We start from the raw sequence: 56740 nt of genomic DNA on the forward strand, positions 1-56740 counted from the left end.
GTCGACAGGCCGAAGGTTTCCAGCTCTTCGGCCGCGGCGACGCTGTCGGCAAGGCGCGTGCCGAAGGACAGGATGGCGACCTTGGTGCCCTCCCTGACGATGCGGCCCTTGCCGATCTCCAGCGCCTGCCCGCGTTCCGGCATGTCGACACCGGTGCCGTTGCCGCGCGGATAGCGGAAGGAGATCGGGCCCTCGTCGTAGACGGCGGCGGTGCGCACCATGTGGCGCAGCTCGGCCTCGTCGGCGGCGGCCATCACCACCATGCCCGGCAGCGGGCACAGGAAGCCGGTGTCGAAGGAGCCGGCATGGGTCGGCCCGTCGGCGCCGACATAGCCGGCCCGGTCGATGGCGAAGCGCACCGGCAGCTTCTGGATCGCCACGTCATGGACGATCTGGTCGTAGGCGCGCTGCAGGAAGGTCGAGTAGATCGCGGCGAAGGGCTTGTAGCCCTCGCTGGCCAGCCCGGCGCAGAAGGTGACGGCATGCTGCTCGGCGATGCCGACGTCGAAGGTGCGCTTGGGAAAGATCTCGCCGAACTTGTCGAGGCCGGTGCCGCTGGGCATGGCGGCGTTGACGGCGACGATCCTGTCGTCGTCCTGCGCTTCCTGGATCAGGCTGTCGGCGAAGACGCCGGTATAGCTCGGTGCATTGCCCTTGGACTTGGCCTGGGCGCCGGTGATGACGTCGAACTTCGACACGCCATGGTACTTGTCGGCGGAGTTCTCCGCCGGGCCGTAGCCCTTGCCCTTCTTGGTGACGACATGGACGAGGATCGGCCCGGTCTTGGCGTCGCGGACATTCTTGAGCACGGGCAGGAGATGGTCGAGATCGTGGCCGTCGATCGGCCCGACATAGTAGAAGCCGAGCTCCTCGAACATCGTGCCGCCGGTGAAGAAGCCGCGGGTATATTCCTCGGTCCGCCGGGCGCCCTCGCGGAAGAAGCCGGGCAGGTGCTGGCTGATCGACTTCGCCTGGTCGCGCAGGCTGCGATAGGTCTTGCCGGAGACGAGGCGGGCCAGATAGGCGCTCATGGCGCCGGTCGGCGGGGCGATCGACATGTCGTTGTCGTTGAGAATGACGATCAGCCGCGCGTCGAGCGCGCCGGCGTTGTTCATCGCCTCATAGGCCATGCCCGCGCTCATCGCGCCGTCGCCGATCACCGCGATGACGTTGTTCTTGCCCCCCGACAGGTCGCGCGCCACGGCCATGCCGAGGCCGGCAGAGATCGAGGTCGAGGAATGGCCGGCGCCGAACGGGTCGTATTCGCTCTCGGTGCGCTTGGCGAAGCCCGACAGGCCGCCTTCCTGGCGCACGGTGCGCATGCCGTCGCGGCGCCCAGTGAGAAGCTTGTGGGGATAGGCCTGGTGGCCGACATCCCAGATCAGCCGGTCGTCGGGCGTGTTGAAGACGTGATGGATCGCCACGGTCAGTTCGACCACGCCGAGGCCTGCGCCCAGATGCCCGCCGGTCTTGGAGACCGCGTCGATCAGGTCGGTGCGCAGCTCGTCGGCCACCTGCCGGAGCTGGCTTTCCTTCAGGGTCCGCAGATCGGCGGGGGAGGAAATCTGGTCGAGCAGTGGCGTTACCGACTTCGAAGACACTGGCGGGACCTTTCACTGCCTGTCAGATGCACGCGCCAGCGGCGCGAAACACTTTACATCGGTTCCAAAACGCGAGGTTCAACCCGCTGGCCGCAAACACGAACGGACAACGGCCGGAGGGAACGTCCGGTTGCCTTGTCCTTCGGGGAAGCGTCTCAATCGGGGTCGAGCGGCTCGGTGCCGACCGGCTTGCCGGCGCGGTTGAGCTTGATCTTCTCGACCTTGTCCTCGGCCACGGAGAGCAGCCGGTCGCAATGGTTCTTCAGCTTCTCGCCGCGCTCGTAGATGCGGATCGAGCGGTCCAGCGGCACATCGCCGCGTTCGAGATCCGAGACGATCCGCTCCAGTGCCGCGAGGGCATTCTCGAAGCTCATCTCGGCAATGTCGGAATCGTCGGTCGGGAGCGGGGCGTCGTCGCGTTCGGGCATGGTGTCCGTCTGTCTTGTGTTTCCGAATGTCCGGTGCCGGGCCTCTTGTCGAAGAGGTCGTGATCAGCCGGTCATCATCCGCTTGACATGGGCGGTGGTGGAGACCGCGAGGCCGTGCAGGTCGTAACCGCCTTCGAGGAGGCTCACAAGCCGGCCATCGCAGGCCCGGTCGGCCAGCGCCATCAGTTCGGCGGTGGCCCAGTCGAAATCCGCCTCGGTCAGCTTCAGATTGGCCAGCGGATCGCGGTGATGGGCGTCGAAGCCGGCCGAGATGATGACGAGGTCGGGATGGAAGTCCCGCAGCGCCGGCAGCACCCGCGAGCGGAACGCGTCCTTGAAGACGTCACTGCCGTCGCCGGCCGACAGCGGCGCGTTGACGATGTTGCCCTGGCCGGTCTCGCCCTTGGCGCCGGTGCCCGGATAGAGCGGCATCTGGTGGGTCGAGCAGTACATCACCGACGAATCCTCCCAGAAGATGTCCTGGGTACCGTTGCCGTGGTGGACGTCCCAGTCGACGATCGCGACGCGGTCGAGGCCGTGGACCGTCTGGGCGTGGCGCGCGGCGATGGCGGCGTTGTTGAACAGGCAGAAGCCCATCGCGGTCTGGCGCTCGGCATGGTGGCCGGGCGGGCGGGCGGCAACGAAGACATTGTCGCATTCGTCCGTCATCACGTCGTCGACGGCCGCCGTCGCCGCGCCGACGCCATGCAACGCCGCGGTGAAGCTCTTCGGACTGACGATGGTGTCGTTGTCGACACGCACCAGCCCTTCCTCGGGGATCGTCGTCGCGACCTTGCGGACGTAATCCTCCGGATGGCAGCGATAGATCGCCTCCAGCGATCCTTCCGGCGCCTCGGCCCGGTCGAGATGCTGGAACGCCTCGTCCTCGAGCGCGGCCGTGACCGCCTGCATGCGCTCGGGGCGCTCGGGATGGCCGGGACCGGTGAGGTGCTCGGCGAAAATGGGGTGATGATAGAGACGTGTCCGCATGGGGCGACCTTAGCGTCCTCGCGGACCTGTTCAACGATTTGTTTGACGATCCGGCCCGTGCCGGAGGCGGGGAGGGGCGTCAGCCCCGCCCGGTCTGGCCACGATGGCGCAGATAATGGTCGGCCACCGCGCAGGCGACCATCGCCTCACCGATCGGCACGGCGCGGATGCCGACGCAGGGATCGTGGCGGCCCTTGGTCATCACGTCGACCTCGTTGCCGTCCGCATCGACCGAGCGGGTCGGGGTGAGGATCGACGAGGTCGGCTTGACGGCGAAGCGGGCCACGACCGGCTGGCCGGTGGAGATGCCGCCCAGAATGCCGCCGGCATGGTTGGTCAGGAATTGCGGCGCGCCGTCGGGCCCGATGCGGATCTCGTCGGCATTCTCCTCGCCCGACAGGGTCGCGGCGGCGAAGCCGTCGCCGATCTCGACGCCCTTCACGGCGTTGATCGACATCAGATTGGCGGCGATGTCGCCGTCGAGCTTGGCGTAGATCGGCGCGCCGAGGCCGCCGGGCACGCCCTCGGCGACCACCTCGACGATGGCGCCGACCGACGAGCCGCTCTTGCGCACGGCGTCCAGATGCTCCGCCCAGCGTTCGGCGGTCTCAGCGTCGGGGCAGAAGAACGGGTTGCGGTCGACCTCGTCCCAGTCCCAGCGGCTGCGGTCGATGGCGATGGTGCCGATCTGGACGAGGGCCGCGCGGACCGTCAGGCCCGGCACGATCTGCCGGGCGATGGCGCCGGCCGCCACGCGGGTCGCGGTCTCGCGGGCCGAGGACCGGCCGCCGCCGCGATAGTCCCGCACGCCGTATTTCATGTCGTAGGTGATGTCGGCATGGCCGGGCCGGTAGCGCCGGGCGATGTCGGAATAGTCCTTCGAACGCTGGTCGGTGTTCTGGATCTCCAGCGCGATCGGCGTGCCGGTGGCGACGAGTTCGCCCTCGGTCTCACCCGGCATCACGCCGGACAGCACCCGCACCTGGTCGGGCTCCTGGCGCTGGGTGGTGTAGCGCGACTGGCCGGGGCGGCGCTTGTCGAGATAGGCCTGGATGCCGGCTTCCGAGAACCGGGTTCCCGGGGGCGTCCCGTCGACCACGCAGCCGATCGCGATCCCGTGGCTCTCGCCCCAGGTGGTGACGCGAAAGAGATGACCGAAGCTGTTGTGGGACATGGAATTCCGCCGAAAGGAGAAGAGGCCTGGAGGAAGCCTCGCTTACGTTAGCTTAACCAAATCCGTCAAATGCAACGGATCGAAACGAATTGTAATTTTCGCGCACGAGAATTGACACAATCGGGGCCAAACATCGCAGCTGACAGACGCCCCGGAGAGGGGCAGCGAGAACGCCGCGTGCCATGATGGCGGTCGCGGCGGAGGTGGAAGGACCATACAGTGACCAGGCAGATTCTCGCATTCTTCGCGACGTCCTTTCTCACCGTGGCGATGACGATCCCGGCCATGGCGGAAGAAGTCGACGGCACCATCGAGGCGATCGACCGCGAGCACGCCCAGTTGCGGCTCAGCGACGGCGTCACCTACCGCCTGCCGGAGAATTTCGACTACGACGTCGTCGAGCCCGGCATGGACGTGGTGCTGATCTTTGGCGAGACCGAGACCCTGCGCATCGTCGAGGCCGGCTGAGCAGCGCTCAGACCCAGGTCAGCCCGCCGTCGAGCCAGTGCAGGATGCGGTCCTGCGCGATGTCGCCGCGGGCGGCGGCCCGGTCGTCGAAGCCGCCATACATGCGCAGGATGCAGCGCGACACGCCGCCATGGGCGGTCACGATGGTCGGCCGCGACAGGCTTTCGAAGACGGGGCGCACCCGTTCGGCCAGAAGCGCATAGGATTCGGCCTTCTCGCCCGGCGGCACGAAGTTCCACTTGTCGGCTTTGCGCCGCTTCGGCCCGTCCGGATCGCTCTTGCGGACCTCGGCGAGGGTAGAGCCCTGCCAGTCGCCGAAATGCAGCTCCACCAGGCGCGGATCTGTCTCGAAATCGTCCGGGGGAAGGTCCAGTTCGGTGCGGATAATCCGCATCGTCTCGACGGCACGGCCGAGCGGGCTCGACAGGAAGCTGAAGCCGGAGGCGCCGGCGCCGAGGATGTTGCGCAGGCACAGGCCGTTGCGCCGGGCCTGCTCGCGGCCGAGGGCGTTGAGCGGAATGTCTTCCTGACCCTGCAGCCGGCCTTCGGCGTTCCAGTCGGTCTGGCCGTGGCGGCAGAGATAGAGTTCGGTCGAAATCATCGCAGCATCCGCCATGGCGTCGGAGAGAGGGACCGGCTTACGGCAGGTCCTTGACCACCGAGATGTCGGGCGCGTCGACGGCCTTCATGCCGACCACGTGGTAGCCCGAATCGGCATGGTGGATTTCACCGGTCACCGAGCGCGACAGATCCGACAGGAAGTAGAGGCCGACATCGCCCACCTCGTCGATGGTCACGGTACGGCGCAGCGGCGCGTTGTACTCGTTCCATTTGAGGATGTAGCGGAAATCGCCGATGCCGGAGGCGGCCAGCGTCTTGATCGGGCCGGCGGAGATGGCGTTGACGCGGATGTTCTTCGGGCCGAGATCGACCGCCAGATACTGGACGCTCGCCTCGAGCGCGGCCTTGGCGACGCCCATGACATTGTAGTTCGGCATCACCTTCTCGGCGCCGTAATACGACATGGTCAGCATCGAGCCGCCATCGGTCATCAGCTTCTCGGCGCGCTGGGCGACCGCCGTGAAGGAATAGACCGAGATCAGCATGGTCTTGGAAAAGTTCGCCTCGCTCGTGTCGACATAGCGACCGGTCAGCTCGTCCTTGTCGGAAAAGCCGATGGCGTGGACGAGGAAGTCGAGCTTGCCCCATTCGTCCTCGATGGTCTTGAAGCAGGCATCGATGGAGGCGGCGTCGCTGACGTCGCAATGGCCGACGACCAGCGCGTCGAGCTCCTTGGCCAGCGGTTCGACCCGCTTGCGCAACGCGTCGCCCTGATAGGTGAAGGCGAGTTCCGCACCGGCCTCGCGGGCCGCCTTGGCGATGCCCCAGGCAATCGAGCGGTTGTTCGCGACGCCCATCACGAGGCCACGCTTGCCGGTCATCAGACCCTTCGATTCGGCCATGGCGCGACTCCCTCAAGACAGCGTGCAAACAATGCTTTGGCGGCGGCGGGTATGGCATAGCCCCGCCGGGCCTTCAAGCACGCTTGCGCCGCCCTCTCCGGCAGGGGCGTCGTTTGCCGGGCGACCGTGGCCGATCAGCCGATGGCGTCTTCGCGCTCGGCCTGTTTCTGGAACAGCGCGGCGAGATCGGCGTCGCCCTCGGGCAGCATGATGCGCACCGACGCCATCAGGTCGCCGCGTCCGCCGACCTTCGTCGTCAGGCCCTTGCCGCGCAGGCGAAAAGTCTTGCCGGAATTCGTCCAGGCCGGAATGGTCAGCGCAATACGGCCGTCGAGGGTCTCGACCTCGACCTTGCCGCCGAGCACCGCGGTCTTCAGCGGCACCGGCAGATCGTGGATCAGATCGCGGCCGTCGATGCGAAAGCGCGGATGGGGCGCGAACTGCACGGTGACCAGCGCGTCGCCGGGCTTGCCGCCGGGCACCGGGGCCGGCTGGCCCTGGCCCTTGAGGCGGATCGTCTGGCCGTCCTCGACGCCTTCCGGCAGCCGGATCGCCAGCCGCTTGCCGGTCGGAAAGATCGCCTCGACCTTGGCGCCGGACACGACGTCGGCCAGCTTCACCTTCAGATTGGCGTTGATGTCCTCGCCCTTCGTACTGGCATTGCGGGCGCCGGCAAAGCCGGGTCCGGCCGAGCGACGGCCACCGGCCGCGCCGGCGAAGGCCTGCTCGAAGAAGTCCGAGAACAGCCCCTCGGCGCCCATATCCTCCGGGCCGCCCGTCGAGCGGAAATCGAAACCGCCGGGCCGCTGGCCGCGGCCGCCGCCGAAGCCGCCGGCGCCGAACGGGCTGCCGCCACCGCCGAAGCCCTGGAACTTCGCCTTGCCCTCGGCGTCGATCTCGCCCCGGTCGAACTGCGCGCGCTTGTCCTTGTCACCGAGAATTTCATAGGCCTGGTTGGCCTCGTTGAAACGCGCAGCAGCCTTCGGATCGCTGGCATTGGCATCCGGGTGATACTGCTTGGCGAGCTTGCGAAAGGCGGATTTGATCTCCTTTTCGCTCGCTGTCTTGGCAACGCCGAGGACGGCGTAAGGGTCGCGCATGACGCAATGGGTCCTTCACGAATGATGGCTGGGCGAATGTGACGCGGAGGGTCCGCGCCCTGCGCCTATATGGTGGATGCCGCCATGGAATTTAAGGGTCCAGGGCCCCGATCGGCGCCAGGATCACCTCAGCCGTTCTCGTCGAAGCGCACCAGGGCCCATTCGCCGGCACCGGTGGTGCAGGCCTCGCCATTGTAGAGCGCGACGCCGTCGAAGCGCTGGCGCGAGGTCTGGAAGGTCCGGCAGATGCGCGATCCGTTGCGCACTTCCTGCAGGGCGCTGATCACGCCGTTGGTCCCGGTCTGCGGATTGGCCCAGGGATAGCTCTTGGCCGCCGCCTCGATGTCGGCGGCCGACACCGCGTTGCGGACCGTGCGGCGGTCGGAGAGGCGCTCGAGATCGGGGATCGCCGAATTGTCGCTCGAGGCCGCCGGGGCAGGGGGCGGTGCGATCGAGCCGGTGATCAGCGTGTCGTCGATCATGTCGCCCGCATTCGGGCCGGCGACCACGCATCCGCCGAGCGCGAGCGCGAGCAGGCCGGCCAGGAGGATTTGGAACGATGCCATCGATCTCTTATCTGTTACGGCGCCGCGCCGCGAATCGTTGCGACGATGTCATATGCAAAGGATCATGACGATAATGGCTAGCGAAGCCTTAACTCTTGGTGAAAGACCCGTCGGCGACGATCCGATCGCGCTGTTTTCGGCCTGGCTGGAAGATGCCGAGGCGAGCGAGCCCAACGATCCCGGCGCAGTGGCGCTGGCGACGGTGGACGCGGCCGGCCTGCCGGATGTGCGCATGGTCCTGTTGAAGGAGTTCGATGCGCGCGGTTTCGTCTTCTACACGAATTTCGAGAGCGCCAAAGGGGCCCAGCTTCTGGCCAGCCGCAAGGCGGCCATGTGCTTCCACTGGAAGTCGCTGCGCCGGCAGGTGCGCGTGCGCGGTCCGGTCGAGATCGTCTCGGACGCCGAGGCCGACGCCTATTTCGCCTCGCGCCCCCAGGGCAGCCGCATCGGCGCCTGGGCATCCCACCAGTCGCGCCCGCTGGCAAGCCGGGTAGTCCTGGAGGAGAAGGTCGCCGCGCTCGGCGCCGAATATGGCGACGGCCCGGTGCCGCGCCCGCCTCACTGGTCGGGCTTCCGGCTGATGCCGACCCAGATCGAGTTCTGGCATGACGGCCAGTTCCGCCTGCACGACCGCGCCATCTTCACGCCGCGCGGCGAGCCGGGCGCCGGCTGGAACGTGGAGCGGCTCTACCCGTAAAGGCAAACGGCCTGCGGCTCAGCGCCGCGCCAGCATCTCGTCGACGAAGTCGGGCACGAGGCGGCTGGCCGGCCCGTGCCGCGCTTCGGAAAACAGCGTGGTGCCGGCCGACGGCTCGAGATTGAGCTCCAGCGTGCGGCTGCCATTGGCCCGCGCGTCCTCGACGAAGCCGGCGGCGGGATAGACCGCGCCGCTGGTGCCGATCGACACGAACAGGTCGGCTGCGGCCAGCCGGTCGTAGATCATGTCCATGTGGTACGGCATCTCGCCGAACCAGACGACGTCCGGCCGCATGCCCGCCAGGCTGCCGCATTGGCGGCAGGCCAGTTCCGTCGACAGCTGGTCGGGCGACGGGCCGCGTGTGCCGCAGCGGGCGCAGAGCGCTTTCGCCAGTTCGCCATGCATGTGGATCACGCCACGCGAGCCGGCCCGCTCGTGCAGATCGTCGATGTTCTGAGTGACCACCGTGACGCTGCCGGAAAATTCCCGCTCGAGCCGCGCCAGAGCGAGATGGGCCGGGTTGGGCTTCACGCCCGCGAGCCCGGCCCGTCGCTGGTTGTAGAAATCATGGACCATGGCCGGGTCGCGGGCAAAGCCCTCCGGCGTCGCCACGTCCTCCAGCCGGACCTTCGACCAGATTCCGCCGACGTCGCGAAACGTGTCGACGCCGGATTCGGCCGAGATACCGGCGCCTGTCAGGATGAGGATCGACTGGAACTGCATGGCACTCGTCCGGCTGTCGGGGCGCGATCGGGAGGGGCTGCGGGACGGCGGCGGCTCAGGTCTCGGTGCCGCCCACCGTCATGCGGTCCATGCGCAGATGCGGCTGGCCGACGCCGACCGGCACGCCCTGGCCGTTCTTGCCGCACATGCCGATGCCGGTATCCAGCGCCACGTCGTTGCCGACCATCGAGACCCGGTGCATCGCCTCCGGGCCGTTGCCGATCAGCATGGCGCCCTTCACAGGCTCGGCCACCTTGCCGTCGCGGATGCGGTAGGCCTCGGTGCAGCCGAAGACGAACTTGCCCGAGGTGATGTCGACCTGCCCGCCGCCGAAGGACACGGCATAGATGCCGTCCTTCACCGAGGCGAGGATCTCCTCCGGCGTGTGCGGGCCGTCGAGCATCATCGTGTTGGTCATGCGCGGCATCGGCACATGGGCATAGGACTGGCGCCGGCCATTGCCGGTGGAGGCCATACCCATCAGCCGGCCGTTCTGACGGTCCTGCATGTAGCCGACGAGCTTGCCGTCCTCGATCAGCACCGTGCGGTTGGAGGGCGTGCCCTCGTCGTCGATGGTCAGAGAGCCGCGGCGCTCGGCCACCGTCCCGTCGTCGACGACGGTGATGCCCTTTGCGGCGACCTGCTGGCCCATCAGGCCGGAGAAGGCCGAGGTCTTCTTGCGGTTGAAGTCGCCTTCCAGCCCGTGGCCGACCGCCTCGTGCAGCATGACGCCCGGCCAGCCCGAGGCCAGCACGATGTCGAAGGTGCCGGCAGGGGCCGCGACGGCCCGCAGATTGACGCGGGCCTGGGCGATCGCCTTGTCGGCGATGGCCTGCCAGTTCTCGGTGACGAAGAATTCCGAAAAGCCCGTCCGCCCGCCGGCGCCGAAGGAGCCGGATTCCTGGCGGTCGCCTTCGCCACAGACGACGGAGACATTGATGCGCACGAGCGGGCGCACGTCCTTCACCAGCCGGCCGTCGGCGCGCAGGATCTCGACATTCTGCCATTGCGAGCCGAGCGTGACGGAGACCTGGCGCACGTCATCGCCCTGGCCGCGCAGATAGGCGTCGATGTCCTGGAGCAGCCTGACCTTCGCCTCGAAGCCGGGCGAGGGGATCGGGTTCTCGTCGCCATAGACCTTGTGGTTGGTGCCGGCCGGCGCTTCGGCGTAGCTGCCCTGGCGCCCGGTCTTCACGGCGGAGACCGCCTGCGCGGCGCGCTTCAGCGCGGCATCGGAAAAGTCGCCGGCATGGGCATAGCCGACGGCCTCGCCGGACACCGCTCTCAGGCCGAAGCCCTGGTCGGTGGAGAAATTGCCGGCCTTCAGGCGGCCATTGTCGAAGACCAGCGATTCCGATTCGCGGTATTCGAGGAACAGCTCGCCATCATCGGCGCCGGACAGGGTTTCCCCGAGAATCGCGTCGATCTCGGCGCGTGAGATGTCGAAGCGCTCGATCAGCGACGCGGACATGGCAGGACTCCTCTGGCAACAGGCCCCGCAGATAAGCGTCGCGGCGCCGCCTGCCAACAGGGGCGCCGCGCGATGCGATCGTCGACGGTCCCGCGCCGGGGCGCAAACCGTCTCCGCAGGGTGTCAGGGGAGGGCGGCGAAGCCGTCCGCAAAACCGTTGAGATCGACCGGGATGCCGATGCCCTGTTCGGGGGTCTGGAAGACGATGAAGGTGGCGGTGGCGCCGCCCGACAGCGTCTTCAGGAGTTCGTCGGCGAGGATCACCTCGGCATAGCAGCCGTCGTCGAAGCAGCGCACGAACTGCGCGCGGCCGATATCCTTGCCGTCGACATAGAGGCCGAGACCGTTCGGCAGGAGAATGCCCAGCGGCGCCAGGACGCGCAGGATCCGGGCCTGCTGGTCGGCCGTCTTCAGGGCGACGATCGACAGGCCGATTTCCGGACGGTCCTCGGCGACGACGTTCTGCAGGAGCGCGCACTGGTCGCCCGAGGCGCCCGCTGGCTGGTCGCAGACGATGGCCCAGGCGCCGTGCTGGGACTTGACGGTGCCGGTCGCGCCGGACTGGGCGAAGGCCGGGTGAAGGCTGGCGGCGCAAAGGGCGAGGGCCGCAGCCGCCGTCTGAAGGGTTCTGATCATCGGGTCATCCGGTTCGAGACTGGATTGGAATGTGCCGGCGTTATAGCAAACAAATGGTTACCGGACAGCGTCCGTCGAACAGAACGGGCCGGAGCGGCGGCAAACGGGCCCGGTCGCGGCAATGCGAATCGTCCGCGGGGCGATGCCGTGGAGGCGCCGGAATGCCGGTCCCGGCGCAAAAATGCCGCAAGCTTGCGATGGTTCTAAGATGTTGCGGCGCGCCGGGTTTCGTGGTTTTAAGCGGCGAGCCGAAGATTCTTCCGATTTCGCGGGATGCCGGTGCTGGCGCCGGATGGCGGCAGGCGCTATTCGTCCCCGAAACGCCGGTTCCCACCACTGACGCACGAGCGCGCAGGGAGACAATGCGAGTGAAACGATCGATCTTTGCCGCGATGGCATCCATGGGGACCGCCGGTTCGGCTGTCGCACAGGAGAGTGACCTGCTTCCGGGTCAGCCGCACCCCTGGCAGATGGGCCTGCAGGAAGCGCTGTCCCCCATCGAGGCGCAGATCCACTGGTTCAGCGACTACACGCTCGCCTTCATCATTCCGATCACCATCCTGGTCGCCGTGCTTCTGGCCTGGGTGGTGTTCCGCTATCGCGCTTCGCGCAACCCGGTCCCCTCGCGCACCAGCCACAACACCATGATCGAGGTGGTCTGGACGCTCGCCCCGGTGATCGTTCTTCTCTTCCTGGCGGTGCCGTCCTTCCAGCTTCTGACGGCGCAGTACAATCCGCCGAGCGAGCCGGAGCTCACCGTCAAGGCGACCGGCTACCAGTGGTACTGGGGTTACGAATACCAGCCGTCCGAAGTGTCGGCCGAGGCCGAGGCCGAGCCGGTCTCCTTCGAATCCTATCCGCTGATCGAGGATGATCGTGACGCGAGCGGCAAGGCCGATCGCAACGTCTATCCGCACCTGCTCGCCGTCGACAACGAGATGGTCGTGCCGGTCGATACCGTCATCCGCCTGATCTCGACCTCGGGCGACGTCATCCATTCCTTCGCCCTGCCGTCGCTGGGCGTGAAGGTCGATGCCGTGCCGGGCCGCCTCAACGAATACTGGTTCGAGGCGCAGCGCGAGGGCATCTTCTACGGCCAGTGCTCCGAGCTCTGCGGCCAGGCTCACTACAACATGCCGATCGCCGTGCGCGTCGTGTCCAAGGAGCAGTTCGCCGCGTGGTACTCCGCCGCGTCGGGCAGCCTCGAGGACGCCAATGCACAGCTGACGGCGCGGATCCAGTCCGGCGACTCCGTCGCCGTGGCCGGCCGCTAACACGAACAGGGTTTGAGGGAGCTCGATATGGCATATGGTGCCACTCACGATGCCCACGACGCGCACATGCCGTCCGGCTGGCGGCGTTGGGTCTATTCGACCAACCACAAGGACATCGGGACGCTCTACCTGATCTTCTCGATCTGCGCGGGCATCATCGGCGGCGCGCTGTCGATCGCCATGCGCATGGAGCTTCAGGAGCCGGGTCTGCAGATCTTCGGCGACCCGCAGCTCTACAACGTGTTCACGACGGGCCACGGCCTGATCATGATCTTCTTCATGGTCATGCCGGCGCTGATCGGCGGTTTCGCCAACTGGATGGTGCCGATCATGATCGGCGCGCCGGACATGGCGTTCCCGCGGCTGAACAACATCTCCTTCTGGCTGCTCGCCTTCTCCTTCCCGCTGCTGATCCTGTCGATGTTCGTCGAGGGTGCGCCGGGTTCGAACGGCGCCGGCACGGGCTGGACGATGTATCCGCCGCTGTCGACCTCGGGTCACCCCGGGCCGGCCGTCGATCTGGCGATCTTCTCGCTGCACGTGGCGGGCGCCTCGTCGATCCTCGGTGCGATCAACTTCATCACCACGATCCTGAACATGCGCGCTCCCGGCATGACGCTGCACAAGATGCCGCTGTTCGCCTGGTCCGTGCTGGTGACGGCGTTCCTGCTGCTGCTCTCGCTCCCGGTTCTGGCCGGCGCGATCACCATGCTTCTGACCGACCGCAATTTCGGCACGACGTTCTTCTCGCCGGCCGGCGGTGGTGACCCGATCCTGTACCAGCACCTGTTCTGGTTCTTCGGCCACCCGGAAGTGTACATCCTGATCCTGCCGGGCTTCGGCATCATCAGCCACATCATCTCGACCTTCTCCAAGAAGCCGGTCTTCGGCTATCTCGGCATGGCCTACGCCATGGTCGCGATCGGTGTCGTCGGCTTCGTCGTGTGGGCGCACCACATGTACACCACCGGCATCTCGCTCAACACGCAGCGCTACTTCGTCTTCGCGACGATGGTCATCGCGGTTCCCACCGGCATCAAGATCTTCTCCTGGATCGCGACGATGTGGGGCGGCTCGCTGAGCTTCAAGACGCCGATGCTCTGGGCGATCGGCTTCATCTTCCTGTTCACCGTCGGCGGTGTGACGGGTGTGAAGCTGGCCAATGCCGGCATGGACCGTGTGCTGCACGACACCTATTACGTCGTCGCCCACTTCCACTACGTGCTGTCGCTGGGAGCGGTGTTCGCGATCTTCGCGGCCTGGTACTACTGGTTCCCGAAGATGTCCGGCTACATGTACAACGAGACGATCGGCAAGCTGCACTTCTGGCTGACCTTCGTGGGCGTGAACATCGTGTTCTTCCCGCAGCATTTCCTGGGTGCAGCCGGCATGCCCCGCCGCTATGTCGACTATCCGGAAGCGTACGCCGGCTGGAACTACGTGTCCTCGATGGGCTCCTATCTCTCGGGCTTCGCTGTGCTGGTGTTCCTGTACGGTGTCTTCGAGGCCTTCTCCAAGAAGCGCATCGCCGGTCCGAGCCCGTGGGGCGAGGGTGCGACGACGCTGGAATGGCAGCTGCCTTCGCCGCCGCCGTACCATCAGTGGGAAGAGCTGCCGCGGGTCCGCTGAGACCCATCGCAGGCGGTCTCCCGCACATCAATCGGCATCCCGGATCCCCGTATCCGGGATGCCTGATCGTCTGACGGCTCCGCAGTCCGGGAGCCGCGACTGCAAGCCACGGCGCAGCATCCCGACGGATGTGGAACAAGGCCGATGGCAGAACGACGCAACGGTTCGCACGACGACCGGCCCCAGGCGGGGTCAGGATCGCGCCGAACGGGTTCGAGGTTCGACTTGACGCTTCTCGACGCAAATCACACCAACGCGATGCCGGCGATCAGCCTGGCGGAGCCGCGCGACTACATCGCCCTCTTGAAGCCGCGGGTGATGTCGCTCGTGGTGCTGACCGCGATCACCGGCATGGCGCTGGCGCCCGGCGCCATCCACCCGACGCTGGCGGTGATCTCGATCCTGTCGATCGCCATCGGGGCGGGCGCCTCGGGCGCGCTGAACATGTGGTACGATTCCGACATCGACGCGGTGATGACGCGCACCGCCAACCGGCCGATCCCGGCGGGCCGCATCGACCGCGAGGCGGCGCTCGCCTTCGGCCTGATCCTGTCACTGCTGGCCGTCTCCATGCTGGGACTGGCATCCAACTGGTTCGCCGCCGGACTGCTCGCCTTCACCATCTTCTTCTATGCCGTGATCTACACGATGGGTCTGAAGCGCTCGACGCCGCAGAACATCGTCATCGGCGGTGCGGCCGGGGCGTTTCCGCCGATGGTCGGCTGGGCCGCCGTGACCGGCGGCGTGGCGATCGAGAGCATCGTCCTGTTCCTGATCATCTTCCTCTGGACGCCGCCGCATTTCTGGGCGCTGGCCATGTTCAAGCTGAAGGATTACGGCAGCGTCGGCGTGCCGATGCTTCCGAACGTCGCCGGCGAGCGGGCGACGCGCCTCCAGATCTTCCTCTATTCGCTGGTTCTCGTGCCGGTCGGGGTCGCCCCCTGGCTGCTCGGCTTTGCCGGGCCGGTCTACGGTGTCGCCTCGGTGCTGCTGGGCGCGAACTTCCTGCGCCACGCCTATGCGACGTTCCGGATGCCGGACGGCGACGAGAAGATGCTGCCGGCCAAGAAGCTGTTCGCCTTCTCGATCGTCTATCTCTTCGCGCTCTTCGTGATCCTGCTCGGCGAAGCCGTCGCACGGTCGCTGCTGCCGGCGGGGTGGTACTGAGATGGACGATGATCGCATCCGCCTGACCGAGGCGCAGCAGCGTGCCCGGCGCAATCGCTCCATCGCCATCGGCCTCGTTCTGATCGCGCTGGTGGTGATCTTCTATTTCGTCACTCTCGCGAAGCTGTCGACATGACCGACACCCAGCCCAACGCATCCGCGCAGCCGGCACGGCGCCGCGGCCTCGTCATCGCCGTTGCCTGCGCGGCCTTCGCTGTGGGCATGGTCGGCGCCGCCTACGCCTCGGTGCCGCTCTACTATTTGTTCTGCCAGGTCACCGGCTATGGCGGCACCACCCAGCGCGCCGAGACCGCACCGAGCCAGGTGATCGACCGGACGGTGCTGGTGCGCTTCGACGGCAATGTCGCGCCGGGGCTGCCGTGGAAGTTCGGCCCGAACGACCGCGAGGTCACCGTCAAGCTGGGCGAGACCCGCGAGACCAGCTTCCACGTCAAGAACCTGTCGGACAAGCCGGTGCGGGCCCAGGCGACCTTCAACGTTACCCCGGTGGCCGCCGGCGTCTACTTCAACAAGATCGCCTGCTTCTGCTTCGACAACCAGACCCTGCAGCCGGGCGAGGAGATCGACATGCCGATCGTCTTCTATGTCGATGCCGACATGCTGGAGGCCGAGGAGCTCAAGGACGCGCCGGGGATCACCCTATCCTACACCTTCTTCCCGCTCGACGAAGCGGAGGCCCCGGTGGCCGCCAGCAAGGGCGAGACGACGAGAACACCGACGACCGATCAACTCTAGAGAGCCGCGAGCGATCGCGGTGACTGTCGAAAACACCAATCAGATGCTGGAGTTGCCGAGCGAGTTTCGCTAAGCAGACCGCAGGGCATTCAGAAGAGACCGGGGACCCGCGATGGCCGACACGCACGCCAAGCATGACTATCACATCATCGATCCGAGCCCGTGGCCGTTCCTAGCCTCGGCCGGGGCCTTCATCATGATGATCGGTCTCGTCGGCTTCATGCGCTATGCGGCGGGCGGCCAGTTCGTCATGTTCGGCGTCGATCTCGCGGGCCCGTGGATCTTCTATCTCGGCCTCGCGCTGGTTCTCTACGTCATGTATGCGTGGTGGTCTGACACCATCAAGGAAGGCCAGGAGGGCGCGCATACCCGCGTCGTCTCGCTGCATCTGCGCTACGGCATGATCATGTTCATCGCCTCGGAGGTGATGTTCTTCGTGGCATGGTTCTGGGCCTTCTTCGACGCCAGCCTGTTCCCGAACGAGGCGATCCAGGCTGCCCGCACCGAGGTGCTGGGCGGTCAGTGGCCCCCGCAGGGCATCGAGGTTCTCGACCCGCTGCATCTGCCGCTGTTCAACACGGTCACGCTGCTCCTGTCCGGCACGACCGTTACCTGGGCGCACCATGCGCTGCTGCACAACGACCGCAAGGGCCTGATCTGGGGCCTCACGCTCACCGTCGTGCTCGGCGTGATCTTCTCCTACGTCCAGTATTACGAATACGCCCACGCGCCCTTCGCCTTCGGCGGCTCGATCTACGGCTCGACCTTCTACATGGCGACCGGCTTCCACGGCTTCCACGTCCTGGTCGGCACGATCTTCCTGGCGGTCTGCCTGCTGCGCGCCATGAAGGGCCAGTTCACCCCGCAGAAGCATTTCGGCTTCGAGGCGGCGGCCTGGTACTGGCACTTCGTCGACGTCGTCTGGCTGTTCCTCTTCTTCTGCATCTATATCTGGGGCAGCTGGGGCGCCGCGATCCACGTCGAATAGGCGGCGGACAAACGGAAATTGCGAAGGCGGCGCAGCGATGTGCCGCCTTCTTCGTTTCAGGACCATGCGCGCCGCGGGCTGCACAATGGGTCCGGGCCAGCCATGACGGAGTGAGCATTTGAGCGACACAGGCGGACGCCCTCAGAGAGCAGCCGACCCGGTGAAGGCCGGTGTCCTCGGTCGCTGCCCGCGTTGCGGCGAGGGCAAGCTGTTCGCCGGCTTCCTGACGGTGGCGCCGCGCTGCGCGAACTGCGACCTCGACTACGGCTTCATCGATTCGGGCGACGGCCCCGCGGTCTTCGTGATCCTGATCGTCGGCTTCATCGTCGTCGGCATGGCCCTGTGGGTGGAGGTCGCCTACGATCCGCCGCTCTGGGTGCATTTCCTCCTGTGGCTGCCGCTGATCCTCGGGCTGGCCCTGCCGCTTCTGCGCGCGCTGAAGGGACTGATGATCGCCATGCAGTATCGCCACAACGCCTCGGAAGGGCGGCTTCGCGATGACGTCTGATTCCGCTTCGTCCATCGGCGCAGGCGGCGCCGGATACGTTCCCCGCCGCATGTCGCGCGGCAAGTTCTGGTTCGCGCTTCTCGCCTGCCTCGTTGGGATCGTGATCCTCCTCGGGCTGGGCTCGTGGCAGGTCGAGCGGATGCAGTGGAAGCAGGCGATGCTGGAGCGCATCGACGCCCGCATCCATGCCGAGCCGATTGATCTGGCCGCCCTGCGCGCCCGCTTCGCCGACACCGGCGACGTGGACTACACGCCGGTGACCGTCACCGGGCGGTTCTTGCATGCCGGCGAGCGCTTCATGCTGACCACCTTCGAGGGCAAACCCGGCTGGAACGTCTTTACGCCGTTGCTCACCGATGCCGACGCCGTCGTCTTCGTCAATCGCGGCTACGTGCCCTACGAGATGCGTGATCCGGCCAGCCGCGCCGAGGGGCAAAGCGAGGGCGTGGTGTCCGTCACGGGGCTTGCCCGCGACGCACCGCGCGAGACGCCGGGCTATTTCGTGCCGGACAACGAGCCGGGCAACGCCACCTTCTTCTGGCGCGACATCGACGCCATGGCCGGGGGGCTGGCGCTGGATGCCGGCGTCACGGTGCTGCCGTTCTTCGTCGATGCCGGGCGGGCCGAGACGCCGGACGGTGGGCCCATCGGCGGCACGACCGTCATCGACATCCCCAACAATCATCTGCAATACGCCATCACCTGGTACGGGCTGGCGCTGGTGCTGATCGTCATGACCGGGATGCTGATCGTCGGCGACCGCCGCGCCGCGAGACGCGAAGCCAGCTGAGGCGCGCCGCCGGCGGCGATGTGCCGGCGCCGTCCTTCGCGGGCCATCGTCTGCGTGCCGCAATGCTGCGCCACAAGCGCCGCGAGGCTTGACACCCATGCGTCGCATCCCTTCATTCGGCGCGACATTCGCCCTGCCGAACAGCCCGGAGCTCTTCTTGTCCGCAACAGCCACCAAACCGAAGCTGACGATCCGCATGTGTGAGCCGCGCGGCTTCTGCGCCGGCGTCGACCGGGCCATCCAGATCGTCGTGCTGGCGCTGAAGAAATACGGCGCGCCGGTCTATGTGCGGCATGAGATTGTCCACAACCGCTATGTCGTGGAAGGGCTGCGCAGCAAGGGCGCGGTCTTCGTCGAGGAGCTGGATTCGGTCCCCGATGACGGCCAGCCGGTGGTGTTCTCCGCCCATGGCGTGCCGAAATCGGTGCCGGCCGCCGCCGAAGCCCGCGACCTGCTCTATCTCGACGCCACCTGTCCGCTGGTCTCCAAGGTCCACAAGCAGGCCATGCGCCACACGCGGCTCGGTCGCCATGTGCTGCTGATCGGCCATCGCGGCCATCCGGAGGTCATCGGCACGATGGGCCAGTTGCCCGAGGGCAGCGTCACGCTGATCGAGACCGAGGCCGACGCAGCCGAATATGTGCCGGCCGATCCGGAGGCGCTGGGCTTCGTGACCCAGACCACCCTCTCGGTCGGCGACACCGCGGGGATCATCGCGGTGTTGCAGGCGCGTTTCCCGCAGATGCAGGCGCCCTCGTCGGAATCGATCTGCTACGCCACGACCAACCGCCAGGACGCAGTGAAGGCGGCAGCTCCCGGCGCCGACCTGTTCCTGATCGTCGGCGCGCCGAACTCGTCGAACTCGCTCCGCCTCGTCGAGGTCGCCGAGCGCTCCGGCGCGATGCAGGGTGCGCTGGTGGAGGGGTCGCAGGACCTGCCCTGGGACTGCGTGAAGCCCGGCGGGGTGGTGGCGATGTCGGCCGGAGCCTCGGCGCCGGAGATCCTCGTCGACGCCATCGTCGATTCCTTCCGCGACCGCTACGACGTGACCATCGAGCTCGTGCGCACGGCGGAGGAGAACGAGAACTTCCCCGTGATGCGCAGCCTGCGCCAGACGCCGCTGACGCCCGTCGACATGGCCTTCGTCAACGGGCAGGGCTGACCATGGCTGTCTATACGGACGTCTCCGAGCCGCAGCTCGCCGAGTTCATCGGCGCCTACGACATCGGCGAACTGCTGAGCTACAAGGGCATCGCCGAGGGGGTGGAGAATTCCAACTTCCTGCTGCGCACCACGGTGGGCACCTACATCCTCACGCTTTACGAGAAGCGGGTGAACCGGTCGGACTTGCCGTTCTTCGTCGGGCTGATGGAGCATCTGGCCGAGCGGGGCCTGTCCTGTCCGCTGCCGGTGCACACGCGCGGCGGCGAGTCCCTCGGCGAATTGTCGGGCCGCCCGGCGGCAATCTTCACCTTTCTCGAAGGCATGTGGACCCGCCGTCCCGCGCCCCAGCATTGCCGCGCCGTCGGCGCAGCGCTGGCCGGCATGCACGGCAAGGCCGCCGACTTCCCGCTGCACCGGCGCAACGGCCTTGCCGTTGCCGACTGGCGGCCGCTGTTCGAAAGCTGCGGCGACCGGGTCGACGGCATCGAGGCGGGGCTTGCCGCAGAGATCGGCGCGGAGCTCGATTTCGTCGAGGCGAACTGGCCGGCCGATCTGCCGAAGGGCGTCATCCACGCCGATCTCTTCCCCGACAACGTCTTCTTCCTGTCGGGCGAATTGTCCGGCCTGATCGACTTCTATTTCGCCTGCAACGACCTTCTCGCCTACGATCTGGCGATCGCCGTCTGCGCCTGGTGCTTCGAGCAGGACGGCAGCTTCAACATCACCAAGGGCCGGGCGCTGATCGGCGGCTATGCCAGCGTGCGGCCGCTGAGCGCGGCGGAGCTGGCGGCCTTGCCGGTGCTGTGCCGGGGCGCGGCGCTGCGCTTCCTGCTGACCCGGCTCTACGACTGGCTGACGGTGCCCGACGATTCCTTCGTGACCAAGAAGGATCCGATGGAATATCTCGGCAAGCTGCGCTTCCACCGGTCGGTGAAGAGCGTCTCGGACTATGGCTATGACGACGAGCGGGTGACGGCATGAGCGCCGAGGGACGGGTCGAGATCCACACCGACGGTGCCTGTTCGGGCAATCCGGGACCCGGCGGCTGGGGCGCGATCCTGCGCTTCAACGGCAATGAGAAGGAACTGAAGGGCGGCGAGGAGCACACCACCAACAACCGGATGGAGCTGCTCGCGGTGATCCAGGCGCTGACGGCCCTGAAGCGGTCCTGCCCGGTCGATATCTATTCCGACTCGCAATATATGCGCGACGGCATCACCAAGTGGATCCACGGCTGGAAGCGCAACGGCTGGAAGACCGCCGACAAGAAGCCGGTGAAGAACGCCGAGCTCTGGCAGAAGCTGGAGGAGGAGAAGGGGCGTCACGACGTCACCTTCCACTGGGTGAAAGGCCATGCCGGCGACGAGATGAACGAGCGCGCCGACCAGCTTGCCCGCGACGGCATGGAGCCGTTCAAGCGCCGCAAGCGCAGCGCATAGGCGCGACTTGGAAAGTCCGCGCCCGTCCCCGCAGCACAGGCCGCGGGGACGGAATTATCCGGATCAGAGCTGCTCGAGAACGGCCTCGGCGGTCGAGCGCTCGGCCTGGCCCGGCGATTCCTCGACGTTCAGCGACTTCACGACGCCGTCCTCGACGATCATCGAATAGCGCTTGGAGCGCAGGCCGAGACCGGCGACCGAGAGGTCGATGTCGAGGCCGAGGGCCTTGGTGAACTCGCCATTGCCGTCGGACAGGAACAGGATCTTGCCGGCCGCGTCGTTGGCCTTCTCCCAGGCGCCCATGACGAAGATGTCGTTGACCGCGACGACGGCGATGGTGTCGACGCCCTTGGCGCGGATCTCGTCATTGTGGGTCAGGAAGCCCGGCAGGTGATTCATCGAGCAGGTCGGCGTGAAGGCGCCGGGCACGGCGAACAGCACGACCTTCTTGCCGGCGAAGATCTCGTCGGTGGACAGGTCTGCCGGACCGTCGGAGGTCTTGGTCTTCAGTGTCGCGTTCGGAAGCTTGTCGCCGATACCGATGGTCATCTGGTCGTTCCCTTCGTGAAATGCGTGGCGTTACGGCCCGGCGCCATATGAGGCGAGGTGGAGGGCTTTGTCGAGCCGTTCAGCCGGGCGTGTATGTGGTGACCGGCACCGCATCGGCGGCAAAGTCGCCGCGCGCGCCGGTGACCACCATGTCGACCGTTGCCGGCCCGTCCGTCGCACCGCGCGGGCGCCCGACGACGGGTACGCGGAATTCGAGACTGTCGCCATTGCGCACCGGCGTTGCCGGCTCGTCGAAATACCAGCCCTCCGGCCCGCGCACGAAGAGATCGGCGTCCTGCGCGTCGAGCACCGTCTCCACGGCGACGGTCAGCACGTCGCCGCCGGCGGGCAGAACGGCCGAGCTGATCCGCCCGAGCGGGCCGTCGCGGGTGGGCAGGGCGGCGAAGGTCGCCGCGACGGTCTCGGCCGCCGCCGCGTCGCCGGCTTCGGCCGCGAGCTCCGCCTGCACCGGAATGCAGATGTCCTGGCACACGCCGATGGCGAGGCTGGCGGTCACCGTGTCGAGCGTGGTGCCGGGCCGCGGGGTCAGCGCGTAGCCGATGGCGACGGCGTTCTCGTAGCCATTGGCGCGGGCGATGCCTTCGCCGAAGCGCAGCGGCGCCGGAAATTTCAGATCGGCGGCCGCCAGATTGTCCGTGGCCGTGAAGTCGATGTGCGGCGGGATGCCCGAGGCGCCCGGATCGAGCCAGTAGGTGTGCCAGCCCGGCGCGAGATCTACCAGCAGCGCGCCGCGAACCGTGCCGTCCGGCGCGGCTTCACCGGCAACGAGCCGCAGCGTCACCTGCTCGCTGGCATAGGTCGATGTGGAGCCTGCCTCGGCCGTTGCCGTTCCCATCGCCATCGCGGCGATGCCGCCGGCGATCCGCGCAATCCATCTCATCTGCGGTGTCCTCTGCCCTGAAACGATCTGCGGCGCATGGCCCGCCCGACCTCGTGGTTAGCGCGGTCAAGGGCCGCTGGCCATTCAACAAGCCGCGACGCCGACCGGCAAATCGGGCCGCGCCGCGCGCTCTGGTTTTGACATCGCCGCGATGCCATCTATCGTGAAAGCCCCGCAAGCATCTGGATGCCATGGATCTCGAAACCGAAATCGGCAGAAATTCGACGGACTCTTCCCTGGAAGGGCATTTCCTCATCGCCATGCCGGGCATGGGCGACGAGCGCTTCGCGCGCGCCGTGATCTATGTCTGCGCCCATTCGCCGAGCGGCGCGATGGGCTTTATCATCAACAAGCCGCAGCCGGTCGGCTTCGGCGAACTCATGACCCAGCTCGGCATCGTCGCCAGCGAGCGCGATATCCGGATGCCGAGATCAGGACAGGAGATCTGCGTCTGCATGGGCGGGCCGGTCGAGAAGGGGCGGGGCTTCGTCCTGCATTCGGACGACTATGATTCCGAATCCACCGTGGCCGTGGCCGACAACATCTCGCTGACCCCGACCATCGACATCCTCAAGGCGATCTCCAGGGGCGTCGGGCCGACGACGGCGATCATGGCGCTCGGCTATGCCGGCTGGTCGCCGGGCCAGCTCGAGAGCGAGATCGCGGCCAATGGCTGGCTGACCTGCAAGGCCGATCTCGACATCGTCTTCGACGTCGAACTGGACAGCAAATACGACCGTGCGCTGGGCCTGCTAGGCATCGAGCCGGCGTTCCTGGCCAGCGAGGCCGGCCACGCCTGAGCCGGGCGCGTCCTAGCTGGCGCGCTTCAGGCCCACCGCCCGGTCGTCGAGGATCTTGCGCACCTGATCGGAGCCGAGCGGCGGCGAGAACTTGAAGCTCTGGGCGAATTCGCAGCCGAGCTGGCGCAGCTGCATGACGTCGGCATCGCTCTCGATACCTTCCGCCACGACCTTCAGTCCCAGATCGTGGGCCATGGTGACGATCGAATGCAGGATGATCGGCCGCTGCGGCTGGCTGTTGTTCTTCAGGAAGGACTGGTCGATCTTCAGCGTGTCGAAGGGAAAGCCCATCAGATAGGCGAGCGACGAATAGCCGGTGCCGAAATCGTCCAGCGACAGGCCGACACCGAGCGCCTTCAGGCGGGTCAGCAGCTGGGCGGAACGCTCCGGATTGTCCATCACCAGCGATTCCGTCAGCTCCAGCTTGAGGCTGTTCGGCGAGATCCGGTAGCGCTCGATGACGGTCTTCACGTCGCCGATCAGATCTTGGCGGATGAGCTGCCGGCTGGAGATGTTGACCGAGACGAACAGGTTCTCGTCGCCGGTCATGCGCTGCCAGTCGCCGAGCCGGCGGCAGGCCTCCTCCAGCGCAAACTGGCCGAGCTGGACGATCAGGCCGGTGCTCTCGGCGATGGGCACGAATTCCGCCGGCGAGATCGCGCCGCGCCGCGGATGCTCCCAGCGCAACAGCGCCTCGAAGCCGGCGATGTCTTCGGTTTCCAGCGTGACGATCGGCTGGAAGGCAAGCGACAGCTCGTTGCGCTCGAATGCCCGGCGCAGATCCGATTCCAGCTCCAGGCGGCCATAGCCGACGCTGCGATAGGCCGGCCGGAACGGCTCGATGCTGTCCCCGCCATTGCGCTTGGCCTGGTACATGGCCAGCTCGGCTTCCTTGAGCGCCTCGTCCGAGGTCGAGGCATCGGTCCAGCCGGTGAGACCGATCGAACCGGTCAGGACGATCTCGCGATTGGCGAAGGCGATCGGCGCCTTGATGGCGTTGCGCAGGCCCTCGGCGAAATCGGCCACCGCGGTGACTTCGGTCTCCGACAGGAGGATCAGTCCGAACTGGTCGCTGCCGAGCCGGGCCAGCGAATCCTGCGGCTTCAGGAGGCGCTTCAGGCGGCGTCCGATGGTCAGGAGGATGGTGTCGCCGGTGGCGATGCCGAAATCGTCGTTGACCTGTTTGAAGCGGTCGAGGTCGATGACGATGATCGTCGGCTGCACGTCGGCCCGCGTCATGGCAAGGACGCCGATGGCCTCCAGCCGGTCGCGGAACAATTCGCGGTTCGGCAGGCCGGTCAGTTGGTCGTGCAGCGCGTCGTGCAGCAGCCGTTCCTCGGCCTTCTTGGCATCGGTGACGTCCTTGAGCGTGCCGACGCAGCGCACCACCTCGCCATCGCTGCCGAGCACCGGGCGGGCGCGCAGCGAGACCCAGTGATAATGGCCGTCCTCGTCGCGCAGGCGGAAATCCTGGATGATGCGGCCGCGGCGATGTTCGAGGATGGTATCGAGCGTGACCTTGAAGCGGTCGCGGTCGTCCGGATGCAGGACCGGCAGCCAGTCGCGCGCCGGCCCGTTCATGGTGCCGACCGGCATGCCGGCCAGCGTGTCGCCGTCGGCGCCGGCGAAGATGCGGTCGCGGCTGACGTCCCAGTCGAAGATCGCGTCGCCGGTGCCGGCGAGCGCCAGCGAGCGACGCTCCAGGTCCGACAGCAGCCCCTGCGCGAAGCCGCCGCCGGCAAAGGCGTGCTGCATGACGGTGAAGCCGATCAGGAGGACGATAAGCACCAAGCCGCCGCCCAGCGCCGGCTGAATTATGTCGTTGTCGATGCGGCCGGTCACGGTGGACCAGCCGGCGAACACCCAGAGGATGACGAGGCACCAGGTGGGGATCAGCATGATCGCCCGGTCGGAGCGCTGCACGGCGAGCGTACCGATGATGCCGAGGCCGAGCGCGGCCGTCGCGGCCAGCGAGATGCGGGCAATGCCCGAGGCGACCACCGGGTCGAAGGCGGCGACGACGCCGACCGTGCCCAGCGCCGCCAGCCACATGATGGTGAAGATCGACAGCACGCCGTGCCAGCGATTGAGATTGAGATAGGCGAAGAGGAACAGGACGAGGGTGAAAGCGAGCGACACTTCGGTGCCGGCCCGCCAGACCCGTTCCTGCCCGGGAAGGATCGGCACCAGTTTTTGCCAGAAGTCGAAGTCGATGCAGATATAGGCCAGCACCGCCCAGGCCAGCGACGCGGTGGCGGGGAACATCGCCGATCCCTTCACGACGAACAGGATGGTCAGGAACACCGCCAGCAGGCCGGCAATGCCGAGGACGATGCCGCGATAGAGCGTGAAGGCGTTCACCGTATCCTTGTAGGCGTTCGGCTCCCACAGGCGCAGGTCCGGCAGGTTCGGCGAGGCCAGTTCGGCGACGAAGGTGACGATCGCGCCGGGATCGAGGGTCACCAGGAAGACGTCGGCATCGGTGCTCGGCTGGCGCTCCAGTGCAAAGCCCTGGCTGGGCGTAATCGAGGCGATGCGCTGGGAGCCGAGATCGGGCCAGACGACGCCGGAGCCCACCAGCCGGAAATGCGGGGCGACGACGAGCCGGTCGATCTGCTTGTCGGTGTTGTTGGCGAGCGCGAAGACCGCCCAGTCGCCGGAGGCCTGCGCCGACTGCGCCTCGATCTCGATGCGGCGCACGATGCCGTCGGCGCCGGGGACGGTCGCAACCTGGAAGGCACGGCCCTTGCCACGATAGACGTCGACGGCGGGCAGCATGTCGATGGCGGTGTCGCCGCGCGAGATGCTGACGGCTTCAAGCGCGAGGGACGGCGGCGCCGAGACGACGAGCGCAACGAGGACGAAGGCCAGCGACAAGAACCACCGCGCGGCCAGACCGATCGGCCCGACGCCGCTTTTCCGATTGCTGATGGCTTTCGCCTTCACGTTGTGCCCCGACCTTGCATTCCGACTCACCCCCGCCCGCGCTTCGCGTTTATTGCACCACGGCCGCGCCCATGCGAGCCCTGGGCTGCGAAGACGACCATTCTTCGGCCAGAAGCGAATAGAGATAATGGTCTTCCCAGCGTCCGGCGATCTTCAGATAGCTTCGCAGATGACCCTCGCGGACGAAACCGCATTTCTCCAGGAGCCCGATGGAGCGCCGGTTGCGCGGCAGGCAGGCCGCCTCGATCCGGTGCAGGCGGTGCACGTCGAAGGCGAACAGCTTCATCTGCTCAACCGCCCGCGCCATCAGGCCGGCGCCGGCATGGCGCTCGCCCATCCAGTAGCCGAGCGTGCCCGACTGGGCGACGCCGCGCCGGATCTGGCTGAGCGTCGTGCCGCCATAGAGCGTGCGGCCGGAGGCGTCGAACAGGAAGAAGGTGTAGCTGACGCCGTCGCGCGCATCGTGCGCATAGCGGCGCAGGCGCTGGCGATAGGCCTCCCAGGACAGTTCGTCCGCGGCCCAGAGCGGCTCCCAGGGTTTCAGGAAGTTGCGGCTTTCGCCGCGCAGGTCCCGCCACGCCGCATAGTCGCTGCGCCGGGGCATGCGCAGAAGGATGCCCTCGCCGTGCAGCGCGGGGACGGGCGGCCCGGCGAGATGCTCCAGGATCCTCATCGGCGGATCAGTGGCTGGTCGCGAGCCTCGCCTCGGCGCCGGACGACGCGCCGGCAAGCCGTTCGGCAAGGACGTCGCGGCTCGGCAGACGGGACACCGGTCCGATGGCGGCAAGGGTGGGCACGGTGCCCACGAACGTGCGCTCGGCGAGATCAGCGAGCCGCGGCGCGGTGATCGCCTCGAGCCGCGCGATGAGTTCCTCGTTGGTGATCGTCGCGCCGTTGAACAGCATCTGCCGGGCGATCTGCGCCGCGCGGGCGGCCGGGCTTTCCTGCGACATCAGCAGGCTGGCGCGCATCTGCGCCCGGGCCCGGTTGACCTCAGGCTCGGAGATGCCGGCCGCGGCCCGGGTCAGCTCGTCGGCGATGACCGGCGCCAGTTCCGCCAGCTCCTCCTCGCCGGTCGCGGCATGGATGCCGAAGATGCCGGAATCGGAGAAGCTCCAGTGGAAGGCGTAGATCGCGTAGCACAGGCCCCGGCGCTCGCGGATCTCCTGGAACAGGCGCGAGGACATGCCGCCGCCGAGGATCAGCGACAGCACCTGCGAGGCGTAGAAGTCGCGGGCGTAATAGGCGCGGCCCTCGAAGCCGAGCACCATCTGCGCGTCCATCAGGTCGCGCTCCTGGCGGAACTCGCCGCCCGTATAGGACGCCGCCTGGCGCGGCGAGGATTCCAGCGGTAGCGGCGACACCGAGGCCGTTCCGCCGAAGGCCGCCTCGATCTGGTCGACGATGGCGCGGTGCGACACGGCGCCGGCCGCCGAGACGATCATCTTGTCGGGCGAATAGTGCCGGGCGAGATAGCCGCGCAGATCGTCGGGCGAGAAGGATTTCACCGTCTCGCGGGTGCCCAGGATCGGCCGGCCGATGATCTGCTTGTGAAAGGCGGCTTCCTGGAAATGGTCGAAGACGATGTCGTCGGGCGTGTCTTCCGCCGCGCCGATCTCCTGCAGGATGACCTGCTGCTCGCGTTCCAGCTCCTGCTCGTCGAAGCGCGAATCGATCAGGATGTCGGTCAGGATGTCGAGCGCCAGCGGCACGTCGTTCTTGAGGACGCGGGCATAGTAGGAGGTGGTCTCGACGCTGGTCGCGGCGTTCATCTCGCCGCCGACATCCTCGATCTCCTCGGCGATCTGCCGGGCGCTGCGCCGGCTCGTCCCCTTGAACGCCATATGCTCCAGAAGATGGGCGATGCCATGCTCCCGGGGCGCCTCGTCGCGGGCGCCAGCCTTTACCCAGATGCCGAGACAGGCGCTCTCCAGATGCGGCATCGTCTCGGTCGCAATGGTCAGTCCGTTCGAAAGCTTGGTGACCTCGACGCTCATGCTTCGGCTCCCTGGTCGACGGCGCGCGTGCGCGCGAGGATGTAGGATTCCACGGCGCCGATCTCGTTCGGCAGGCGATCCATGGTCTCGCGCTTCTGCATCAGGTCGCCGTGGCTGGGCGGCAATGCGGGGGTGATCTGGACGGCCTTCTCGATCGCGTCCGGGAACTTCGCCGGATGGGCGGTGCCGAGCGTGATCATCGCCTCGCGGCCGAGCCGGCTCCCCGCCACGCCGACGCCGACGGCGGTGTGCGGATCGAGGAGATAGGCCGTGCCGGTGAGGGTGCGGCGGATGATGTCGGCGGTCTCGGCCTGGTCCGTCGCGCCGGCATCGAATTCGGCCCGGATCGCCGCCAGAACCGCCTCGGGCAGGGTGAAGGAGCCGGACTGGGCCAGCTGCTGCATCAGGCCGCGCACCATGTCGCCGTCGCGTCCGCTCGCCTCGAAGATCAGCCGCTCGAAATTCGACGACACCTGGATGTCCATCGAGGGCGAGGTGGTGGCGTGGACGCCGGTGGTCTCGTAGCGGCCGCGATCGAGCGTGCGCACGAGAATGTCGTTCTCGTTGGTGGCGATCACCAGCCGCTCGACCGGCAGGCCCATGCGCTTGGCGGCGTAGCCGGCGAAGATGTCGCCGAAATTGCCGGTCGGCACGGTGAAGGAGACGGCCCGCTCCGGCGCGCCGAGGCTGGCGGCGGCGGTGAAGTAATAGACGATCTGGGCCATGATCCGGCCCCAGTTGATCGAGTTCACGCCCGACAGCGCCGCCTTCTGGCGGAAGGCGGCGTGATTGAACATCGCCTTCACCAAGGCCTGGCAGTCGTCGAAGGTGCCGTCGACGGCCACCGCGTGGACGTTGTCCGCCCCCGAGGTCGTCATCTGGCGCTGCTGCACCGGCGAGACGCGGCCATGCGGGAACAGGATGAACATGTCGGTGCGCTGGCTGGCGGCGAAGGCCGCGATGGCGGCGCCGCCGGTGTCGCCCGAGGTGGCGCCGACGATGGTGGCGCGGCGGCCGCGCTGGGCGAGCACATGGTCCATCAGCCGCGCGATGAGCTGCATCGCCACGTCCTTGAAGGCCAGGGTCGGGCCGTGGAAGAGCTCCAGCACGAAATGCGACGGGCCGAGCTGGACGAGGGGCGCGACGGCCGGATGCGGGAAGGTCGCATAGGCCTCGTCGACCATGCGCTTCAGATCGTCCGGGGCGATGTCCTCGCCGACATAGGGCAGGAGGACCTCGAAGGCGACTTCGGCATAGGGCCGGCCGGCGAATCCGCGGATCGTTTCCGCCGAGATCTGCGGCCAGGTCTCCGGGAGATACAGCCCGCCGTCATTCGCGAGACCTGCCAGAAGTGTGTCGGCAAAACCGAGGACAGGAGCCTCTCCCCGCGAACTCACATATCTCACTTCGTCTCCACTTCGCTTCGGACCGGGATCGCTCCCGGCATTCTGTTCGGCCGCGAGCGCACCGTGTGCCGGTCGGCGCTCCGCCATGTTCCGCTGTCGGTCGCCTAACCGACGGGCGGCTGATATAGAACGGCGCGCCACGATAACGGAAGGACCGAGCGATGCATATGGTAGTGCCCCCCATAGCGACCAATGGTGAACGCAACGCCATCGACGAGGGCATTTCCGTGCAGGGTCCCGGCACCGCGATCAGCCGCCGTCTTCCCGCGCTGCGCCGGCTGGCCGGTGGCCTCGCCCTCGGCGGTGCGCTGGCGCTGCTCGCCGCCTGCAATTCCACCACCCCCAAGGCCGATCTCGGCGATGCCGGGGCGCTGGCCATTCCGCCGTCCTCGGTCACCGCATCGAGCCAGTTCGACCAGGGCGGCGAGGCCCGCTACTGCCCGACGGTGACCCTTCGCGAAGGCACCGCGATCCTGCGCAAGACCATCGGCTCCGAGGTCGACTACGTCGCCAACATCGCCGAGACGACCCGCGACTGCCGCATCGTCGACGGCAAGCTCCTGATGAAGATCGGCGTCCTCGGCCGCATCACCCCCGGGGCCGTGGCCCAGGACCGCAGCGTGCGCCTGCCGATCCGCGTCGCGGTGCTGCGCGGCAACGACGTGGTCTACTCCGAGCTTGGCCAGCAGACCGTCGCGATCACCCGCAATGGCGGCGCCCAGACCTTCACCTATGTCGACGAGTCGGTGCTCATCGACCCGGCGCCGACCGCCGGCATCGTGATCTTCGCCGGCTTCGACGAAGGCGCGCCGGAATAGCGCGCCTGCCGTTCAGGCGTCCTGCCAGCTGACGAAGGCGTCGACGACGGCGGGAAAGTCCGCAAGCCGGCTGATCACCGTCTCGGCGCCCGCCTCTGTCAGGGCGTCGGCATGGCCCGGAAAGCTGTGGCCGGCGCCGGTGAAGCCGACGACGCGGCAGCCGGCGGCGACGGCGGCGGTCACCCCATGGACCGAATCCTCGATGACGATGGCGGCCTGCGGCGCCACGCCGAACTGCTCGCAGGCATGGACGAACACGTCCGGCGCCGGCTTGACCTTCTGCGTGCCGACCTCGGGCGCGCTGAAGACATGCGGGAAGAAATAGTCCCATAGCCCGACATGCTCGAGCTCCAGCTCGAGACGCTGCGACGACGAGTTCGAGCAGATGCAGCGCGGCAGGGTGAGCTGATCCAGCGCCATGCGGGCGCCGGCAATCTCTTCCACGTCGGATTCCAGCCGCTGGTCCACCTCGGCATTGACGCGAGCGATGAGATCCTCGGGGAAGCTGCGGCCCAGCTCGTCAGACAGGCGCTTCAGGATCATCGGCCAGGTCAGCCCGGCAAAGCGGATGGCGAGTTCGCCGGCATCGATCTCGACGCCGTGCTCGGCGAGGATCTCGGCCTGCACCTGCGCGGCGATCACCTCCGAATCGACGAGGACACCGTCGCAGTCGAAGATCACGAGCAGGGGTTCGGACATGGGGGGCTCCGAAGAAAGTTTTTGGCGAAGGGCGACGGCGCGAAGGCCGACTGCGTCGAAGGTTGCGCGGGGCGCAGATGGTGCGAGGGGTCCGGTAGCACGAGCACGAGGGCGCGACAAAGGCAGGATTTCACCGATTGTTTACGTCGTTCGGTAACCATGACGCCGGTTCAATGTCCTGCGTAGTCCGGTGGTGAAGATGGCTTACAAGCGTTCCGCGTCCCTCAAGGTGGTTAATTGCGAAGCGGAAAAACCCGCCTGGCTGGACCGGATCCACAAGGGGCACTGCGTGTCGCAGATGGCCGCGCTGCCCGAGAATTCGGTCGACGTGATCTTCGCCGACCCGCCCTACAATCTGCAGCTTGGCGGCGATCTGCACCGGCCCGACCAGTCCAAGGTCGATGCGGTGGACGATCACTGGGACCAGTTCGAGAGCTTCCAGGCCTATGACGCCTTCACCCGCGCCTGGCTCCTGGCCGCGCGCCGGGTGCTCAAGCCGAACGGCACGATCTGGGTGATCGGCTCGTATCACAACATCTTCCGCGTCGGCGCGATGATGCAGGATCTGGGCTTCTGGATGCTGAACGACGTCGTGTGGCGCAAGACCAACCCGATGCCGAACTTCCGCGGCCGCCGGTTCCAGAACGCCCACGAGACGATGATCTGGGCGTCGCGCGACGCCAATGCCAAGGGCTACACCTTCAATTACGACGCCATGAAGTCGGCCAATGACGACGTGCAGATGCGCTCCGACTGGCTGTTCCCGATCTGCTCGGGCGGCGAGCGGCTGAAGGACGCCGAGGGTCGCAAGACGCATCCGACCCAGAAGCCGGAAGCGCTGCTCGCCCGCGTGCTCCTGTCGTCGACCAAGCCCGGCGACGTGGTGCTCGACCCGTTCTTCGGCACCGGCACGACCGGCGCCGTCGCCAAGCGTCTCGGCCGCCATTATGTCGGCATCGAGCGCGAGGACGTCTATATCGAGGCGGCCGAAGCCCGCATCGCCGCTGTGGAAGCGCTCGACCCGACGGTGCTCAAGGTCTCGGCCGGCAAGCGTGCCGAGCCGCGTATTCCCTTTGCCAGCCTTCTGGAAGCCGGCCTGGTGAAGCCGGGCACCGAGCTGACCGACGCCAAGCGCCGCTGGACGGCGCGGGTGCGGGCCGACGGCACCATCGCCATTGGCGAGGACGCTGCCTCGATCCACCGCATCGGCGCCAAGGTGCAGGGGCTCGACGCCTGCAATGGCTGGACCTTCTGGCACATCGATTCCAAGAAGGGCCTGACCCCGATCGACACGCTGCGCCAGACCATGCGCGAACAGATGGCCGTCGAGGCGGTCTGACCGCCTTCGGACCTCTACTTCACGTCTGACGTTTCAAGGCCTGCCGGCCGCTTCGACCGGCAGGCCTTCTGCTGCCAGTTCCCGGGCGAGCTGGTCCGGGTCGATGAAGTGGATGGCGCTCCAGCCGGCCGCGCGGGCGGCGTCGACATTCGCGCGATTGTCGTCGATGAACAGGGTGCGCTCCGGTGCCAGGTCGAAGCTGCGGGCATGGTGGTCGTAGATCGCCGGGTCCGGCTTGATCAGGCGGATGTCGCCGGACACGGTCACGCCGCGGGTCGCGGTCAGGAACGGGAACTTCGCCTGCGCCTCGCGAAACGTGTCGGAGGCGAAATTGGTCAGCAGCGTCACGTCGACGCCGGCATCGATCAGCCCATGGAGCAGCGCCACGCTGCCCTCATAGGCATGCGGCACCATGCGGTGCCAGTTGCGGCGGAAGGCGCGGATCTCCTCGGCCATCTGCGGATGGCGGGAGATCGCCTCGGCCTCCGCATCCTCCCACGGCCGGCCGCGATCCTGCTCAAGGTTCCAGTCGTGCGAGCAGACCTGGTCGAGGAAGAACTGCCGGCGTTCGTCGGACGGAATGATGTCGCGGAAGGGGATGTGCGGGTCGTAATGGATCAGCACCTTGCCGATGTCGAAGACGACATGCTGGTGGGTCATCGGCTCTGTCTCCGTTTCGGTGTCTCGGCGGGTTCCGGCGGGCTGGCCTCGGCGCGCACCAGCACCTTCTGCATCAGGGTCGGCAAGGCTTCGGCGCCGCGGGCCTCCGGCGGGCACCACCAGCCTTCGACCGGCGGATCGTCGGTGAGTTCGGCCCGGTAGACCTCAAGTTCGAGCCGGAAATGCGTGAAACTGTGCGCCACCGTGCCGCAGAAGCGCCAGTCGGCGGCAAACGGCGCGGCATCGGCGCCGGTCGCGCCGTCGGCCTTGGCGTGCCAGCCGGTGCCCGGCGGTTCGCTCATGCCCTGCAGCATGCCGGGCGCCTCGCGCCGGCGCAGCCAGACCGCGCCGTCCGCCGGCCGCGTCGCGACAAAGGCCGCGCCCTTGCGCTCGGGGACCGCCGCCTTCGGCTTCTTCACCGGAAAGGCTTCCGCACGCCCCTCGGCGCTGGCGCGGCACATGGGACGCACCGGGCAGACCATGCAGGTCGGCCGTTTCGGCGTGCAGATCGTCGCGCCGAGATCCATCATCGCCTGGGCAAAGTCGCCGGGTCGCTCCTGCGGGGTGAGATCCGCGGTGCGCAGCCGGATGTCCTTGCGGGCCTGGGGCAGGGGCGTTTCGATGGAAAACAGCCGGGTGACGACCCGCTCGACATTGCCGTCGACGACGGCCGCCGGCTCGTCGAAGGCGATCGCGGCGATCGCCGCGGAGGTATAATCGCCGATGCCGGGCAGGGTCCGCAGCGCAGTCGCCGTCTGGGGAAAGGCGCCGCCGAACTCCTCCGTGACGCGGATCGCGCAGGCATGCAGATTGCGGGCGCGGGCGTAATAGCCAAGGCCGGCCCATTCGCCGAGAACCGCCGGCTGCGGCGCGGCTGCGAGATCGGCGACATGCGGCCAGCGCGTCGTGAACTTGGCGAAATAGGCCTTCACCGCCGCCACCGTCGTTTGCTGCAGCATGATCTCCGACAGCCAGACCCGGTAGGGCTCCGGCCGGATGCCACGCGCCCGGTCCTGTGGCGACACGCGCCAGGGCAGCACCCGCGCATGGCGATCGTACCAGGCAAGGAGATGATCCGCGAACGGACGGAGATCGGCGGGCATGGGCAGGTTGAACACTCGGTCTGGATGGCGGGCCGGGGATCGGCGGCGAGGCCCGATGCGGGCCGCGTCCTGGGCGATGTAACGGCCCGGCGCGGCGAATGCGAGCCGTCCGTCTGTCGCAAGCAGGTCGGCGTCCGCTCTGGCGACGTCCACGTCGTTTCATGCTATCCGTGCGGCGCGCGGTCCGGTGCCGCGACACGCCCTGTTGCCGCGTGTCGGACCCACGCAGACATCGATCCGGAAAGGTCGTCCCGTGACATCGCCCTATGACCCGCGCGCCAGGCGCCGCACCGGCACCCCGCAACCCGTCGCCGATCTCGTCGGCGGCCTGATGGACCCGATCCTGCGCCGCAAGGCCGGCATGACCACCGGGCTGGTCGCCGCCTGGGGTGAGATCACCGGGCCGGGCCTGCGCGACCTGACACGGCCGGAGAAGCTGGTCTGGCCGGCCCGGCGCGACGAGGGCGACCCCTTCGAGCCGGCGACGCTGGTCATCGCCTGCGAGGCAGCGGCGGCGCTGCGCCTGCAGCACCAGACCGGCGAATTGCTGGCGCGGGTCAACGCCTTCTTCGGCTTTGCCGCCGTGGCCCGGATCAAGATCGTTCAAAAAGCCGTCAACCAGCACCGGCCGGACCGCAAGCCGAAGCTGCGCGATCTCGCCCCCGTCGAGCATCAGCGCGTCGCCGAGATGGTCGCCCGGATCGAGGATCCCCGGCTGCAGAAGGCGTTGCGCGACTTCGCCGAGACCACCCTGCGCCGCTCGAAAGGCTGAGCATCGCACGGTTCGGCCACCGCTGCCCGGCGGCCGCCTGAGACCCGCAGGCATTGGAAATGCCGCATTTCTCCCGTACATCCCGGTGAGAACGCGTTTCTCTTTGCAAGCGAGGCTCCATCGATGACTCATCCGCTGACCGCCCGTACCCGCCTGGCGAAGGCGCCCCGAATTGCCGCCTTCCTCGCCGGAGCCGGGCTGCTTGCGATCGCCGGCTGCACGGACGAGGCGGAGAGCACCGCGGCCAGCGCCGTTCTGCCCAATTCGGGTGCCGTGCTGATGGCCCAGGCCGACACCGCGCCGGCAACCCCCGCGACGCCGGCCGTCGAGGCGCCCGAATCCAGCGGTTCGGTGGATGTCGCCGATCTGATGGCCGAGGGCCCGCTGCCCGACGTGGTGATCGGCGATGCCGATGCGCCGGTGACGATCGTCGAATACGCCTCGATGACCTGCAGCCACTGCGCCGACTTCCACGAGAATTCCTATCCGCAGATCAAGACGGACTTCCTGGACACCGGCAAGGCCAAGCTGATCATCCGCGAATTCCCCTTCGATCCGCGCGCGCTCGCCGGTTTCATGCTGGCCCGCTGCACCGGTGACGACGCCAAGCGCACGGCGATGATCGATGTCCTGTTCAGCCAGCAGGACGACTGGGCCCGCGCCGACAACGCCTCGGCCGCGCTTTTGAAGATCGCCAAGCTCGCCGGCATGAGCCAGGACGAGTTCACCAGCTGCCTGAACGACAAGGAGATGCAGGAGAAGATCGTCGAGATCCAGCAGAAGGGTCAGAACGAATTCGGCGTCAACGCGACCCCGACCTTCTTCATCAATGGCGACAAGTTCTCCGGCGCGCTCAGCGCCGAGCAGATGGCCGCCGCCATCCGCGCCCGCATGTAGGTCCTGGGCCGTCCAGCATGGCTGGACCCTCGCCTGACCGGCCCGCCGCGGCATCCCTGCCGCGGCGGGCTTTTTTGCGTCGCAGCAATTGGCGGGGCATTGGATTTCTTCTAGACATGAAGGAAGGTTCGCGGGAGGGGTGCGAACCGGCGGGATTGCCGCTCCCGCTTTGCGGCGCGCGATGGCGGGGCGGAAGTCTCCCCGCAGGCGCAGACGCCGCGCCGACCAGAAAAATGACGCGGTCCGCAAAGGACCCGTCGAGCTCGAGGGGGACGGTCGACCGCATTCGATGCCCAAACGGATCTTCACATTCCGGCGCGGAGCGGCCGATCGCACGGCCGACGCGTCCGAGGCCCTGGGGCTGAAGGGTGCCAATCTGGCGCTGCTGGCGTCGCTGGACGTGCCGGTGCCGCCGGGCTTCACCCTCGCCACCTCGGTCTGGCGCGAGGTGCAGAGCGGCGGCGACGGCCTGCCGCAGGAACTGCGCGCCGATCTGCGCATGGCGATCGAATGGCTCGAGGGCGTCACCGGTCGCGGCTTCGACGGCGACACGCGCCCGCTGCTGCTGGCGGTGCGCACCAGCGCCCGCGCCCAGATGCCGGGGCTTGCCGAATCGGTTCTCGATGTCGGCCTCAACGACCGCACGGTGGATATTCTCGCGGCCGAGCTGGACGACCCGGCCTTCGCCTATCGCAGCTATCGTCGCTTCATCGAAAGCTACGCCCATCTCGTGCTGGCGGTCGATCCGGCCGAGTTCGAGGACATTGCCGACGCGGAAGCCGCCGAGGCGGGCTGGACCGAGGAGCCGGGCGACCGGGCCGGCTGGCGCGCGCTGATCGCGCGCTACCAGACCTATCTCGACGCCGAGATCGGCGCCGTCGTGCCGCAGACCCCGCTCGAACAGCTCTCCGCCGTCATCGAGGCCGCCTATGCGACATGGCGCAGTCCGCTGGCGACCTCGCACCGGCTGATCCAGGGCATTCCTGAAAATGCCGGCCTGGCGATCACCGCCCATGCGATGATCTTCAACGAGCATGACCACAATTCCGGCACCGGGCGGGCCGTCTCCCGCGACCTGACCACCGGCGAATCCCGCCTGTCGGGCGAATTCGGGCTGGTGGCACCGCGGGCGCGCGAGATCGGCGAGAAGCCGCCGGTGCTCGATCTCGGAACCCTGTCGGATGGCGACGCGGCCCGCTTTCCGGCGGATCTCGCCGAGCTGACCGAGCATGTGCGCCGCATCGAGGCGCATGTCGGCGATGTCGTCGAGGTCGACTTCATGGTCGGCGACGGCGAACTCTTCCTGATGCAGTCGCGGGTGGCGCGGCGCACGGCGGGGGAGGCGATCCGCATCGCCGTGCAGTTCGTCGACGAGGGGCTGATCAACGAGGCCGAGGCGATCCTGCGCATCGATCCGAACTCGCTCGACGAATTGCTGCATCCGACCTTCGAGCGGACCGCCGACCTCGTCGTGCTGGGCCGCGGCATGCCGGCCTCGCCGGGCGCGGCGACCGGCGAGATCGTCTTCACCTCCGAGCGCGCCCAGGAACTGGCCAACGAGGAACGGCCGGTGATCCTCGTGCGCAACGAGACCTATCCGGAAGACATCCACGGCATGCATGTGGCCGAGGGCGTGCTGACCATCCGCGGCGGCACCACCAGCCACGCGGCGGTCGTCGCCCGCGGCATCGGCCGCCCCTGCGTGACCGGCGCCGGCGCGCTGCGCATCAATGCCGGCACCGCCACGCTGCATGCCGCCGGCAAGGTGCTGCGCGAGGGCGACACCATCACCATCGACGGAACCTCCGGCGAGGTGATCGAGGGGGCCGTGCCGCTGTTGCGGCCGGCGCTGACCGGCGATTTCGCCATGCTGATGGACTATGCCGACCGGGCCCGCCGCATGCGGGTGAGGGCCAATACCGAGACCCCGATCGAGGCACGCTCGGCGCGCGCTTTCGGGGCCGAGGGGATCGGGCTCTGCCGCACCGAGCACATGTTCTTCGAGGGCGACCGGGTGCGTTCGATGCGCGAGATGATCCTCGCCTCGGACGAGACCGGCCGGCGGGCGGCGCTGGAAAAGCTCCTGCCGATCCAGCGCTCCGATTTCACCGAACTCTTCGAGATCATGGCCGGCCTGCCGGTGACGATCCGCCTGCTCGATCCGCCACTGCACGAATTCCTGCCCCAGAGCGACGGCGAGATCGCCGAGACGGCCGCGATGCTGGGCGTCGACGAATCCGTCGTGCGCCAGCGCATCGCCGCCCTGCAGGAGTTCAATCCGATGCTCGGCCATCGCGGCTGCCGGCTGGCGATCTCCTATCCGGAAATCGTCGAGACCCAGGCGCGGGCAATCTTCGAGGCGGCCATCGAGGCCGGCGAGAAGGCCGGCGAGGCGGTGGTGCCGGAAATCATGGTGCCGCTGGTGAGCCTTCGCAAGGAACTCGACTTCGTGAAGGGGCGCATCGACAAGGTCGCGGCCCTGGTCATGGACGAGCGCGGCTGCGAGATCACCTATTCGGTCGGCACGATGATCGAACTGCCGCGCGCCATCGTGCGCGCCGACACCATCGCGGAGATCGCCGACTTCTTCTCCTTCGGCACCAACGATCTGACCCAGACGGTCTACGGCATCTCGCGCGACGACGCCGGCAATTTCCTGTCGACCTATGTCCGCCAGGGCATCATCGAGCGCGATCCGTTCCAGACCATCGACGTCGAGGGTGTGGGCGAGCTGATCGCGCTGGCCGTGGAGAAGGCGCGGCGCACCCGGCCGGACATCTCCCTCGGCGTCTGCGGCGAGCAGGGCGGCGATCCGGCCTCCATCGCCTTCTTCGAGCAGACCGGGCTCGACTACGTCTCCTGTTCGCCCTTCCGCGTGCCGATCGCGCGGCTCGCCGCGGCGCAGGCGACCATCCGCGACGAGCGCTCGCGACGCGGCCGGGCCCGCCGCTAGACGCCGTAGTAGAAGTAGATCGCCACGCAGGTGACGAAGCCGACGATGACGTTCATCGGCACGCCGATCTTCACGAAATCGGTGAAGCGGTAGTTTCCGGCCGCATAGACCAGCGTGTTGGTCTGGTAGCCGATCGGCGTGGCGAAGGACGCCGAGGCGCTGAACATCACCGCCACCACCGCCGCGCGCGGATCCATGCCCAGCGATGTCGCCAGGCTGATCGCCACCGGCGTGACGACGACGGCCACGGCGTTGTTGGTGACGATCTCGGTGAGGATGGACGAGATCGCGTAGATGATCAGCAGCACCAGGAAGGGCGAGGCGCCCTGCAGCAGCGGCTCGACCAGCTCGACCAGAAGCTCGACCGCACCGGCGTTCTGCATGCCGAGGCCGATCGCCAGCATGGCGAAAATCAGGATCAGGATGTCGCCGTGGATCGAGCGCCAGGCTTCGTCGGCATCCAGCACCCGGACCAGCAGCAGCGTCGCGATGGCGACGAAGGCGAGGATCTGGATGCTGGCAATGCCCATGGCCGCCAGCACGACGACCGCCAAGAGCGCGCCGATGGCCAGCGGCGCCTTGCGCCGGCGATAGGGCCGTGCCTCGCTGAGATCGACGCCGATCAGATCGTTGGATTCGGCGATGCGGGCGATGGCGTCGGGCCGGCCTTCCAGCAGCAGGCGGTCGGCCGGGCGCAGCTTGGTGTCGTGCAGCGAGGGGCCGGGCACATGGCGATGGCGCTGCACGCCGAGAATGTGCACGCCGGAGCCGGAGATATCGACGAGCTCGGAAATCTTGCGGCCGATGCCGCGGCGATGCGGCGCAACGGTCGCCTCGACGACGACCCGTTCCTCGTCTTCGGCCGCCGCGGCGGTGACCCGCGCGACGCGGAAATTCTCGTTGGAATGCAGGGTCAGCAATTCCTCGGGCGAGGCGAAGAGGATCACCCGGTCGGCCTTCTGGATCACCACCTCGGCGATCCCCTTGCGGATGGTCTCCGAGCCGCGCCGGATTGCCACCGGGCGGATGCCCCGCGCCGAGAAGGACGTGGATTCGCCCAGCGTCTTGCCGATGGTGCTGGCGCCCTCGCGCACGACGATCTCGGTGAAATACATGTCGGCATCGGAGCCGCCGAGAACGTCTTCGGCGGAGGTGCGGTCCGGCAGCAGCCTGGGACCGACGAACAGAAGGTAGAGGATGCCGGTGATCGCGGTCACGATTCCGATCGGGGTGATCTCGAAGATCGAGAACGCCTCCAGCCCCTGACCGCGCGCGACGCCGTCGACCAGGAGGTTGGTCGAGGTTCCGATCAGCGAGCAGGTGCCGCCGAGAATGGTCATGAAGGACAGCGGGATCAGCAGCTTCGTCGAGCCGACGCCCATCTTGCGCGCCAGCTCGGTCATGATCGGAATGAAGACGATCACCACCGGCGTGTTGTTCATGAAGGCGGAGGCGACGAGGACGCCGATGCCCATGATCGCCAGGGTGATGCGCGGCCGCTTTTCCGCGCTGGTGACCAGCCAGCCGGCCGCCCCCTCGAGCGTGCCGGTTCGCACCAGTGCGCCGGACAGGACGAACATCGCGGCGATGGTGATCGGCGCCGGGTTCTGGAAGACCGAGGTGAACTCGTCGTCCTTGATGTAGCCGAGGACGAGGAAGGACACGGCCCCGCCCGTGGCGATGACCTCCGGCGGATAGAGTTCGAGCGCGAACGCCACGAAGACCAATGCGACGATCGCAAGGGCGATGAATGCGGAATAATCCGTCAGGAAGGCGTCCATGTAACCCATGCAATATTGGTTCAGGAACGCTGATCTGCAGGAGCCCGAGGCTTTTGCAAGGGGCGCGTATGATCAGTCTGGCGATATACTGATCACGCGCTCATCCTGGCCCGCCCAAAGCCCGCCAATGATCGGCCCCGGCCCGCCCGAAACGCCGCGGCGCGACCCCGCGGCGGTCGCCGGAGCGCCGGGTCAGGCCGTGCCTTCGGGCCTGACCGAGCCGAAGGGCAGGTCGTCGCGGATGCGGGTCAGGACGCCGACAAAGGCACGGGCAAATCCGCGCAGGCGCTCGTCCACCTCGTCGTCGTCCGGCACCCGGATCTCGGTGCCCTCGTCGTTGAGGACCGCGAAGGCGATCCGGTCGCGGTTCTGGCTCTCGACCCGGACCGCGGCGATGCGCGAGACATTGTCGAGCGTCCCGTCGGCCGGCATGTCGAAGAGGAATTCCCCGCCCACGCTGCCGGCGGCCGCGCGCACGCAGTCGGCGAAGTCGATCTCGGTCAGGTCCTGCATGTCGAGGGCCAGCTCGAACTCCACGGCGCTGAAGCTGTCGCCGTCGACGTCCGGCACTGCGACGGTCTGTTCTGCAATCTGCATGGCACCACCACTCAATCCGTTCGTCCCTTGCCGGCGATGGTCACGCGGCGAGACGGCTGAACTATGGCAGGGCGCCTTTTGCATGCTGGACATCGGGCCCGGCTTTTCCGATTGTCGCGCGGGGCCATGTCTCGGCCCGCAGTCAGGGAGGACGGAATGCAGGGTTTGATGCAGCAGTGGCCGCTGCTTTGTTCGAAGGTGATCGACCACGCCGCGACCTATCATCCGCTACGCGAGGTGGTGAGCCGCTCGGTCGAAGGGCCGATGCATCGGACCAATTACCGCGAGGTGCGGGCCCGGGCCATGAAGCTGGCGCAGCGGCTCGACCGCGAGGGGATCAAGCTCGGCGACCGCGTCGCGACGCTGGCCTGGAACACCTGGCGCCATCTGGAATGCTGGTACGGCATCGTCGGCATCGGTGCGATCTACCACACGCTGAATCCGCGGCTGTTCCCCGAGCAGATCGCCTGGATCATGAACGATGCCGAAGACCGCATCATCTTTGCTGACGTCACCTTCATGCCGATCCTCGAGGCCATCGCGCCGAACGTGCCGAGCCTCGAGAAGATCGTCGTCCTGACCGACGCCGCGAACATGCCCGAGACCAAACTCGCCAATGTCGTTGCCTATGAGGAGTGGCTGGCCGAGGCCGACGGCGACTTCGCCTGGAAGGAGTTCGACGAGAACACCGCCGCGGGCATGTGCTACACCTCCGGCACGACGGGCAATCCGAAGGGCGTCCTTTACTCCCATCGCTCCAACCTCTTGCATTCGATGATCGCCCAGCAGCCCGACGCCATGGGCCTGTCGTCGCGCGACCGGGTGCTGCCGATCGTGCCGCTGTTCCACGCCAATGGCTGGGGTCTCGCCTTCTCCTGCCCGATGGCCGGCGCCGCGATGATCATGCCGGGCGCCAGGATGGACGGCGCGTCGGTCTACGAGATCCTGACCAACGAGAAGGTGACCTTCAGCGCCGCCGTGCCGACCGTCTGGCTCATGCTGCTGCAGCATCTGGAGAAGGTCGGCGGCGAACTGCCGGACCTCAAGAAGGTCGTCATCGGCGGGTCGGCCTGTCCGCGCGCCGTGACCCAGAAGTTCCAGGAAGTCTACGGCGTGCAGGTCATCCACGCCTGGGGCATGACCGAGATGAGCCCGCTCGGCTCGCTCTGCACCATCAAGCCGGAATATCAGGACCTGACCGGCGACGCGCTGCTCGACATCGAGGAGAAGCAGGGCCATCCGCCCTTCGCCGTCGAGATGAAGGTCACCGACGACGAGAATGTCGAGCGGCCCTGGGACGGCAAGACCTTCGGCCGGCTGAAGGTGCGCGGCCCGGCGGTCGCCTCGTCCTACTACAAGGGCACCGGCGCGGAGGCCTTCGACGAGGACGGCTGGTTCGACACGGGCGACGTCGCCCATATGGACCAGCACGGCTACATGCAGATCACCGACCGCGCCAAGGACGTGATCAAGTCCGGCGGGGAATGGATCTCGACCATCGACCTGGAAAACCTCGCCGTCGGCCATCCGGACGTCGCCGAGGCCGCGGTGATCGGTCTCGCCCATCCCAAATGGGACGAGCGCCCGCTGATGGTCATTGTGCGCAAGGAAGGTCGCAATGTCTCCCGGGAGGACATCCTCGCCTATCTGGAAGGCAAGATCGCCAAATGGTGGATGCCCGACGACGTCGCCTTCGTCGACGAGATCCCGCATACGGCGACCGGCAAGATCCAGAAGATGACGCTGCGCGACCAGTTCCGCGACTATCGCCTGCCGACCATCTGATCGGGTGACGGACGCCCGGGCGGTCTTTCTGCCGCCCGGGCTTTCCTCTATGTTCGCGGAACCCCTGCCAAGGTCCCGCCCATGAATTCGATCTACGGACGCCTGCCGGTTTCCGGCCACTATCTTCAGAAGCGGCTGCGCTTCGCCGGGCTCGCCCGCGGGCTCGCCGCCTTCGCCATCGCGCTGATGGTGGCGGCGGTGGTGTTCTATCGCCTCGGCTGGATCGTGCCCCAGGCGCTGATCGGCCTGCTGCTGCTGGTCGGCGGTCTTGCCGCGCTTGCTCTCGTGGTGGCCTGCTACGGCCTGCTGCGCGTCTGGTTCGCCGGCGTGCGCGGTGGGCACAAGGTGTTCGCCGGCTTCGTCCTGTCGCTGATCGCGCTGTCCCCCTTCGCCACCGGCGCCTATCTCGCCCGCGTCAATCCGCAGGCCAATGCCGCCTATACGGACGGCTTCGCCCCCGAGGCCACCGCCGCGCCGGCGCTGGCGCCGGCGACCGCCCCGGCATCGGCCTTCGCCGCGCCGACGGAGATGCCCAGCGTGGTGCCGGGCCGGCGTTATCTCGCCGATGCCCCGCGGGTCTACCAGGCCGCGCGCACGGTTCTGGCCGATCACGGCTGGACGGTTGGCGAGGTCATCGTCGGCGACCCGGCACTGGCGGGAGCGGAGGCGGAGCGGCAATCCGACGATCTCGGCGTCAGCACCGGCGCGGTCCCGCTGCCGACGCCGCGGGCCGGCATCGACGCGATGGTCGCCGATGACGGGCTCGACCGTCCCGACAGCGACCAGTACCGCGTCGCGGCGGTGGCGCGCGACCGCCTGTTCGCCCTGCCGAGCGACGTGACGATCCGGCTGGTGCAGGAGGGCGGGGAGACCTTCGTCGACCTGCGCGCCGTCTCGCGCGCCACAGGGCTGGATCTCGGCCAGAACCGCCGCTTCATCGAGGCGTTCCTGGCCGATCTCGATCTCGCCATGTCGGGTCTGGAAACCATCGACGCCGGCTGAGCAAGGTCGCAGACGCGGCCCCGCGGCCCCGCGGTCTCAGGCGGCGGTGTAGGTCGTCGCCAGTGTCGGCGGCCCGTCGCAGGCGACGACGCCGCGCGCGACCAGATCTTCCATGTGCGCCAGCACCGACAGGCCGGCCGCCCCGTGCAGGCGGATATCCACCGTCTTGTAGAGCGCCGCGACGATCTCCGGGATCGTCCGGTCGCCATCGGCGAGGCGCCTGACGATCGCGGTCTCGCGCATGCGGCGATGGCCGATCAGCCCGCGCACGAAGGGTTTGGGCGCGGCGATGACGCCGCCATGACCGGGCAGATAGAGCTGGTCGTCCCGCGCTGTGAGGCGCTCGAGCGACGCCATGTAGTCGCGCATCGCCCCGTCCGGCGGCGCGACGATGGAGGTCGACCAGCCCATGACGTGATCGCCGGAGAAAAGCACGCCGTCCTCGCCGACGGCGAAGGCCAGATGATTGGCGCAATGGCCCGGCGTCGCGACGACGGAAACCGGCAGGCCGCCGAGCGTCAGCTGCTCGCCGTCGGACAGGATCCGGTCGAAGGCGAGATCGGTGTCGCCGGCCGCTTCCAGCCGGTGAGCCTCGCCGTCGCGCAGCGGGCGCGAGGCGCGGTGCGGTCCGCCGCCGACGATCGGCGCTCCGGTGAGGGCGGCCAGTCGCCGCACGAGGCCGGTATGGTCGCGATGGGTATGGGTGAGAAGGATCGCCTCGACCGGCCGGCCGGCGATGGCCGCGACCAGCGCGTCCAGATGGGCGTCGTCGTCCGGTCCGGGATCGACCACGAAGCAACCGTCCCGCCCGGCGACGTAGCTGTTGGTGCCGGCAAAGGTGAAGGCGCTGGGATTGTTGGCCGTTACCCGACCGATATGGGCGGCGACCGGGACCAGCCGGCCATAGGCGGGATCGAAATCCGTCTGGAACTCAGGCATGTTGGCGCGATCGGGCCTTTCGCTTCTTGCCGCCCTTCTTCGCCGCCGGGGCAGGGCGATCGGATTGCGCCGCCGCTTCGGCGATCTCGAACAGATCCGTCGTCAGGCGGCGAAGGGCGGCGTCGGTCCGCGTTTCGTGCGGCGAGTCGTACGCCACCAGCAGCCTGTCCTGCCCGTCGATCCCGATCGTGGCAAGGCCCTCGGCATGATCGGAGCCGCGGATCACCGGCAGGTCGAGGATCCGCGCCAGGAGCCCGGCCTGGTAGACCGGCCGGCCCGGATCGTAGTCGTCGATGACCACCACCGACTGCATCTCCTCCAGATCGGTCGTCGCGCCGGTGAGGATCAGCAGCCGGTCGTCGCGCCATTCGAGGTCGCGGATCGCCTGTCCGTCGAGATCGACGGCCTGCAACTGGTAGCGTTGGCCGTTCTCCAGCTTGCGGGGCTTGAGGGCGCCGGATCCGGTTTCCTTCATCTCCAGCCGCACGATCATCGCATGGCCGCCGATCACCGGCCCGCGCAGGCCGAGAAGCACCGTGTCGCCCTGGACGGCCAGACCCTCGATGTCGAGGCCGTTCTCCTTGCAGGGATGGTCGACGAAGGGGCCGATCAGCGCATCCTTTGACAACATCTTGCGGATCGGCGTCCTGGACGATTTCGACATCTTCACCATCGCCGCGCGCCGGCCCGGCACGCCGTCCAGCGCATCGATGGCCGCGACCGGCTCGAAGACCCCGTCGCCGCGATCGATCAGCGGCACCCGGCCGAGAAAGCCCCGGTTGGGGTCCCAGTCGATGTCCTCCATGTCCGCCAGGCCACCCTCTTCGGGGTCGTCGCGCTTCAGCGAATGGGAGCCGCAGATCCACAGATAGCCATCGGCGATCGCCAGGCCTTCGATGTCCATCTCGCCGGACGGCCCGTCGGGCAGGTCGAAGGCTTCGCCGAGCGGGAAATTCGCGTGCCCGGCGGCGTTCGTCCCGGCCTCGTCGAGCACCACGCGCTCGATCGTCGCGGTCTCGTCGCAGGTGCAGAAGATCGACCGGCCGATGACCGCCAGCGCCGAGACGTCCTCCCAGATCGGGTCGTGGACATGGGCCAGCTCATCGATTGCGCGGAAGGTGAGATCGACGGTGCCGGACCGCGACCGGTCAAGGGCCATGGACTTGTCGATCGCGGTTGCCTCGGCGGCGGGCAGGCGGGGGCGCCGGTTCTTGGCCATGACAGCGTCTCGTCGTTGCGGATGCTCGAGGACATCGCGCGGGGAGCGCCGCAAGCAAGGGCGCAGGCGATCATCGCGTGGGACGACGGTCGGCAAAGGGGCTGCCGGCCCCGGCCACCGGGCCGCGGGCATGGCGCCACACCCGCCATCGCAGCCGGCCGAAACCGCCCCGATCGTCCGGCGACAATCCGGCGCGCCGCACCGCGTGCGAACCCCGTCACGGGTCGTTGCATGGACGCTGGCCAGAGGCTATAGGACCGCCATGCGCCTTGGGGCGTCGCCAAGTGGTAAGGCAGCGGCTTTTGGTGCCGCCATTCGCAGGTTCGAATCCTGCCGCCCCAGCCAGAACAATTTAACCCGTTGAAATCGTTGACCTGAAAAGCCGGGCTGGGAAAGTGTTTTCCCTGCTGGGACACACGACTGTGGCACAACCGTATGACACGGAGTGTGGGAAATGGGGATTGCGACAGGTCTCGAACGTCGCGGCGCAGTTTACTACTGGCGAAAGCGGTTGCCTGAATATCTCGCAGAGCGAATCGGGCTGACACATGTTAGGTTGAGCCTTCGAACGAAAGACGTTCAGACGGCGCGATTTCTTGGCGCGTGTTTGAACGCCAAGGCTGCAGATCTTCTCATGACCCAGTTGATGAGCATCACAGAGCACGAGCTCAAAGAGATTTTTCGGATCACTTTCGAGCAGCACCGCCAAAAACTCACGATGCTAGCGAATTTCTCGCGCGACGAACGAAGCTTTTCCGCTGCAGTACATATTGCTGATGAAGAGGCGAAGGGTTGGGCTTTCTGCATTTTCTCTAAGAAAGGACCGCATGCGACAATCGATGACGAAGATCGGCAACGCTTCCGCGAAAAAGGTTTGTCCGAGGATGCCATAGAGCGTATCGAAGCAGCTGTTGATGATATGAGTTCGAACGGCGAGTCTAAACCTTCAGAAGCCCGCCTGATGAGAAACGTCGAAGCGGTTGGAGCTAAAGTCACTGCAGGTACGATGGCGACCGCGAGGCCGATTTATCTGCAAGCAATGGGGGAAGCTCTCTTGCTCGCAAGAAAGCGCTACCAAGAGGATCCTCTCGATTTCGCGTCACTAGTAGCCTCCTGCGATTCTTCCGCTACCAGCTTGGTTGTTGCGACGGAAAGCCAACTTTCAATAGACGGTGTTAACAGCGATACGCAGCGCACTAACCGAGATGACCCCGATGGAGGGAAGGCTTTCATGGGGGGCGGCGCTGCAGTTACAGATCCTTACGCGGCTACAGATGCGAGGATAAATGCATCGACCATCGAAGCAGTCGGCACAGAGCTGATTGCAAAGCGATGCACTGATCAGCGGTGGGACCCTAAGACCGCCCGGCAAGCTCGGATGATATTCGACCTCTTCGGTCGATTCCTCAGGGAGGAAGCCAACGTCTCTTCGATATCCGATATCAAGCAGAACCACCTGGACGCGTTTGAGAAGTTTCTCCGTCAGCTCCATAAGTCGTACGGAAAAAGCCCTAAGGATCGGAAGAGCTCAATAAACGAGTTGCGACGTGACAGTGAAATGCGGGCGAAATCTGATCGTGGGCTTACCGGCGCTACGCGGAATCGTCATCTCACGTTTATCAATCAGTTGATTCGTCGGGCAAAATCTTCCGGAATAGAAGTCAATGCGCAGCTCGATCTCACAGAATTGCGCTCTCCCAAGAACGGGCGTAGTCGAAATGATCGGCCGATACCTAGGATCTCACAGGTTGAGACGTTCTTCAAGCAACCAGTTTTCACCGGCTGCGCGGATTGGGATAACCTCGAGGATTCGGGTGCAAATATATTCCATAGAGCGGCCTATTTCGGTCCAATGATCGCGCACTATCAGGGGATGAGAAGAGAGGAATATTGCGGTCTGGCGGTTGATGACGTCATCATCGACAACGGGGATGTGCCGTATATCCATGTCTGCGAGAACGGATTTCATCGCCTGAAAAATTCGCAATCGGTTCGCAATCTCGCTCTGCACCCTGAGCTCATTCGCTTGAATTTTCTTGAGTATCTCCAAACCATTAGAAGCCTTGGCTATGTGAGGTTGTTTCCGGATCTGTATTCAGCATCAAGCAAAAGCCCGCTCGGAGACCGCATGTATGATGAGCTTACGCCTGCGATGCGAAAAAGCGGGGTCACCCCTCATCAAATCCGACATTTCTTCAACAATGATCTCAAGCAGAAGCGAGTTTCTGCGGAGTTTAGGGCGGACCTTATGGGACACGGGGGAACAACCGAGACGACAGAACGTTATTGCAACCCCATTGACGTAAGTGTGCAGCAGGAAGATTTGGCCAAAGTGGCAGTCGTAACGTCGCATCTGTCACCCGCCCCTGTGCAGCTTGTTCCGTGGGTGATGCGCAATGAAATGGCGCCTTGGAGCAAAGCGGCGCGTGATGCGCGCAGCACGTGACGTCGGAAGTTGCCGAGCGTTTGAAGGGGTTGAGATGCGCAATCTCCGACATCACGCGTCTGGATCGTTCCGCTGCTGCGTCCGGCGAAGGATAATACGGAGCGCCATGCCTTTGCTGACTGGCATCAAACGGTGTTGGGCATGGCGACTTCCGTTCAGTAGCACCAGCCCGCTCCTTAGCTGCATCGACTACGGTTCCTAGTCTTCATGAGGGACGTTTGAAGGACGATGAGAACCGTTGATGCAGACAAGGGTATTAAGCGGATAGATCCCCGCGGCGAACTCTGCCGAACCCGCGCCAGCGACGCTTTCGCTGTAATGTTAAGCAAGCAGATGCTAGCCGTGGCGCGAGTCAGGAGGTTCGGCAAGAGCGCGATTTGGCGCTGGATTCCTTAGACGGCAGCCGCCGACGCGACAATTGAACCGCGCTTTGGTGAGGGGGCGTTCGAGCGACTGCATGCCTATTGCATGCGGATCGATCGCCCGATCAGAGCAACGTTGGAAAAGGGCCTCTAGCGCCTTCCTCGGTGGAAACTTAGCCTGGCCCGCAAACAGCGGATCCCGCGGCACAGCTCACCTCCTTCCGATGAAGCTCCAGACCAGCCTTAATCTGAACCGGAGACCAGCTGAGGCCTTGAGGTCGTGGCGCACTAGCTTTGCAACCAACGCAAGCGTACCGGCCCGTTGTTTATCGGGCATAGCTGCCAGGCGATTGACAATGTCGGCGAGATTTTCATCCGCCGCGAGTGCTCTCAGCGTCTCCGGGCGTATGGTCTGCGCGGGGCCGTCCGCGGCGTTTCCCTCAGCGTCTGCGACTGAGTGCTCCATAGCCGTGACAACAGCCTCGATGATCTCGCGACCGGCGGCCGACCGGTCGACCAACATTGCGGCCGCCTTGGCGGTCCGGCGCGTGTCGTCATCATTTGTGAGATAGAGATTGAGCTGCCGCTTCTTGGGCGGTGCTTCGTTCTGATTGGTGGGGACGCGCGCGTCCCGCGAAGCACGGATCCAGGCGCGTACATCCTTGAGGCCAGCAGCCCGAAGGTCCCTGTTCCTGATCGAGCGTCCCAAGACCGCTCCTGCAGTGTGATCAGTGGGAGCAGCAGCAGCCGCCTTATCGCCTGTTGCCAAGTTGTTGGTCCTCATCACGTATCGCGATTCTAGAACATTCTAGAATCGCCGATCTGGAGATAAGTGGCGGCAGACCGCATGCACCGCAACGTCTGGGCGGTACCGTGTCGGTCTTATCTTAACAGGCCAAGCTTGTTATAAATTGGAAGTGACGCGGACAGATCGAAGATGTGGTTGCGGCATCTATCCAAGCAGCTATGAGGCATCGGCTCCCTCAAATGATATTCAAATGCCGAGCGTTTACCGTAGAATCTCGACTGCTTCCGGCATTTACTTGTCATCCACGATTTCGCGCCAATATCGCTGATACGTCCGCAATCACGCGGTCGCAACATCGGTCGGAATGCAGGTAGCTGGTAGAGCGGCTACCGGAGGAGTTGGAGCTCCCCCAGCAGCCTGACCATCACTGACTCAGGTAAGGAGATCAGAATGGCTCACACTGTGATGCCGCGCACCCGTGCGTCTTGCAATACCCCTATCACGTCCATCCGTCCGCTCCTTCAGCATCAGGCAAGCCTGGCGCCGAGGCCTGACGTTTCACGCCATGCCGTGTTGCTCGCCGACATCGCCTCCGCGCAGCACAATCGCATCGAGCCCGGCGATGAGCCGCCGGTCGTCCCAGCAGTATTTGCCGGCGCGGCGGTGCCCAGCGTCTCGAAGGGCAGGGCGGGCCCTCCCAACGCTCCCTGCGAACTGGAACGCTCGCCGGCGGCCGCTCCGCGTCCTGTCCCTGATGAGCGCGTCCCCGACGCACGAGCGACCGCGTCCGTCTCCACGCCGTTCGGCCCGGTGTTCTCTGCCAACGAGATCACCGCGACGCGGTGGCTGCTGAAGACGCTCAGCGACGAGCAGCTGTTTCTGGTCCCGCCTGAGGGGATCAATGCCCCCGGCTGCGTCATCGACGACGGTCTGCTGACCAGGCTCGCCCGGATCCGCGTGATCTGCAGGGTCGACGCAGGCCCGTTCGGCATCCTCGTCACCTCCGCCTAGACAGCCGACGCTGACCATCCCGCCATGCGGGGTGGCCGACGCGCGATCGTCACGTGTCGCGTGTCGATCGGCGCTGCTCTCGCTCATCCCATCATTCCAGACACGTCGTCCGCCGATCGTCATCGCGGATGCGGAGGAACCGCTATGCCCAGAACCAGCAAACTTGGAACCAGCAAACCAGACGGCCGCCGCTCACGGCAGGCCAAGGATGAACCCCGCACCGCGTCGACACCGGAAGCGCGCGTGCAAAAGCTCGCGCTCGACATCGTCGCCAAGGCGGCGAAGGCCGCTGCAAGTCCGACCCCCGAAGATCCATGCTTCGGTGCATGGACGCCGTTGCAGGCCTTCGGGCTTTCGGTCACGACTCGCACAGGGCAGGCGCTGCCGGGCGTCATCGCCATCGGCCTTGAAGCCGATCCGCGGCTGAAGGTGCTCCAGGAAACGCGCCTGCCCATCACAGCAACCGCACTCTCCATCGGCGACCAGGACACGGCCAGGGATGTCGTCCTCGGCGATGACGATCGCACCGTCCGGTACCTTGCGGTCGATCTTATCGTCATCGACCGGACCACCGGTCATGCGACGTTGCTCGACGTCAAGCGCGGCAGTGCGCTCTATTCCTCGCGGGCGCGCCTCGATCTCTGCACTGCCATGGCTGCCTGCGCGCTCACCGCGCCTGCCGCCCTTCGCCGGATCAACGTCTCGATCGCCACGGCGTCATGGGGGATCATCGACCTTGGAGGGGCTGCCGGTTTTGCCGAGGACCGCTGCGTGTCCGGCGCCAAGATCGACACGTTCTTCGATGTCCCCATCACGCCCCTGATCGAGCTGTTCAACCAGACGATCGCGACGGGTTACTCGGCCGAGATGCAGCGATTGGTCGGCCGAGTGTTTGACACGCCGGATGTGACACAAGGCGGCGCGGACGAATGGACCGAGAGCGATGGCCAGACATCGAGGGAGCTCACGGTCAGGTCGGTCGGTTGCGCTCCCCGTCTGCCGCAGCGCCTGATCGGTCCGCATGAACGCCGTCGGCTGGCACTGGTGTCTGGAAGCAGCAGTCGCTCCCGGAAACGGGGTCGGACATGACCATGGTGCCGTTTGCCCGAGGCGACCGGCAGGGTTCGCGCGAGAGGCGGGGGCGCGATCCGGCTGCGGTCTCGGCGCGGATCTGCGCCATGCCGGCGTCCACCCTGGTGGCCTACACGATCCGCCGCAGCCGCGCCGGTGCGGCGCGCGGCGAGATCGCGTCGCTGATCGGTCGACTTCGCCAGGTCGATGATCCAACGGCCGCTGTCCTTGCCGATCATCTCGAGCAGTTGCGGCGCATCCGGATGAGGCAGACGCCGTGACCAAAGGCGCCACCGGATAGCACTGCGTGATGTGCCGTCACACCAAAGGGGAGGGCGCTGCCATCAGCGCTCTCCTCCCTCTCCGATCACAGCAACCGGCGTGCCGTGCCGACCGGCCCGAAGACGCGAGGAAGGCCCCGATGCCGACAGATCTGCGAACAGGCTTCGAACAGCTGCGCGAGCGCGCGCGAAGGGAACAATACGTCATGCAAGGCGAACTGGAAGACATCGCGGATTCGGGTTCGCACAGGGATCGGATCGTCGGGGCGCTGAGCCCGTCCGCGCGCCTGTTGTTCGATGCCATCGACGGCAACGTGGCGGCCGCCACACGCTCGCGAGGCGAGCGGACGCTCCTCGTCACCGTCAGGGTGTTCTCGTCTGAGTGGCTCGATACGGCGCGGCAAGCGGTGAAGGCGTCGATCCGCGCCGCATGGCCCGATCAATACCTGACGATCACCGTTTTGACGGCGACGTCCGAGAGCCGGCTCGAGCACGGCTATCCGTTCGAGCTTCAGCGTCTGCCCGAGATGCTGGCCGAGGCGTCACCCTGCCTCTGCCTCTTTCCGCCTGACCATGAACCGCAAGAGATGCTGCGCGCCATCTCGGATGCTGTGGTCGAGATCGCCGATCCTGCACGCGAAGATATCGAACGCCTGCTCGGCCTGGGGGACGCGTTGCCCCATCTGCCGGACGGCACGATGGGCTCGGCCTACCGGCCGCTCGAACTCGACTTTGCGGTCGGGCGCGGCCGCTCCCCTGCCGAGCGTCTGCGCCTGCTGCAGGAGATCCGTGAACTGCGGCTGGCGGATGAGGCACGCGAGGGTGCTGGACGCTCTGGCGCAAGCGTGGAAGCGCGGCCGCGCATCGAAGACCTGCATGGCTACGGCGACGCCGGGCGATGGGCCCTGCAACTCGTTGCCGACCTGTCCGCCTATCGTAAGGGCACGATCGGCTGGGAGGACGTCGATGCCGGTGCTCTCTTCGTCGGGCCGCCCGGGACGGGCAAGACCCTGCTGGCCCAGGCCATCGCGAACTCTGCCGGCGTCCACTTCATCGCCACCTCATATGCCCAATGGCAGTCGAACAGGTCCGGTCATCTGGGGGACGTCACCAAGGCCATTCGTGCCGTGTTCGAGGCGGCCGCGAAGAACCTGCCGGCGATCGTCTTCATCGACGAGATCGACACCGTCCAGGGCCGCGGCGGATCCGACAGGTCCGCCGACGCCTGGTTCACGGCGATCGTTACCTGCCTCCTGGAATGTTTGGACGGGATTGGCCGTCGCGAAGGCGTCGTGGTCATCGCGGCCTGCAATGACGATGCGAACCTCGATGCGGCGCTCCTCCGGTCGGGACGTCTCGACCGGCGGTTCTGGATCGACCTCCCGGACGAAGCATCATTGGCCGGCATCTTCCGCCACCATCTTGGCGACGGCATCGACCCGTCCGCAATCGATCGGGTCGCGACGCTGTTTGCCGGAACGCTGTCGGGCGCCGATGTCGTGCGCATTGCCCGCGATGCACGGCGTTGGGCGCGGCTTGCAGGCCGGCCCCTCCAGACCGAGGATCTGATCGCGGTTGCGGTTCCCGGCGACGAGCGTGCGCCGGCTGTCCGCCGGCGCATTGCCATCCATGAGGCTGGCCACGCCGTTGCCCGCATGAACTTCGGGCAGGTGCCGACATCGCTTTCGCTCGTCGAGACGGAACACAGCGGCGGCGCCGTTGTCTTCGATGTCGACGAGGCGTCGTTCGAGGGCCTTCCCGGTGATGTCGTCAAGGAAGCGGTCTGCATGCTGGCCGGTCGTGCCGCCGAAGAGGTTATCCTCGGTTCGCCCTCAGCAGGTGCCGGTGGCTCTGCCAGTTCCGACCTTGCCCAGGTGACCCGCATCGTTGCGAACGCGGAGACCTCCCTCGGGTTCGGCGGCACGCTCGTGCATGGCGCACAGATCGACGGCGCGGCGGTCCACCGTCGGCTGGCACGGCTCTATGCCGAGACGATCGTTCTCGTACGCCGGCACCGGGCCGCGATCGAGGCGCTGGCCCATCTTGCGCTCAAGCGGCGTGTTCTCGGACGGGCGGCACTCGCAGAGTTCGCAAGGGGCCACGGCTTCATGGATCCTGACCATGGAGGGCCCGCATGACCCGGCTGCTCGTCCTGTCCGACCTTCACCAGAATGACGGCGGCCGCTCCTTCGATCCGGCAACCGAGATCACCACGCCGTTCGACATTGCGGTCGTTGCGGGCGACTGCGCTGGCAGGCTGACGGCCTCGCTTACCTGGCTGGGAGAGCGGTTTGCCGGCGTGCCGACGATCTATGTCCCCGGCAATCACGACTGGTACCGCGATGGCTCGGCGTATGGCTTCACCGTCGAGGACGAGCTTCAGGCGGGCCGCGATCTGGCAGCCAGGCTCGGGATCACGCTCCTGTCCGACGAGGCCGCGACGATCGGGGGCGTGACATTCCTCGGCGCAACATTGTGGACCGATCTGCGGTCGGACTCCCACGTCAGCCGCGCGCAGGCCCATGCGGCAGCAAGACGTGGGATGAACGACTACCGCTGCATCCACCGCGCCTCGTCAACCCGGCGCTCGCGGCGGATCACGCCCGCAACCACGCTCGCCTGGCACCGTGCCTCATGCCGGTTCCTCGGCGACGCGTTCGCCCGTGGCATCGATCCACGCCGTACAGTCGTGGTGACGCATCATGCGCCGAGCCTGCGCTCCCTGGCGCTTCCGCATGACCCGCTGGACCATTGCTACGCGTCGGACCTCGAGCCTGCGATCGAGACGTGGCGGCCACCGATCTGGATCCACGGGCATATCCATGCGGCCCGCGACTACAGGATTGCGGAAACGCGGATAGTCGCGAACCCGCTTGGCCGTGCCGACGAGGCGGCGGGGTTCGATGCGAACCGGGTGGTCGAAGTGGCATGCCGACCAGGCCACAGCCGAAGCTTATGCCCTGCTTGTGACTTCTCCGTTCTTAACCGCGCCCGAAAGCCAATAGTGGAGGGTAACGCCCAAATTCCGGGAACGCAGATGTGAAACAACAAAACACTTTTCTCTTTCAATGAATCGTTTTTTTATATCGAGTAACAGGGGCACTGAACGATGACCAAAAATTATGCACCGGCAACACGAACTGCACTAACGGAAGAGGCGTATTTGCGGCGCGTGGATAAGCTCCGCATGCAGGGCGCGAGGGAGATGTGTGCGCCGACCATCTTCACGCTTGCTCAGACGGTCGATTGGTTCACCAGTCAGGAGGACCGCTGGTCCGCGAGCACGGTGCGGCAGTATCGGGCCGCAATTCGGTTTGCCGTAGAACATGGGTACAGACGCGGTCTCGTCGCCAATGCCGAAGTGCTTCTTGCTGCGCTGACGAAGGACCCATCGCCAAAAACGAAGTGCTCAGTTCGACGGACGTCAGCGAGAAAGCGCAAGAACGTGCCATTTGCGGAGTTCGAACGCGTGGTGAGAGTTCTGGAGTCCGGGAACGAACTCGATCAGCTTGCAAGCCTGTTCCTCGACTGTAACATCCGCATCGGGTTGCGCCCCATCGAATGGCAGTCTGTAACTCTCCGGGGGAAAGTCCTCGTCGTGCGCTGCGCGAAGTTTACAAACGATCGTGGGATTGCCGAGTTCAGAGGACTCGATTTGAAGCCGGTCATCGTTCCCCCTGAGAGGGGCGACTTCGTTAGGACGGTTCAGCGCCTTTTGAACAGACTTGTCTTGGCCGAGAAGGCGGCAGGAGGCTGGCCCACGCTCTGGTCGCGGATCGCGTCACGAATTGCCAGAGCTTGTCGTGTCCTCGCGATCAAGCGGATCGCCCTCTACACGACGCGGCATATCGCGCTCGCAACCGCAAAGCAGATCATGGTGCCAGTTGAGGTCGCCGCACTGGCAGGTCATGCGTCCGATCGTACCGCTATGACGCATTACGCCCGACACCGAACGGGGTTTGCTGCGCATATAAACTGCGCAATCCCTGTACCGGGGCTCCTCGCACTCGTACGGCAGCCGCCTCGTTCCGTCCGCCAGCCTGATGGAAAATTTGTGCGTGAACGCCGCAGTTCCGCGCCTGGTTATTGAATCGGTAAAGGGAAGAGTTCCAAGGCTCGATTGCGGCGGGGGCGGCAGCTAAGCGCCCTTTCCGGTCGTTCGAAGAACCTTGACAATATCCCAGAAGCGGACGTTGGTTTGAAACCGAGTGACAATCCGATAGGGGGCAGCTTCGATCCGATGGTTGGTTGCGAAAGGCAGCCGAAGCCTAAACCAGATGCGGCCTGGATGCGGTCACGTACGACCTGCAAGGGCAGTAGTACGTTTCGACTGCATCCTGTGGCAATAAATATAAGACATTCAACCAGGCTGAATGATCGTTTCACCCGTTCAGGGCTCATCGAGCTGTACTTCGATGATTTGGCGAAGCGCAACCGGACGCAAGGACGGCTGCCAAAGGCTGAGGACTCATGGACGGCCATCGACATCTGACGACTGGCTAGAGCAGATCCGGCCTATTCCGGTTCATAGCCGGCAGCGGCGAAATAGTTGGCGCATTCGTCTGGCTTGAAGAGCGGGATGACGGCGCCGACTGCATCCCATAGCCCGTCGACTGTCCTTTCGGC

At 66.5% G+C, this 56740-nt stretch carries 53 protein-coding genes, 1 tRNA gene and 1 pseudogene (1 of these 55 only partly in view); 28 read left to right on the forward strand and 27 right to left on the reverse strand.

Annotation, left to right across the window (positions count from 1 at the left end; genetic code table 11):
- The 4 genes from dxs to aroC form a co-directional block, all read right to left on the reverse strand.
- A protein-coding gene (dxs, locus tag J3367_RS09955) for a 1-deoxy-D-xylulose-5-phosphate synthase (protein ID WP_024349976.1) crosses the window boundary here: on the reverse strand, positions 1-1601 show its 5' portion. The gene continues 316 nt to the left of window position 1, outside the view; 1601 of the gene's 1917 nt are visible here — the first part of the coding sequence; the start codon lies at positions 1599-1601; the stop codon falls past the left edge of the window.
- Positions 1602-1756: 155 nt separating this feature from the next.
- Positions 1757-2029, reverse strand: a complete 273-nt coding sequence (locus tag J3367_RS09960; RefSeq protein ID WP_009210630.1) for an exodeoxyribonuclease VII small subunit — start codon at positions 2027-2029, stop codon at positions 1757-1759.
- Positions 2030-2092: 63 nt separating this feature from the next.
- The gene (locus J3367_RS09965) at positions 2093-3019 is read right to left on the reverse strand and encodes a histone deacetylase family protein (RefSeq protein WP_024349977.1); all 927 of its coding nucleotides are present in this window, start codon (positions 3017-3019) and stop codon (positions 2093-2095) included.
- Positions 3020-3098: 79 nt separating this feature from the next.
- Positions 3099-4193 carry a chorismate synthase gene (gene aroC, locus J3367_RS09970; RefSeq protein WP_024349978.1) on the reverse strand — a complete coding sequence of 365 codons (1095 nt, stop codon included), beginning with the start codon at positions 4191-4193 and terminating at the stop codon, positions 3099-3101.
- A gap of 219 nt (positions 4194-4412) precedes the next feature.
- Here aroC and J3367_RS09975 point away from each other — a divergent pair, with 219 nt between their 5' ends.
- Positions 4413-4661: a DUF1344 domain-containing protein gene (locus J3367_RS09975; RefSeq protein WP_024349979.1), complete on the forward strand. Its 249-nt coding sequence runs from the start codon at positions 4413-4415 to the stop codon at positions 4659-4661.
- A 7-nt stretch (positions 4662-4668) separates the two neighbouring features.
- On the opposite strand, the gene J3367_RS09980 is transcribed toward J3367_RS09975, so the two are convergent.
- The 4 genes from J3367_RS09980 to J3367_RS09995 all read right to left on the reverse strand — a co-directional run bounded on the left by J3367_RS09980 (position 4669) and on the right by J3367_RS09995 (position 7790).
- Positions 4669-5262, reverse strand: a complete 594-nt coding sequence (locus J3367_RS09980; RefSeq protein ID WP_024349980.1) for a histidine phosphatase family protein — start codon at positions 5260-5262, stop codon at positions 4669-4671.
- 37 nt (positions 5263-5299) lie between these two features.
- Complete coding sequence (fabI, locus tag J3367_RS09985; protein WP_009210626.1) at positions 5300-6124, reverse strand: enoyl-ACP reductase FabI; 825 nt, start codon at positions 6122-6124, stop codon at positions 5300-5302.
- Between the two features lie 134 nt (positions 6125-6258).
- On the reverse strand, positions 6259-7224 hold the full coding sequence (locus J3367_RS09990) for a DnaJ C-terminal domain-containing protein (protein ID WP_024349981.1): 966 nt from the start codon (positions 7222-7224) through the stop codon (positions 6259-6261).
- A 128-nt stretch (positions 7225-7352) separates the two neighbouring features.
- Positions 7353-7790 carry an RT0821/Lpp0805 family surface protein gene (locus J3367_RS09995; protein WP_187391317.1) on the reverse strand — a complete coding sequence of 146 codons (438 nt, stop codon included), beginning with the start codon at positions 7788-7790 and terminating at the stop codon, positions 7353-7355.
- Positions 7791-7863: 73 nt separating this feature from the next.
- Here J3367_RS09995 and pdxH point away from each other — a divergent pair, with 73 nt between their 5' ends.
- On the forward strand, positions 7864-8487 hold the full coding sequence (gene pdxH, locus J3367_RS10000) for a pyridoxamine 5'-phosphate oxidase (RefSeq protein ID WP_024349983.1): 624 nt from the start codon (positions 7864-7866) through the stop codon (positions 8485-8487).
- Between the two features lie 18 nt (positions 8488-8505).
- Here pdxH and J3367_RS10005 read toward each other — a convergent pair whose 3' ends face one another.
- The 3 genes from J3367_RS10005 to J3367_RS10015 form a co-directional block, all read right to left on the reverse strand.
- The gene (locus tag J3367_RS10005; RefSeq protein WP_024349984.1) at positions 8506-9210 is read right to left on the reverse strand and encodes an NAD-dependent deacylase; all 705 of its coding nucleotides are present in this window, start codon (positions 9208-9210) and stop codon (positions 8506-8508) included.
- A gap of 55 nt (positions 9211-9265) precedes the next feature.
- On the reverse strand, positions 9266-10681 hold the full coding sequence (tldD, locus tag J3367_RS10010; protein ID WP_024349985.1) for a metalloprotease TldD: 1416 nt from the start codon (positions 10679-10681) through the stop codon (positions 9266-9268).
- A 123-nt stretch (positions 10682-10804) separates the two neighbouring features.
- On the reverse strand, positions 10805-11317 hold the full coding sequence (locus J3367_RS10015) for an invasion associated locus B family protein (protein ID WP_009210621.1): 513 nt from the start codon (positions 11315-11317) through the stop codon (positions 10805-10807).
- A 362-nt stretch (positions 11318-11679) separates the two neighbouring features.
- Between J3367_RS10015 and coxB the strand changes: the two genes are divergently transcribed.
- From coxB to rnhA, 11 genes are all read left to right on the forward strand, one after another.
- On the forward strand, positions 11680-12591 hold the full coding sequence (gene coxB / locus J3367_RS10020; protein ID WP_029702899.1) for a cytochrome c oxidase subunit II: 912 nt from the start codon (positions 11680-11682) through the stop codon (positions 12589-12591).
- A 27-nt stretch (positions 12592-12618) separates the two neighbouring features.
- The gene (gene ctaD / locus J3367_RS10025; RefSeq protein ID WP_024349987.1) at positions 12619-14220 is read left to right on the forward strand and encodes a cytochrome c oxidase subunit I; all 1602 of its coding nucleotides are present in this window, start codon (positions 12619-12621) and stop codon (positions 14218-14220) included.
- Between the two features lie 258 nt (positions 14221-14478).
- Entirely contained in the window at positions 14479-15387 is a 909-nt protein-coding gene (locus J3367_RS10030) for a heme o synthase (RefSeq protein ID WP_051141555.1), read from the forward strand.
- 1 nt (position 15388) lies between these two features.
- The gene (locus tag J3367_RS10035) at positions 15389-15523 is read left to right on the forward strand and encodes a hypothetical protein (protein ID WP_024349989.1); all 135 of its coding nucleotides are present in this window, start codon (positions 15389-15391) and stop codon (positions 15521-15523) included.
- Positions 15520-16143: a cytochrome c oxidase assembly protein gene (locus J3367_RS10040; RefSeq protein WP_024349990.1), complete on the forward strand. Its 624-nt coding sequence runs from the start codon at positions 15520-15522 to the stop codon at positions 16141-16143. Before J3367_RS10035 ends, J3367_RS10040 begins: the two co-directional genes overlap by 4 nt.
- A gap of 112 nt (positions 16144-16255) precedes the next feature.
- Entirely contained in the window at positions 16256-17131 is an 876-nt protein-coding gene (locus J3367_RS10045) for a cytochrome c oxidase subunit 3 (protein WP_024349991.1), read from the forward strand.
- A 118-nt stretch (positions 17132-17249) separates the two neighbouring features.
- Positions 17250-17639: a DUF983 domain-containing protein gene (locus J3367_RS10050; RefSeq protein WP_024349992.1), complete on the forward strand. Its 390-nt coding sequence runs from the start codon at positions 17250-17252 to the stop codon at positions 17637-17639.
- Entirely contained in the window at positions 17629-18429 is an 801-nt protein-coding gene (locus J3367_RS10055; RefSeq protein ID WP_024349993.1) for an SURF1 family protein, read from the forward strand. The genes J3367_RS10050 and J3367_RS10055 overlap by 11 nt, the downstream gene beginning before the upstream one ends.
- Before the next feature lie 196 nt (positions 18430-18625).
- Positions 18626-19591, forward strand: coding sequence for a 4-hydroxy-3-methylbut-2-enyl diphosphate reductase (ispH, locus tag J3367_RS10060; protein ID WP_051141556.1), 966 nt, complete (start codon positions 18626-18628; stop codon positions 19589-19591).
- A gap of 2 nt (positions 19592-19593) precedes the next feature.
- A complete protein-coding gene (locus tag J3367_RS10065; protein WP_024349995.1) occupies positions 19594-20574 on the forward strand; it encodes a homoserine kinase in 981 nt (326 codons plus the stop codon).
- Positions 20571-21032: a ribonuclease HI gene (gene rnhA / locus J3367_RS10070; protein ID WP_024349996.1), complete on the forward strand. Its 462-nt coding sequence runs from the start codon at positions 20571-20573 to the stop codon at positions 21030-21032. The genes J3367_RS10065 and rnhA overlap by 4 nt, the downstream gene beginning before the upstream one ends.
- Before the next feature lie 63 nt (positions 21033-21095).
- Here the strand turns inward: rnhA and J3367_RS10075 are convergent, their stop codons facing one another.
- Together J3367_RS10075 and J3367_RS10080 are read right to left on the reverse strand one after the other, a co-directional pair.
- Entirely contained in the window at positions 21096-21581 is a 486-nt protein-coding gene (locus J3367_RS10075) for a peroxiredoxin (RefSeq protein ID WP_024349997.1), read from the reverse strand.
- 79 nt (positions 21582-21660) lie between these two features.
- Positions 21661-22482: a protein-disulfide reductase DsbD domain-containing protein gene (locus J3367_RS10080; protein ID WP_024349998.1), complete on the reverse strand. Its 822-nt coding sequence runs from the start codon at positions 22480-22482 to the stop codon at positions 21661-21663.
- A gap of 191 nt (positions 22483-22673) precedes the next feature.
- Between J3367_RS10080 and J3367_RS10085 the strand changes: the two genes are divergently transcribed.
- Positions 22674-23282 (forward strand): YqgE/AlgH family protein, encoded by a 609-nt coding sequence (locus J3367_RS10085; RefSeq protein ID WP_024349999.1) that lies wholly within the window; start codon positions 22674-22676, stop codon positions 23280-23282.
- A gap of 12 nt (positions 23283-23294) precedes the next feature.
- Here J3367_RS10085 and J3367_RS10090 read toward each other — a convergent pair whose 3' ends face one another.
- The 4 genes from J3367_RS10090 to thrC all read right to left on the reverse strand — a co-directional run bounded on the left by J3367_RS10090 (position 23295) and on the right by thrC (position 29631).
- On the reverse strand, positions 23295-26183 hold the full coding sequence (locus J3367_RS10090) for an EAL domain-containing protein (protein WP_035694765.1): 2889 nt from the start codon (positions 26181-26183) through the stop codon (positions 23295-23297).
- A gap of 94 nt (positions 26184-26277) precedes the next feature.
- Entirely contained in the window at positions 26278-26901 is a 624-nt protein-coding gene (locus tag J3367_RS10095; protein WP_024350001.1) for a GNAT family N-acetyltransferase, read from the reverse strand.
- Between the two features lie 7 nt (positions 26902-26908).
- Positions 26909-28225, reverse strand: coding sequence for a M16 family metallopeptidase (locus J3367_RS10100; RefSeq protein ID WP_024350002.1), 1317 nt, complete (start codon positions 28223-28225; stop codon positions 26909-26911).
- Positions 28222-29631 carry a threonine synthase gene (gene thrC / locus J3367_RS10105; RefSeq protein ID WP_024350003.1) on the reverse strand — a complete coding sequence of 470 codons (1410 nt, stop codon included), beginning with the start codon at positions 29629-29631 and terminating at the stop codon, positions 28222-28224. Before thrC ends, J3367_RS10100 begins: the two co-directional genes overlap by 4 nt.
- A 161-nt stretch (positions 29632-29792) precedes the next feature.
- Here thrC and J3367_RS10110 point away from each other — a divergent pair, with 161 nt between their 5' ends.
- Entirely contained in the window at positions 29793-30449 is a 657-nt protein-coding gene (locus J3367_RS10110; protein ID WP_024350004.1) for a hypothetical protein, read from the forward strand.
- Positions 30450-30461: 12 nt separating this feature from the next.
- On the opposite strand, the gene J3367_RS10115 is transcribed toward J3367_RS10110, so the two are convergent.
- Positions 30462-31148 (reverse strand): HAD family hydrolase, encoded by a 687-nt coding sequence (locus tag J3367_RS10115; RefSeq protein ID WP_024350005.1) that lies wholly within the window; start codon positions 31146-31148, stop codon positions 30462-30464.
- Between the two features lie 199 nt (positions 31149-31347).
- Between J3367_RS10115 and J3367_RS10120 the strand changes: the two genes are divergently transcribed.
- Positions 31348-32487 carry a site-specific DNA-methyltransferase gene (locus tag J3367_RS10120; protein WP_024350006.1) on the forward strand — a complete coding sequence of 380 codons (1140 nt, stop codon included), beginning with the start codon at positions 31348-31350 and terminating at the stop codon, positions 32485-32487.
- 33 nt (positions 32488-32520) lie between these two features.
- Here the strand turns inward: J3367_RS10120 and J3367_RS10125 are convergent, their stop codons facing one another.
- Entirely contained in the window at positions 32521-33147 is a 627-nt protein-coding gene (locus tag J3367_RS10125; protein ID WP_024350007.1) for an HAD family hydrolase, read from the reverse strand.
- Positions 33144-34250: an A/G-specific adenine glycosylase gene (mutY, locus tag J3367_RS10130; protein WP_024350008.1), complete on the reverse strand. Its 1107-nt coding sequence runs from the start codon at positions 34248-34250 to the stop codon at positions 33144-33146. The genes J3367_RS10125 and mutY overlap by 4 nt, the downstream gene beginning before the upstream one ends.
- A 253-nt stretch (positions 34251-34503) precedes the next feature.
- Here mutY and J3367_RS10135 point away from each other — a divergent pair, with 253 nt between their 5' ends.
- From J3367_RS10135 to ppdK, 3 genes are all read left to right on the forward strand, one after another.
- Positions 34504-35022, forward strand: a complete 519-nt coding sequence (locus J3367_RS10135; RefSeq protein WP_024350009.1) for a DUF721 domain-containing protein — start codon at positions 34504-34506, stop codon at positions 35020-35022.
- Positions 35023-35145: 123 nt separating this feature from the next.
- Positions 35146-35919, forward strand: coding sequence for a DsbA family protein (locus J3367_RS10140; RefSeq protein ID WP_024350010.1), 774 nt, complete (start codon positions 35146-35148; stop codon positions 35917-35919).
- Positions 35920-36208: 289 nt separating this feature from the next.
- Entirely contained in the window at positions 36209-38872 is a 2664-nt protein-coding gene (ppdK, locus tag J3367_RS10145; protein ID WP_421460803.1) for a pyruvate, phosphate dikinase, read from the forward strand.
- Here ppdK and J3367_RS10150 read toward each other — a convergent pair.
- Positions 38869-40662, reverse strand: a complete 1794-nt coding sequence (locus J3367_RS10150; protein WP_081651854.1) for an SLC13 family permease — start codon at positions 40660-40662, stop codon at positions 38869-38871. The genes ppdK and J3367_RS10150 overlap by 4 nt on opposite strands.
- A gap of 183 nt (positions 40663-40845) precedes the next feature.
- Positions 40846-41250 carry a hypothetical protein gene (locus J3367_RS10155; RefSeq protein ID WP_024350013.1) on the reverse strand — a complete coding sequence of 135 codons (405 nt, stop codon included), beginning with the start codon at positions 41248-41250 and terminating at the stop codon, positions 40846-40848.
- 156 nt (positions 41251-41406) lie between these two features.
- Here J3367_RS10155 and J3367_RS10160 point away from each other — a divergent pair, with 156 nt between their 5' ends.
- The gene (locus tag J3367_RS10160; RefSeq protein WP_024350014.1) at positions 41407-43035 is read left to right on the forward strand and encodes a fatty-acid--CoA ligase; all 1629 of its coding nucleotides are present in this window, start codon (positions 41407-41409) and stop codon (positions 43033-43035) included.
- Positions 43036-43116: 81 nt separating this feature from the next.
- Entirely contained in the window at positions 43117-44037 is a 921-nt protein-coding gene (locus J3367_RS10165) for a DUF1499 domain-containing protein (RefSeq protein ID WP_024350015.1), read from the forward strand.
- A 36-nt stretch (positions 44038-44073) separates the two neighbouring features.
- Here J3367_RS10165 and J3367_RS10170 read toward each other — a convergent pair whose 3' ends face one another.
- The gene (locus tag J3367_RS10170) at positions 44074-44976 is read right to left on the reverse strand and encodes an MBL fold metallo-hydrolase (RefSeq protein ID WP_024350016.1); all 903 of its coding nucleotides are present in this window, start codon (positions 44974-44976) and stop codon (positions 44074-44076) included.
- Positions 44969-46195: a DUF3616 domain-containing protein gene (locus J3367_RS10175; RefSeq protein WP_024350017.1), complete on the reverse strand. Its 1227-nt coding sequence runs from the start codon at positions 46193-46195 to the stop codon at positions 44969-44971. Before J3367_RS10175 ends, J3367_RS10170 begins: the two co-directional genes overlap by 8 nt.
- Positions 46196-46465: 270 nt before the next feature.
- Between J3367_RS10175 and J3367_RS10180 the strand changes: the two genes are divergently transcribed.
- Together J3367_RS10180 and J3367_RS10185 are read left to right on the forward strand one after the other, a co-directional pair.
- Positions 46466-46540 (forward strand) — tRNA-Gln (locus J3367_RS10180).
- A 109-nt stretch (positions 46541-46649) separates the two neighbouring features.
- Complete coding sequence (locus J3367_RS10185; protein WP_081651855.1) at positions 46650-48641, forward strand: DUF6538 domain-containing protein; 1992 nt, start codon at positions 46650-46652, stop codon at positions 48639-48641.
- A gap of 573 nt (positions 48642-49214) precedes the next feature.
- Here the strand turns inward: J3367_RS10185 and J3367_RS10190 are convergent.
- On the reverse strand, positions 49215-49712 hold the full coding sequence (locus J3367_RS10190; RefSeq protein ID WP_024350019.1) for a hypothetical protein: 498 nt from the start codon (positions 49710-49712) through the stop codon (positions 49215-49217).
- A 489-nt stretch (positions 49713-50201) separates the two neighbouring features.
- Here J3367_RS10190 and J3367_RS10195 point away from each other — a divergent pair, with 489 nt between their 5' ends.
- The 5 genes from J3367_RS10195 (at position 50202) to J3367_RS10215 (ending at position 55157) form a co-directional block, all read left to right on the forward strand.
- Positions 50202-50762 (forward strand): hypothetical protein, encoded by a 561-nt coding sequence (locus J3367_RS10195; protein ID WP_155898421.1) that lies wholly within the window; start codon positions 50202-50204, stop codon positions 50760-50762.
- Positions 50763-50906: 144 nt separating this feature from the next.
- Positions 50907-51851 carry a hypothetical protein gene (locus tag J3367_RS10200; protein WP_421460811.1) on the forward strand — a complete coding sequence of 315 codons (945 nt, stop codon included), beginning with the start codon at positions 50907-50909 and terminating at the stop codon, positions 51849-51851.
- A 2-nt stretch (positions 51852-51853) separates the two neighbouring features.
- Entirely contained in the window at positions 51854-52114 is a 261-nt protein-coding gene (locus J3367_RS10205) for a hypothetical protein (RefSeq protein ID WP_155898423.1), read from the forward strand.
- A gap of 140 nt (positions 52115-52254) precedes the next feature.
- On the forward strand, positions 52255-54252 hold the full coding sequence (locus J3367_RS10210; protein WP_244495384.1) for an ATP-binding protein: 1998 nt from the start codon (positions 52255-52257) through the stop codon (positions 54250-54252).
- The gene (locus J3367_RS10215; protein WP_024350024.1) at positions 54249-55157 is read left to right on the forward strand and encodes a metallophosphoesterase; all 909 of its coding nucleotides are present in this window, start codon (positions 54249-54251) and stop codon (positions 55155-55157) included. Before J3367_RS10210 ends, J3367_RS10215 begins: the two co-directional genes overlap by 4 nt.
- Before the next feature lie 652 nt (positions 55158-55809).
- Here the strand turns inward: J3367_RS10215 and J3367_RS10220 are convergent.
- A complete protein-coding gene (locus J3367_RS10220) occupies positions 55810-55899 on the reverse strand; it encodes a hypothetical protein (protein ID WP_155898424.1) in 90 nt (29 codons plus the stop codon).
- Positions 55900-56629: 730 nt separating this feature from the next.
- Positions 56630-56740 (reverse strand): annotated as a pseudogene (locus J3367_RS10225) (IS630 family transposase); the annotation flags it as partial.

This window comes from Aurantimonas sp. NFXS3 (genome assembly GCF_049132005.1).
In the GTDB taxonomy this organism is placed as follows: domain Bacteria; phylum Pseudomonadota; class Alphaproteobacteria; order Rhizobiales; family Rhizobiaceae; genus Aurantimonas; species Aurantimonas coralicida.

Coding starts and splice junctions, on each gene's coding strand:
- J3367_RS09960 (WP_009210630.1), bottom strand. CDS start 2,029: ATGCCCGAACGCGACGACGCCCCGCTCCCGACCGACGATTCCGACATT.
- J3367_RS09965 (WP_024349977.1), bottom strand. CDS start 3,019: ATGCGGACACGTCTCTATCATCACCCCATTTTCGCCGAGCACCTCACC.
- aroC (WP_024349978.1), bottom strand. CDS start 4,193: ATGTCCCACAACAGCTTCGGTCATCTCTTTCGCGTCACCACCTGGGGC.
- J3367_RS09980 (WP_024349980.1), bottom strand. CDS start 5,262: ATGATTTCGACCGAACTCTATCTCTGCCGCCACGGCCAGACCGACTGG.
- fabI (WP_009210626.1), bottom strand. CDS start 6,124: ATGGCCGAATCGAAGGGTCTGATGACCGGCAAGCGTGGCCTCGTGATG.
- J3367_RS09990 (WP_024349981.1), bottom strand. CDS start 7,224: ATGCGCGACCCTTACGCCGTCCTCGGCGTTGCCAAGACAGCGAGCGAA.
- J3367_RS09995 (WP_187391317.1), bottom strand. CDS start 7,790: ATGGCATCGTTCCAAATCCTCCTGGCCGGCCTGCTCGCGCTCGCGCTC.
- pdxH (WP_024349983.1), top strand. CDS start 7,864: ATGGCTAGCGAAGCCTTAACTCTTGGTGAAAGACCCGTCGGCGACGAT.
- J3367_RS10005 (WP_024349984.1), bottom strand. CDS start 9,210: ATGCAGTTCCAGTCGATCCTCATCCTGACAGGCGCCGGTATCTCGGCC.
- tldD (WP_024349985.1), bottom strand. CDS start 10,681: ATGTCCGCGTCGCTGATCGAGCGCTTCGACATCTCACGCGCCGAGATC.
- J3367_RS10015 (WP_009210621.1), bottom strand. CDS start 11,317: ATGATCAGAACCCTTCAGACGGCGGCTGCGGCCCTCGCCCTTTGCGCC.
- coxB (WP_029702899.1), top strand. CDS start 11,680: ATGCGAGTGAAACGATCGATCTTTGCCGCGATGGCATCCATGGGGACC.
- ctaD (WP_024349987.1), top strand. CDS start 12,619: ATGGCATATGGTGCCACTCACGATGCCCACGACGCGCACATGCCGTCC.
- J3367_RS10030 (WP_051141555.1), top strand. CDS start 14,479: ATGCCGGCGATCAGCCTGGCGGAGCCGCGCGACTACATCGCCCTCTTG.
- J3367_RS10035 (WP_024349989.1), top strand. CDS start 15,389: ATGGACGATGATCGCATCCGCCTGACCGAGGCGCAGCAGCGTGCCCGG.
- J3367_RS10040 (WP_024349990.1), top strand. CDS start 15,520: ATGACCGACACCCAGCCCAACGCATCCGCGCAGCCGGCACGGCGCCGC.
- J3367_RS10045 (WP_024349991.1), top strand. CDS start 16,256: ATGGCCGACACGCACGCCAAGCATGACTATCACATCATCGATCCGAGC.
- J3367_RS10055 (WP_024349993.1), top strand. CDS start 17,629: ATGACGTCTGATTCCGCTTCGTCCATCGGCGCAGGCGGCGCCGGATAC.
- ispH (WP_051141556.1), top strand. CDS start 18,626: ATGTGTGAGCCGCGCGGCTTCTGCGCCGGCGTCGACCGGGCCATCCAG.
- J3367_RS10065 (WP_024349995.1), top strand. CDS start 19,594: ATGGCTGTCTATACGGACGTCTCCGAGCCGCAGCTCGCCGAGTTCATC.
- rnhA (WP_024349996.1), top strand. CDS start 20,571: ATGAGCGCCGAGGGACGGGTCGAGATCCACACCGACGGTGCCTGTTCG.
- J3367_RS10075 (WP_024349997.1), bottom strand. CDS start 21,581: ATGACCATCGGTATCGGCGACAAGCTTCCGAACGCGACACTGAAGACC.
- J3367_RS10080 (WP_024349998.1), bottom strand. CDS start 22,482: ATGAGATGGATTGCGCGGATCGCCGGCGGCATCGCCGCGATGGCGATG.
- J3367_RS10085 (WP_024349999.1), top strand. CDS start 22,674: ATGGATCTCGAAACCGAAATCGGCAGAAATTCGACGGACTCTTCCCTG.
- J3367_RS10095 (WP_024350001.1), bottom strand. CDS start 26,901: ATGAGGATCCTGGAGCATCTCGCCGGGCCGCCCGTCCCCGCGCTGCAC.
- J3367_RS10100 (WP_024350002.1), bottom strand. CDS start 28,225: ATGAGCGTCGAGGTCACCAAGCTTTCGAACGGACTGACCATTGCGACC.
- J3367_RS10110 (WP_024350004.1), top strand. CDS start 29,793: ATGCATATGGTAGTGCCCCCCATAGCGACCAATGGTGAACGCAACGCC.
- J3367_RS10115 (WP_024350005.1), bottom strand. CDS start 31,148: ATGTCCGAACCCCTGCTCGTGATCTTCGACTGCGACGGTGTCCTCGTC.
- J3367_RS10120 (WP_024350006.1), top strand. CDS start 31,348: ATGGCTTACAAGCGTTCCGCGTCCCTCAAGGTGGTTAATTGCGAAGCG.
- J3367_RS10125 (WP_024350007.1), bottom strand. CDS start 33,147: ATGACCCACCAGCATGTCGTCTTCGACATCGGCAAGGTGCTGATCCAT.
- mutY (WP_024350008.1), bottom strand. CDS start 34,250: ATGCCCGCCGATCTCCGTCCGTTCGCGGATCATCTCCTTGCCTGGTAC.
- J3367_RS10140 (WP_024350010.1), top strand. CDS start 35,146: ATGACTCATCCGCTGACCGCCCGTACCCGCCTGGCGAAGGCGCCCCGA.
- ppdK (WP_421460803.1), top strand. CDS start 36,209: ATGCCCAAACGGATCTTCACATTCCGGCGCGGAGCGGCCGATCGCACG.
- J3367_RS10150 (WP_081651854.1), bottom strand. CDS start 40,662: ATGGGTTACATGGACGCCTTCCTGACGGATTATTCCGCATTCATCGCC.
- J3367_RS10155 (WP_024350013.1), bottom strand. CDS start 41,250: ATGCAGATTGCAGAACAGACCGTCGCAGTGCCGGACGTCGACGGCGAC.
- J3367_RS10160 (WP_024350014.1), top strand. CDS start 41,407: ATGCAGGGTTTGATGCAGCAGTGGCCGCTGCTTTGTTCGAAGGTGATC.
- J3367_RS10165 (WP_024350015.1), top strand. CDS start 43,117: ATGAATTCGATCTACGGACGCCTGCCGGTTTCCGGCCACTATCTTCAG.
- J3367_RS10170 (WP_024350016.1), bottom strand. CDS start 44,976: ATGCCTGAGTTCCAGACGGATTTCGATCCCGCCTATGGCCGGCTGGTC.
- J3367_RS10175 (WP_024350017.1), bottom strand. CDS start 46,195: ATGGCCAAGAACCGGCGCCCCCGCCTGCCCGCCGCCGAGGCAACCGCG.
- J3367_RS10185 (WP_081651855.1), top strand. CDS start 46,650: ATGGGGATTGCGACAGGTCTCGAACGTCGCGGCGCAGTTTACTACTGG.
- J3367_RS10195 (WP_155898421.1), top strand. CDS start 50,202: ATGGCTCACACTGTGATGCCGCGCACCCGTGCGTCTTGCAATACCCCT.
- J3367_RS10200 (WP_421460811.1), top strand. CDS start 50,907: ATGCCCAGAACCAGCAAACTTGGAACCAGCAAACCAGACGGCCGCCGC.
- J3367_RS10205 (WP_155898423.1), top strand. CDS start 51,854: ATGGTGCCGTTTGCCCGAGGCGACCGGCAGGGTTCGCGCGAGAGGCGG.
- J3367_RS10210 (WP_244495384.1), top strand. CDS start 52,255: ATGCCGACAGATCTGCGAACAGGCTTCGAACAGCTGCGCGAGCGCGCG.
- J3367_RS10215 (WP_024350024.1), top strand. CDS start 54,249: ATGACCCGGCTGCTCGTCCTGTCCGACCTTCACCAGAATGACGGCGGC.